Source organism: Celeribacter arenosi (assembly GCF_039539485.1).
In the GTDB taxonomy this organism is placed as follows: domain Bacteria; phylum Pseudomonadota; class Alphaproteobacteria; order Rhodobacterales; family Rhodobacteraceae; genus Celeribacter; species Celeribacter arenosi.
Window position 1 is genome coordinate 1 of sequence record NZ_BAABDF010000003.1, and the last position, 55199, is coordinate 55199.

Below are 55199 nucleotides of genomic sequence, written 5' to 3' on the forward strand. Positions count from 1 at the left end.
GCGCCAAATCTCTTCGGCGCGCCCGCCCGATCAAAACCTCAAAAATTTCTTCCAGAACTTCCCGCTAAACTCTCCGTCTAACCTTCCGTTCCGCCCCAACCGCGTCGTTCGTCGCTGCCGGTGAAGGGGGTTCTAAGGTTAGTGATGCAGACCCGCAAGCGGTTTTTCTCGTTTTTATGACAGGCGATGCGATTTTTATCATAAGTCATTGAAAATGAATTAGAAATATCTCTGAGATTTTCGCTGATCACATCTTTTTCTGTCGAAAACGTTGCCTCTGCGCGGTCCGTGAAGAAAGAACTGGGCGTTATCCACAACTCTTCACGCAACATATTGTGGCAGTCGATCCAGAAACCGCAAACCACCTCTGAATCGGGACCGATTCAGAGGTGAATCACACCGACTCGCGGTTAGGCCGGACGCGAATCTTGGCTGCCGGTTTCTTGCGAGGAATCAGTCGCACGGCGAGGAGGGCCAAAATCACGCCCAGATACGCCACGGGTTCGATCTGAAATCCCTTGGCCTGCCAGAGGAAGTGCACCCCCCCCAAAACGATCGCTGCATAAAAGAGTTTGTGCAGGCTTCGCCAGCGCGGACCAAGTTTGCGGATCGACCAGTTGTTGGACGTGATCGCGAGCGGCACCAGTAATAGGAAGCCGGCCATTCCGATTGTGATGTAAGGGCGCTTGAGAATGTCACCGACGATCTGGCTCAAGATGCGGACATCCAAAAGGAGCCATACAAGAAGGTGCAGCGCGATATAGAAGAACCCGATCAGTCCCAGAGCGCGCCGGAACTTGATCGCGTTGATCTTGGCGAACCGGCGCAGCGGCGTAATGGCGAGAGTTGCGATCAGAACCTGTAGTCCCAACTCGCCAATACGGTGCTCCATCGCCTTGATCGGCTCAACGCCCAACTGTCCCGTCACGCCCGCGTAGAAGATCCACGCAGGCGCGATAAGTGCGATAATATAGAGAGGCCACGCAGGGATCGCCCGCAAGGCACCGTTAATCCGGTCGGTGATCATCAGTAATTTTCACTCAGATCCATGCCGGCGTAGAGATCACCGACGAGGCTTTCATAGCCATTGAATTTCAACGTCGCGATCCGGGAGGCAAAGATGCCGCCGCCGATGCGACGCTCGCTGGCCTGGGACCAACGCGGATGGCTCACCTCAGGGTTCACGTTGGAATAGAAACCATACTCACGGAAATTGGTGGCCTTCCATGTGTTGATCGGCTGCTCATCGGTCAGCGTTACCTTCACCACCGATTTGATGGATTTGAACCCGTACTTCCACGGCACGACCAGTCGCAGCGGTGCGCCGTTCTGGTTCGGCAGGTCTTTTCCGTATACACCCGTCGCCATAATGGTGAGCGGATGCATCGCCTCGTCCAACCGCAATCCCTCTACATAGGGCCAATCGAGCAGCGGCAGACGCTGCCCGCGCATCTCTTCGGGACGGAACAGAGTTTCAAACCGGACATATTTCGCAGAGGGCTGAACCCCCGCGAGGGAGAGGAGCTGGTTTAACTCGAAGCCGTTCCACGGGATGACCATAGACCAGGCTTCGACACACCGGAAACGGTAGATGCGTTCGTCGATATCGACCTTGGCCAGAATATCCGCGAGATCATAGGAGCCGGGGCGCTCCACCAAACCGTCGATCTCGACCGACCATGGGTCAGTGGTCAGAGCCTCGGCGTAGCGGGCAGGATCGCCCTTGTCTGTGCCAAACTCGTAAAAGTTATTGTAGGATGAAATCTCTTCAAAGGTGTTTGCCTCTTCGGTCGTGTCATAACCGTTCAGCGTGAAATCAGGCATATCCTGCGCACGCAGGGGCGATGCGCCCAACAACCCCGCACCGGCCAGACCGGCGATCACACTGCGCCGGTTCAAAAACACACTCTCCGGTGTAGCGTCGGAATATTTCAGGTCGGGCTTGAACGACATATGGCTCCCTTTCACTGGCGCTTTGAGTGAAAGCTAGCCTGTTAACTTGCGACCTCCAACAAAACTGATTTCACATAAGTGTTGGCTCATTGTAACTTGGCACGATGCGATCGAGCGGTATGGACGTGCCGTCTGCCTGCACGATCCGAACGTGGCTTCGACGCATCTGGCGCGGCTCCAACACGCCCACGGAATGCGCAATGGTTTCGAGTTCCTTGATCGACGCTTTGGCGTAGGCCGCGACCTTTTTGTATTTGTCCTCCACCACCAAACCCGCCTGCAATTTTGGGTCATGCGTGGTGATGCCGGTCGGGCAGGTGTTCTTGTTACACTTGAGCGCCTGAATGCAGCCCAGAGAGAACATGAAACCGCGCGCCGAACAGACGAAATCCGCACCGGCACAGATCGCCCATGCAACATCGCTGGGGTTAACGAGTTTGCCTGCGGCAATCAGCCGGACACGGTCGTGCAACCCATATTTATCGCGTAGGTCCGCGATCCGGATCAGCGCTTCCTTGATCGGCATTCCAACGAGATCGATCAGAGGCATCGGTGCTGCGCCTGTCCCGCCCTCACCACCATCGATGGTGATGAAGTCCGGCGCACTCTCGATGCCCCGCTCGATAATCAGCTCAAAGAACTCGGCCCAAGGGCGCGACGAACCCACGACGAGCTTGAACCCCGTTGGCTTACCCGTGATGTCCCGTATGTGATTGATGAAATCGAGAAGATCACCAAAGTCGTCAACCTCGCGGTGGCGGTTTGGTGAAATGCCATCTTCGCCCGGACGCAGCCCCCGTATCAGCGCAATCTCCGGCGTGATTTTCTCTGCCGGAAGGATACCGCCCTTACCGGGCTTGGCGCCTTGGCTAAGCTTAATCTCGAACATCTTCACCTGATCATGGGCGGCGATCGCACGAAGCTTGTCTTCGTCCAGATTTCCGTCCTCGTCGCGGATACCGTATTTTGCGGTCCCGATTTGGTAGACGAGGTCCGCCCCCCCTTCGAGGTGGAAAGGCGATAACCCGCCCTCGCCCGTGTTCAGCCAAATGTCAGCTTCCTTGGCACCTTTTGAAAGAGCCAGCACGGCCGGTTTGGAAATCGCACCATAGGACATGCCAGAAATATTGAAGATCGACTTCGCATTATAAGGAACGCGGCAATACTGCCCGATGACCAACGGCTCGGTGGATGCGAACTGGTCGTCCAGTGGAGGAAAGGCCGCATTCATGAAAATCGTGGTTCCGGGCGTCGACAGATTACGGGTCGACCCGAAGGCAACCGTGTTCCCCTTGCCGTTTGCCGCACGATAGATCCAATCCCGCTGGGCGCGGTTGAACGGCATTTCTTCGCGATCCATGGCAAAGAAATATTGGCGAAAGAACTCCCCGAGCATGGAGAACCAATTTCGGAAGTGACCGATGACCGGATAGTTGCGCAGGATCGCGTCGCGCGTTTGCGCCTTGTCGAGAAAGTAAAGAACGAACGCCCATGCGGCGACGATGCCGATGATCAATACAAACAGAAGCGCAAGAACTTGAAGCGCGCCCATCGCCCAATTCCAAATTTGCATGACTCGTCCTTTCGTAGGTCATAGCACCAATGCCGCACAGTGTTTCTATCCTATGCTTATCATTGCCACCATTACCTTGGAATGACCGACCCAACATTGGCGCCCACGAAACCTGTTTCGTGTGGGCGCCAATGTCGCGGCACTTCCGGGTCGCGAAATGACGCGATCAAGTCGTGATGCCCACGGAACGCCCATTATAGGTGAAATCCGTGACCATCCGCGACAGGAACGCGGCAATATCCGCACGGGCAATCCGCAGCTTTAGCCGCTTTGCATCCGTTGCGACGTTTTCGATATATTGACCCGTCGCAGGACCGTCCGCAAATGCGCTCGGTCGAACGATGGTCCAGTCGAGACCTGACGCCCAGACCAGTTGCTCCTGCAGTTCATGATCCTGAAACACGCGTTTGAGGATCAGCCCGAACATGACCCGTTTCCAATAAAAGTTCAAAAGCACGTGGCTTTCGTGCGCGCCGAGCGTGGATTGGACGATGAGCCGCTTCACCCCGTGGCGATGCATGGCGCGAATGACATTCAACGTCCCGCGCGAGCGAATTTTGCTGGTCAGGCTTTTCCCTGACCCGAGCGTGACCACAACCGCGTCATGCCCTGCGACAGCCTCTTCCACGGTTTTCGCGTCAAATGCGTCGCCGGCAAACAGGCTCAGGCTTTCATGACCGCTCTCCACCCGTTGGGGGCGGCGCGCAAACGCTGTGACTGTGTGTCCGTCTTCCAACAATTGCCGGGTTGCGATCTCTCCGATTTGGCCGGTGGCCCCTATGACGATGACTTTCATTACGTGTCCTTTCTTCAAAACGCCATCACTTGACGCCATGTCAAGTTGACGGGATCGAAATAGGCGATATGTTTACATCATGTCAAGTGAAAATGCCCCAACCCGAATCCGCATCCTGAAATCAACCGTCGCCCTGCTAGAATCGGGCGAGGGATCAAAAGTGCGCATGTCCGATATCGCCAAGGCCGCAAAGGTCAGCCGCCAAGCCGTCTACCTGCACTTCCCAAATCGCGCAGAACTCCTCACCGCTGCGGCCCGCTACCTCGACGAGGTAAATGACATCGAGGCAAAACTCCTCGCCAGCCGGAACGCGGCCACGGGGCTTGAACGGCTGGATGCGTGGGTCGCGGCGTGGGGCAACTACATTCCGAAAATCTACGGCATGGGAAAAGCGCTCATGGCGATGATGGACACCGATGAAGAAGCACGCAGCGCATGGGAAGACCGCATGGCCGCGGTTCATCACGGATGCGCCGCCGCAGTAAGAGATCTGTCGCGTGACGGTGACCTGACGCAGAGCCTGAGCGAAGATGAGGCCACAGACCTGTTATTCTCGCTCGTTTCCGTGCGCACGTGGGAACAATGCTGCATCGAATTCGGCTGGCCGCAGGCGCGGTTCATCGAAGTAATGCAGCAGAGCGCCCGCAAAGCATTGACGTGACTTCCTAGTGATTTGCCGTCTAACCTGTGACTGTCAAATCGGGAGGACACCATGTTTAAAACTCTTGCCGCCGCGGCGGCCCTATCGCTCGCTGCGTTTTCGGCGGCCGCCGAAGGCGTCACCCACTACCTCGCCATCCACGTCGATCAGGCGGATGCACAGGTGATGAATATGGCGCTAAATAACGCCGCCAACGTGAAAAGCTATTATGAGAGCATTGGCGACACCGCGATCATCGAAGTCGTGGCATACGGTCCGGGACTAACCATGTTTGTGGAAGGCAAAAGCCCCGTCGCGGATCGCATTGCCACAATGGCTCTGGAGGATGAAAACATCTCTTTCGCGGCCTGCGGAAACACCCACCGCGCCATGAGCGCCAAAGCCGGCGCAGATGTAGCGCTCGTATCAGAAGCCACTATCGTGCCATCCGGCGTCGTGCGCCTTATGGAGTTGCAGGAGCAGGGCTACAGCTACGTGCGCCCCTAATCCTTTACGGGAATCAAAAAAGGCGGCCCAACGGCCGCCTTTTTCATGTCTTTTGCTACCGCATCAGTGAACGGTTGCGTCATCCGGTTTCGGCCGACTGGAGGCGCCTTTACGCTCTCCGATCAGCAAACCATCCGACCCCACACTCACAGGGATGGTGTCACCATCCATGATGTCCCCTGCGAGCAACAGCTCGGCCAACGGATCCTGCAGCGCCCGCTGGATCACGCGTTTTAGCGGGCGGGCACCAAACACCGGATCATAGCCTTCGTCCGCCAACCACTTCTTCGCATCCTCGTTGATCGTGAGGGTGATGTTGCGCTTGCCAAGACGTTTGGCCAACAGCCCGAGCTGGATGTCCACAATGCCGGTCATGTCACCACGACCCAGACGGTCAAAGATGATCGTCTCATCCAGACGGTTCAGGAATTCCGGACGGAAGTGAGCCCGCACGGCATCCATGACATCGCGTTTGGCCTGACCGCTTTCGGCACCATCGGGCAACTGGCTCAGAGCCTGCGCACCGAGGTTGGACGTCAGGATAATCAGCGTCTGCTTGAAGTCGACTGTGCGGCCCTGACCATCGGTCAACACACCATCGTCGAGCACCTGCAAAAGCACGTTGAAGACATCAGGGTGCGCCTTTTCAACCTCGTCGAACAGAACAACCTGATACGGACGCCGACGCACAGCCTCGGTCAACACACCGCCCTCGTCATACCCGACATAGCCCGGAGGCGCGCCGATCAGACGGGAAACCGCGTGTTTCTCCATGAACTCCGACATGTCGATACGCACCATCGCACTGTCGTCATCAAAGAGGAACTCGGCAACCGCCTTGGTCAGTTCGGTTTTACCCACGCCGGTTGGCCCGAGGAACAGGAACGAGCCCAGTGGCCGGTTCTCGTCGTTCAGACCCGCCCGCGCACGGCGAACCGCATTGGCTACGGCGCGTACCGCAGGCTCCTGTCCGATGACCCGTTTGTGCAGGTCGTCTTCCATACGAAGCAGCTTGTCGCGCTCACCTTCGAGCATTTTGGACGTCGGAATACCGGTCCAACGCTCGACAACCTCGGCGATTTGTTCGGGACGCACCGCCTCTTCGACCAGCAGATCACCTTCGGCCTCATCAGCCTCGGCAAGCTGTTTCTCTAGCTGCGGGATCACGCCATAGGACAACTCACCCGCCTTGGCCAGATTGCCCTCACGCTTGGCGATTTCCAGATCGGCCCGCGCACGGTCGAGCTTTTCTTTCAACTCCCGCGCCCCTTCGAGTTTGGATCGCTCTGCTTCCCACTTCGCCGTCAAACTGTCGGACTTCTCTTGAAGACCCGCCAACTCTTCTTCGAGTTTGATCAAACGATCCTTAGAAGCAGCGTCATCTTCTTTCTTCAGAGCCTCACCTTCGATTTGAAGCTGGAGGATCTGACGATCAAGCTGATCGAGCTCTTCGGGCTTGGAGTCGACTTCCATACGCAGACGCGACGCGGCCTCGTCCATCAGGTCGATGGCCTTGTCCGGCAAAAACCGGTCAGTGATATAGCGGTGCGACAGGGTCGCCGCCGCCACCAGTGCGGAGTCAGAAATCCGCACCCCATGGTGCAACTCGTATTTCTCTTTGATACCGCGCAGGATCGAAATCGTATCCTCGACCGTTGGCTCTTCAACCATGACTGGCTGGAAACGACGGGCAAGAGCTGCGTCTTTCTCCACATACTTGCGATACTCGTCGAGCGTGGTTGCACCAATACAGTGCAACTCCCCACGGGCGAGCGCCGGTTTGATGAGGTTAGCCGCGTCCATCGCGCCATCGGATTTGCCGGCCCCGACGAGTGTGTGCATCTCGTCAATAAAGAGAATGATTTCGCCGGCAGCCGCCTCGATTTCTTTCAAAATCGATTTGAGCCGTTCCTCGAACTCACCACGGTATTTCGCACCCGCAATGAGCGCGCCCATATCGAGCGCGAGGAGCTTTTTGTTACGCAGGGATTCGGGCACATCGCCATTGATAATGCGCAGCGCGAGACCTTCGGCGATCGCGGTTTTACCCACGCCCGGCTCCCCGATCAGAACGGGGTTATTCTTGGTGCGGCGCGACAATACCTGCATCGATCGGCGAATTTCTTCGTCGCGCCCGATGATCGGATCGATTTTGCCCTGTTCGGCCGCCTCCGTAAGATCGCGCGCATATTTGCTCAGCGCCTCATACCCATCCTCTGCGGATGCCGTATCCGCAGTGCGCCCTTTGCGAATGTCATTGATCGCAGCGTTGAGTTTTTGCGCACTCAACCCACCCGCCTCCAACGACGCCTTCGCCTCGGATCGCGTGACAGCCAAAGCGGTCAACAAACGCTCGACCGGGACAAAACTATCACCGGCCTTCTTCGCAATTTTCTGCGCTTCGTCGAGCACGCGTGCAGTGGACTGATCAAGATAGGTCTGACCCGCATCCCCCGTCACACGTGGAATCTTCGCAACCGCCGCGTCATTTGTGGCCGCGACGAGTTTGGCGTCCCCGCCTGCGCGGGAAATCAGGTTCGTGGCGAACCCTTCTTCGTCATCCAGAAGTGCCTTCAAAAGATGTTCGGGTTTCAACGCCTGATGGCTCTCCCGCATCGCGATCGTTTGCGCAGCCTGAAGGAACCCGCGCGACCGTTCGGTGAACTTCTCCATGTCCATACCGATCTCCTTTCAAAATAAAGCGTCCCGCTTTCGAACTGCCCGCTTCGCGGCACAGTCACAGGTCGGAACCTTGATCCAAAGATGGGATTGCGCGGCCCCCTTCGCAAGGGGGACTGAATGGCAGAATGAAACCTTTTACCCGCGGCCTGCGTTAGTCAAATACATGGCAGGAGGTACATTCATGTACAAATACGGCGCTGAAGTTTCTGGTCTGACCTACAATCCTTCGACACGACGGTTCGAAGCCTTGGTCATTTTTCATGAAGCGGAAGATCGTGCGAGCTACCCAGTTGCGCTCGCGCTTCCCATCGACACCGATTTTGGAAAAGTATCCCGACTGATGATCCGCGCGGCCCAACAGCTGCGCAGCGACGACCGCGGCGCGACAGTGTCCCGACTGGTCGAAATGGCAAGCCAGACAAATGCACTAACTGGCTCGGGCCATTCCCTTCACTGACCCTACACACCCTTGACCGTTGCAGGTCAAAAGCGCATGGAGGGGCCACCTCAAAAAGGAGCCCCGATATGCAAGCTGATGACCGCCTGATTGTCGCCATGGACGTGCCAAACGTCATTATGGGACTGAGCCTCGCAGAGAAGATCGGCGATGCGGTTTCATTCTATAAAATCGGGCTTGGCATGTTGACCGGAGGCGGGCTCGCGCTCGCCAATGAGCTCAAACAAGAGCACGGGAAACGCATTTTTCTGGACATGAAGTTTTTCGACATTGGCGCCACGGTTGAGGCGGCGGTGCGTGGCATCGCGCAATTCGACATGGATTTCCTGACGGTCCATGGCGACCCCTATGTCGTCAAAGCGGCCAAAGAGGGCGCGTCGGGGTCCGACATGAAAATTCTCGCCGTCACCATCCTCACGTCGCTGGACCGTGACGACCTCAATGGTGCTCTTATCAAACCGGGGATCATTCCTGATCTTGTGTTGGAGCGGGCTGCAAACGCATTCAATGCGGGGGCTGACGGCATCATCTCCTCACCACAAGAAGCCGCGCTCATCCGCGCGCTCCCCGAAGCCGAAGGCAAATTGATCGTCACCCCAGGCGTGCGTCCTACTGGTGCTGCACTGGGCGATCAAAAACGCGTGGCGACACCTGCGCAGGCGATCCGCGACGGCGTCGATCACATCGTCGTCGGGCGTCCCGTCTGGCAACACGCCGACCCACGCGAAGCAGCCGTCCGCATTCAGCACGAAATCGCGAATGCCTCGGCTCGGGCCAACTAAGTCAAACTAAAGGTAACCGGAAAGGCGCCCACGAGGCGGCGCCTTTCCATCACTCGCACAACAACTCGTTACACAAAACTACGGGTTATTCAGAGGGTGCCGCATCCGTCGCAGCGGGCGCATCGCCAGTGACCGAAACGCTGGCCCCATTATCAGGAGCATCGTTGGTGATGGTGACAGAAGCGGGGGATTGAGATGTCTCGCGCGGCTCAGTTTCGCCACCGGCCATCAGATAAACGACCACGCCAAGCGCGACGACAATTGCGCCGAGGGTGAAGTAGATGCCTCCATTGCGTGAATGAGCGGCCTCTACGCGATAGCTTTCTTGCTGTGTCATGTTCTTTCCTTTCGCAAATTCATGCGGTTCAAGAACTCAACACCGGCTCGCGCAATCGGTTCCCTAAATGTGCGCTAGGAAAGCGAAAAAAGATATCGCGACATGCGCTGCCTGAGGGGCGCGACGACATCAGGGCGCGCGATAAAGTCAGTGACGCGCATCCAACACCACCCCTGCCCTTCATCGCCAAATACGATTTGTTCGTCGCGCAACTCTTCCCACGTCGCGACAAAGAAATGCACGCGCGCGTCGGGGCTCGTGTGCCCGTCTTCCTCACGATGATAGATGACCCGCTGCGCCGATATCCGCAGCCCGAGTTCTTCGTGCAACTCACGCGCGACCGTTTCGAATGGAGTCTCATGACCTTCGCGCCCCCCACCCGGCAAATCCCATTCGCCGGGAAAGGGTATGGTGGGGATATCATCGCGCTGCAGCGTCAAAACATCGTCACCACGCAAAATCGCGATCTTCGCGCCGTCAAACTCAGACATCGTCGTTGATATCAGTGTCCCAGACTTTCACCTGACCTTTGCGCAAACCGAACACACGGCGCAGCGCGTACCACGACACGAGCGACACGACCGCAAAGATAAGAACCAGAATGGCCACGTCCGCGCCGAGCAACCCCAGAGCCAGAATGATCGCAACAACCGTCGCGCCCACACCAAACCCCAGCAGGATGAAACCAGGCGCGAGCACTTCCAAAATGAAAAACGCGATGGCGGCCACGGCCCAAATCCACCAGATAAAAAAGATCCCGCTTCCCATTACCCTTTGCCTCCGAAGAATTTGAACGCATTGCCAAAGGCCTCCAGAGCGGAAGCAGGTACAACCACGGTCTGTTTGCCCTCCCCGTTACCCAGCGCTGTGAGCGCTTCGACCTGTTTCAACGCGACCTGATATTGCGCGGCCTCGATCCCGTGCTCGGTAATGGCCTCCGCAACAATGGCGGTTGCGTAGGCTTCGGCCTCCGCCTGAATACGGCGCGCTTTCGCTTTCTGTTCGGCAGAGTAGAGCTCTGCATCTGCGGCCAGCTCGACGGACCGCTTTTCGCCTTCCGCTTCCATAACCGTCGCACGGCGGGCACGTTCGGCATTGAGCTGTTGGAGCATCGCGGCACGGGTCGCTTCATCCAGATTGACGTCCAAAATCTCAGCGCGCGTTACCTCAATTCCCCAATTGTCCACCGCATCCTCAACGGACGCCTTGATGGTCATGATCAGAGCCGAGCGGTTCGATTGCACCTCGTCCAGTTCCATCTTGCCGATCTCGGAGCGCACAATCCCCGCCACCGTCGTCGCAATCGCGGCATCCACATCGCGGATCCGGTAGACCGTCTTTTCCGGCTCGGTAATGCGGTAGAACACCGAGGTTTCCACTTTTACCAACACGTTGTCGGATGTAATCGCATCCTGCATCGCATTGGGCAGTTGGCGTTCAAGAATGGAAATCTTATGGGCCACAACGTCAATGAGCGGCACAATCAGGTTGATCCCCGGCCCCAAAACCGACCGCAACCGGCCAAATCGTTCAACAACATACTTTTCCGACTGCGGGACAATCCGCACGCCTTTGAGCACCAACAATATGACAAACAATGCTATCGCGATCATCACGATGCTTCCGCCGGTCACAAAGGGCGGCAAACCCATTTCTTCTAGCATGTTCCTGCCCATATCTTGCTTCAAATTACCGCCGACCATAGCTGATCGACCGGAACGGGTATAGACTAACGACAGACCATGGAGACCCGATGCCCGCCCTTTGTCGCGACTGCCTGACCGAATTCGAAAGCGCGCCGAGATGCCCGTCTTGCGGGCGCCCGCGGATCATTGCGCATGACGAACTCAACACGCTTTCCATCGCGCACATGGACTGCGACGCCTTCTACGCCTCGGTCGAAAAACGCGACAATCCGGACCTGCGCGACAAACCTGTCATTATAGGGGGTGGAAAACGCGGTGTGGTCTCGACCGCCTGTTACATCGCGCGGATCAAAGGCGTGCGTTCGGCGATGCCGATGTTCAAGGCACTGCAACTTTGCCCAGAGGCCGTCATCGTCAAACCACGGATGGATGCCTACGTCGCCGCCTCACGCGAAATCCGTGATCTGATGAACGAACTCACCCCCGTCGTGGAGCCGCTCTCTCTCGACGAGGCCTTTATGGATCTCACCGGCACCGCGCGCCTGCACGGGCATCCACCGGCCTACATGCTGGCGCGGCTGATTAAACGCATGCGCGAGGAGTTGCACCTCACCGGGTCGATCGGCTTGTCGCACAATAAATTCCTCGCCAAAATTGCCTCTGACATGGACAAGCCGCGCGGGTTTACGGTGATTGGCGCGGCCGAGACAGAGGAGTTTCTCGCAGAGAAACCGGTCAAACTCATTTGGGGTGTCGGGCAGGCAACACAGGCCTCTCTAGATCGCGCGGGCATTCGCACCTTTGCCGATCTGCGGCGCTGGGAGATGAAGGATCTTCATGACCGCTTCGGCTCCATGGGGGATCGTTTGTGGCACCTGTCGCGGGGGCAGGACAAACGGCGCATTTCCGCGCGCCAGCCCGTCAAATCCATCTCTAACGAAACCACGTTTTTCGAGGACACCGGCCACATCGAAACGCTCGACGGTCACCTTTGGCGGTTAGCCCAACAGGTGTCGGACCGCGCGAAAGCACGCGACAAAGCCGGCCTGGTTGTGACGCTAAAATTGAAACGCTCCGATTTTCGCAGCCTGTCGCGTCGCGTGACCCTGTCAGAACCCACGAATGTTGCCGATCGTATCTACCGCACCTCGCGTGGCCTTTTGGATCAGGCGATCACGCAGGGACCGTTCCGATTGATCGGCGTCGGTATCTCGAACCTCACAGAAGCAAAAGAGGTCGGCATCTCCGCAGACCTGCTCGACCCTGACGCCGAAAAACGCGCCCGCGCGGAGGCCGCAACGGATTCAATTCGGGCCAGATTTGGCAAGGATTCGATCCTGAAAGGGCGCGCCTTGCGCTAGGCCCTACTCCGCAGCCAGGGCCCGCTTTTGTTGACCGATGTCTGCGATCTCCATCGCAGCGGCAGATATCGCCTCCGCGACCGCATTGAAATGGACTGAACGCTCTAGTGTCACTTCGTTCATGTAGAGCGCCCGATCTATTTCGACCTGAACGGCATGCTGCCCGTCCATGGGGCGGCCATAATGCTGGGCGATATAGGCACCGGCAAACGGGGTGTTGCGCGCGACCTCAAACCCTTGGCGGCGAAACGCGACCTCGATCTGCGTGACATATTCATTGGCCGCTGATGCGCCATAGCGATCACCGACCACAATTTCGGGACGACGCCCCGATTTGGTGCGCACATTGGCGACCGCTTCGCGTGGCATGGAATGACAGTCCACCAGAATCGCCTCGCCAAACCGCACGCGTGTTTGGCCGAGCAACGCGTCGAGACGGGCGTGATAGGGGCGCCAAACTGCCTCGATTCGCGACTGCGCCTCCTGACGCGAAATCTTGCCGCGATAAATCGCCCGCCCGCCGGAAACCACACGCGGAATAACCCCGAGGCCGGATGCCACGCGCGGATTGAGAACCCCCCGCGGCGCTCCTTCAATAAGCGCGGGATCAAATTCGTCTTGCCGCCGGTTCAGATCGACCCATGCCCGCGGAAACACGGCACTTAGAAGATGTGCGCCGAACTGGGGAACCGCATCGAACAGCGCATCCACATGCGCATCTTCGGACGATCGCAGCACAGTTGCACTCAGCACGGATCGGCGAACGAACATGTCCGGGTAGCGCGCACCGCTGTGGGGCGAGGAAAAGACGACGGGTGACGTCCAGTCCACAGGCGTGCTAAGCGTAAACGGAGCGTTATCCATAAGACGATCCTTTCAAGTCTCGACTATAGCTATCGAATTTAGCGCCCAAAAGCCCTTGAACAATGATGCGACTCCTTTTATACGCACGCGAACTGACGCGGGAATGCCCCGCGTCTTGTTCTTTGCTAGGCTACGCCAAATGAAGATCAAGACGTGACTTTTCCGGGACGGATGGGTGTATAGCTCAGTGGTAGAGCACTTCGTTGACATCGAAGGGGTCACAAGTTCGAACCTTGTTACGCCCACCATTCGTTACCGTCAGATTGGTTTTAACAGGCGCACGCAGGCGCCGCGAAAAGGAGACAGACTATGAAAGTTCGTAATTCGCTCCGCTCGCTGAAAAACCGGCACCGCGACTGCCGCGTCGTGCGCCGTAAAGGCCGCGTGTACGTGATCAACAAGACGCAGCGCCGCTTCAAAGCCCGTCAGGGCTAAGTTTCAGCAGCACTATCGATCTAAAGAGCCGCCCTTCGGGGCGGTTTTCTTTTGCGCTCAGGGCTGGCGTCGCCCGCTAAGCCACAGGTGAACCGCAAATCCGCCCCCAAAAGCCGCGGCAGCGAACCCGACCAGTCCAGAAAACCCGAACATATCCACAAGTACCAGCAAGAGCGGCGTGCCGATCAGGTTGCCGGTATTGCCCGCCTGCGCCAATGCGCCATTGGCGAGCGCCTGGTTCTCTGCAGTCGCGTTCAGAGCCGGAATTGCGGCGAAGCTACCCGCCTGAACCAACCCCATTGCCGACAGCATGACGATCGAAACGACGGTGATGTCGCGCACGACCAGCAGTGCCAATGCGGCAACGACCGCGCTTGCGAAACCGACCATCAGGACGGTCACCGGCGGCAAAAATCGCAACATCGAAATCCCGACTGTCAGCGACATGAGCAAAGCCGCCAAAGGCATGATCCCTGACACAAATGTACGCCGGTCTTCGGGTAGAAAGTCCGGCAGGACGGTGACCAGCGCCACAAAACTCGTGGCGTAAAACAACCACCCGAAGGCGGATGCCGAAATGTAGGGGGATTGATAGGCCGTGCGGTGGCGCGCGATGACATCGGCGATGCGCAATTGCGGACGGTCCCCGCGTGCGGAAATCCGTGGCAGGACAAACCATAGCGAAATCCCGCAACCAAGCAGCCCGAGTCCGTGCACCCACAAAAGCGCGGGAAAGCCCACAGTTTCGATCAATGGCACGCCCAACCACGCAAATCCGGCGTAAGCGACCGCGAAAACCGTGCTCCAAACCGTCATCGCCGTATTGCGCCATTCCAACGGCGCGATTTGCCCGATCATCGTCGGGGCAGCCACGACAATCACGAGATGCGACGCCCCTTCGATTGCCCGCAGCGCCAACATTACCGGAAATACCGGCATGACTGTTTGGGCGACAGACAGGACCCCGCCGAGGATTGCCGCCCAAACCAACAATCGCTTGTACCCGAAACGGGGCAATATCACGCCGGCAAAAAGCCCGAAGACCACACCAATAATGCTAACTGCGGATATCAGAAATCCGAGCGATGCACCCTGATCGGGGTAAAACGCACGTAGGGCCGGAAACCCCGCGGACACCTTGGCAAACTGGCCCGCGGCCAAGACGCCGGTGATCCACAACAAACTGATGGTAAAGAGAACGCGCGTTTTATCTGACATGCCCGACCTTTCGCAGACGGTGCGCGCACATCAAGCTGAAAAAGCGAACACCCCTTAGTCGAGGCCCAAAACCTCACGCGCCATTGCGGAGTCTGCGACGCGCCCGACGGTCACACCAATGAAGCGGCTTTCAGGATGGGTCGTCACAAAGGCCTGAATAAATCCGCCCGCATCGCGGGGCGCTACGAGATACCCGCCACCGGGTTTGTCGGCGAAATACACCGTGTCCGCACTTTGCGCGAAAACGCCCCCGTCCAACGATAGATCGCCGGTTGCAGCCACAAAGTCACTCTGATCGGTGCCAAGCGCCATGACTTCACATGTCTGCCCGCTGTTGTGGGCAACCACCAGAATGTTGGGGCTGTCGGTGCGAAAGAGCGCCGCATCCTTCCCGTTCAAAAGCTGCGCCTCCATCTGCGCCGACGCCCGTGTCAGGCCAAAGCCCAGAGCGGTATCGCCATGCAGCGGCGTCACACAATAGGATTGAACGGCATCGACAACCGGTTCAGCCAACGCAGATAGCGGGGTGATAGTGGCGAAAGCCATCGCAGCAAAAGTCCGGATCATCGTTCCCTCCCGATCAGATGCGCAAGTGCTATCAAACCTGACGGGGCAAAGACAATCAAACCGCTGCGAGGTCAGACTTTTCGATACAGCTCGTCTTCCATTTCGGAGGTGTCGATACCAAGGCTTTCCAGGCCGCTTTCAAGATAGTCGGCAAGGAGCGGCATGCCGAGCAAATAGGACTCGGTCGGCGATGTGGCCTCCTGACGCGCGGTCGTAAATGCCTCTTCGTAGGTTTCGAATGTTTCGCGACCCAACCATGCGATCGCCACAAGAGCGGTTTTCTCTTCTTCGTTCAATCCACGGATAAAGCTGCGCAACTCCCGTTCTGTACCATCCGACGGGCGGCTTTCGAGAATAGTGTCGGCATCTGCATCATCGCTCGAACGGTCCCACCGTCCGACCTTTACCCCGAGCTCGCGTGCCCGAAGGATCACAAAGCCAACTTTGTCTGGGCTGATGTCCATTTCAGAAACCTCCAACTGTTCGCATAACAACTGTGCATTGGGACTGCGCCGGTAGGAATGACCTAGGTCAAAATCCCGAATCTTCCAGCAGCGTCAGTTTTCGCGTCGAAGTGGAACGACCGGGACGGGGGTCTCTACGGCGTCCGGTGCAAGTTCTTCAAAGTCGAAATTATCGAGCCGATGCGCACGTTTGCCCGCTTTCTCGGCGGAAATTTTGATGTCTTCAATATCTTTCGCGGCCTGCCCGAAATGGCGATCAAGATTTCCGACACGCGTCGACAGACGGTCCACATCCCCGCTCAGCAGCGACAGTTCACGCCGGATCGCGCCTGCCTGCTCGCGCATCCGTGCGTCTTTTAGAATCGCGCGCATCGTGTTGAGCGTCGCCATGCAGGTTGTGGGCGATACGATCCAGACGCGTTTATCGAACCCTTCGCGCACCAGTTCGGGGAAATTGGAGTGCAGTTCCGCGTAGACCGCCTCGGATGGCAGGAACATCAGCGCCCCGTCGGCTGTTTCGCCTTCGATGATGTATTTCTCTGAAATGTCGGATATGTGCTTTTTGACCGAGGTCCGCATTTGGCGCGCCGCCTCGTTCATCTCCCACTGCGTGTCCGCACGGCGCAGCGCCTCATAAGCCTCCAGCGGGAATTTGCTATCAATCGCAATCGGCCCCGGCGGATTGGGCAGTTTTACCAGACAGTCCACGCGCTTCCCGTTCGAAAGCGTGACCTGCAAATCGTAGCTGTCTTTGGGCAGAGCTTTTCCGACGATATCGGTGAGCTGGATTTCCCCGAACGCGCCCCGTGTCTGTTTGTTCGACAGGATATCCTGAAGCGACAGGACATTCCCCGACAGCTTTTCGATATTCGCCTGCGCCTTATCGATGGTCTGAAGACGCTGCTGCAAATCACCGAGCGATTGGGCCGTGCGCCGCGCCGACCCCTGAAGGTTTTCGGACATTGAATCCGTCACCGCCGCGAGCCGTTTTTCCATGAGTTGCAGCATATGCGTCTGGGCGGCGACCTGTGCCTCTGAGACGTGGTTAAGACCCCCAGCGAGTTGATGCTGCCCGTCCGAGAGTTGCTGCACCCGCTGTCCCAGCTGCCCCAGATGACCGGAAATCGGTTCAATCATTTTCGATGCTGCGCCCGCGCGGCGCACCGTAATCAGCAGGAGCAGAAGCACGAGCAGAAACCCGACCGCAGCCGCCAGAATGGCGAGCGTGATCGGATCGCTCAAGTTCAATGCCATGTCACCGATCTGGATCATGTGCGCCCGAATAGCCTCTCGATGTCGGTCATTTTCAACTCAACGTATGTCGGGCGACCGTGGTTGCATTGACCCGAATGCGGCGTGGCTTCCATCTCGCGCAACAGCGCGTTCATCTCTTCCGCGCGCATCCGCCGTCCTGTGCGCACCGACCCGTGGCAAGCAACGCGGCTTAGAACCGCTTCGACTTTCGCCTGAACGCTCTGAGAGCTTCCCAGATCCGACAACTCATCGAGAATGTCCAAAACCATCGCCTTGGCATCGACCCGTCCGAGCAGCGCAGGCGTTTCGCGAACGGCGATTGCCGTGCCGCCAAAGGGTTCAATGCCCAGACCCAGTGTCGCCAGGTCATCTGCGATCTCCAAAAGTGCGGCGCAATCCTGCGCGCTCATATCGACGACTTCGGGGATCAACAACGCCTGACTGGCCACGCCATTCTGCGCCATTTGGGCCTTTAGCTTTTCATAGACCAGACGTTCGTGGGCCGCATGCGCATCCACAATCACCAGACCCGTCGCAGTCTGTGCAAGGATGTAGTTCTCATGCAGCTGCGCACGCGCCGCGCCGAGCGGAAGTGCCTCGTCGTGGGGCTCGGGGTCCGGTTCAACCCGCGCGGACGGGGCGGACATTTCGGCAAACCCGGGGGTTTCTATGGGGTCGCGCGGCGCTTGCCATTCGTAGCTCGACTGCACCGTACGTGGTCCCGGGCGGTCCATTTGATAGACCCGTGCTTCCTGCCCTTCGGGGCGCAAAGCGCCAAGCGTTTGCTGGGACACGGTCGACGACGACCGATGCCCCGCGCCCGCCAAAGCATGGCGCAGACCCGACACGACCAACCCGCGCGCCACACCGGGGGCACGAAACCGGACCTCCGATTTTGCCGGATGCACGTTCACATCCACCAGATGCGGATCACAGTCGATAAAGAGACACACCGCCGGATAGCGATCCCGACTGAGGAAATCGAAATAGGCGGCACGCAACGCTCCAATCAGAAGTTTGTCACGCACCGGACGCCCGTTCACAAAGAAGAACTGCGCCACCGCCGCGCCGCGCGAATAGGTCGGCAAAGCCGCGAACCCCGTGAGGCGCAGCCCTTCGCGTTCGGCATCAATTGCCAAGGCATTCTCGGTGAAATCTTTGCCCAACACGGCCGTCAAGCGCCCGTGCAGCGCGGAAAACAGATCGCCATTTTCGGGCGCAACGCGGAAGGTCACACGACCCTCGCCGCCATCGGACACGTCGCGCAATGTGAACCCGACCAACGGCTCGGCCATGGCCAACCGTTTGACCACATCCGTAATCGACTGCACTTCGGCGCGGTCGGTGCGCAGGAATTTCAAACGTGCCGGCGTGGCATAAAACAGGTCGCGCAGTTCAACGACCGTTCCGCCGTTGAGAGCCGCAGGTTTGACCCCGCTCTGGCGTCCACCCGAAACGGCGATGCTCGCCCCCTCCGCCCCTTCGACGCGCGAGGTGATCGTCAACCGACCGACAGCCCCGAGGGACGGCAAAGCTTCGCCGCGAAACCCGAAACTGCGAATATCCAACAGATCCGTCCCGTCGATTTTCGACGTTGCATGACGCGACAACGCCAGAGGCAAGTCATCGCTCGACATCCCGCAGCCATCATCGCGCACGCGGATCAGGGTTTTGCCACCATCGGCATAGTCGATCTCGATCCGGCGCGCGCCGGCGTCAATTGCGTTCTCGACCAGCTCTTTAACGGCCGAGGCCGGACGTTCGACAACTTCGCCTGCTGCAATCCGGTTGATCGCAGTTTCGTCGAGTTGACGGATCACAGGACGGGCATCTTGGCCTATTTGGGGGTCAGGGGAGTGCATAACACTATAACTAGCACGCACCCGCCCGATTCGACCACGCCGGATTTAGTTGGAAACCATGCCTTCTGGCTGCCCGACGACAACGAAAGTCAGGTTTTCGGGATCATAGAGTTCACGCACGACACGGTTGATCTCCTCCAGAGTGATCGCGTTGACCAAATCATTGCGACCCGCGATGTAATCGGGACCGAGGCCCGTCATTTGCATGCCCACAAGAATATCCGCGATCGGCCCGTTGCCATCAAATCGCAGCGCATATGCACCAGTCAGGTAGGTCTTGGCTCTTTCCAGCTCTTCTTCACTGATGCCGGTATCCGCAAGTCGCGCCCATTGTGTTTTCACGACCTCGATAGCCTCGGCCACCGTGTTATTGCCCGAAGAAAACTGACCGGCCACCATTTGACCGAGGTCGAGCGAGGCGAGATAGGTGCCAATTCCATAGGTCAGGCCGCGTTTCTCGCGCACCTCATCCATCAACCGCGATTCCGCGCCGCCGCCAAAAATTTCGTTGGCGACATAGGCCGGAATATAATCGGGATCATCACGTTTGATCCCCGCGTGACCGAACAAGACCACCGATTGCGGCGTATCAAAGGGGACAACCTCAACACCACCCGACAAGGTCGGCTGCACCATGTTCGGCAAATCTGGCCCGCTCTGGGGCAATGCGCCCAACAGATCGTCGAGCAGGCTCGCCAGCGCTTCTGGCGTGATGTCACCCACGGCCCCGACATACATCCGGTCGCGCACAAACAGGCGCTCGTGCGCCGTGACCATATCTTCGCGCGTCAGACCGGTGACAGTTTCCAACGTGCCGTTTTGGGACGACCCGTAGGGATGATCCCCAAACGCTTTGGCGTAAAACGTGCTCCCCGCGATGCGACTCGGATCGGTGGCGTCAGAGCGGATGATCGACATGACCTGCCCCTTTACCCGGTCAACTGCGTCATTATCAAAGCGCGGAGTCTGGATCGCCGATTTGAGAAGTGCGATCGCCTCTGCACGGTTCTCGGTAAGGAATTTCGCAGAGATCGACACCGAGTCGACATAGGCATCAAAGGTGAAGCTCGCCGCGAGACTGTCGCGCGCATTGGCAAACGCACGGGCGTCCATATCGCCCGCGCCCTCTTCAATCAGCGCCATCATCAAATTGGTCTCGCCGCGTTTACCCGCGCGGTCCAAAGATGACCCGCCCGCAAACCGGATTTCCAGCGCGGTGAAGGGGATCGAATGTTCCTCAACCAACCACGCCTTGATCCCGCCGGGGCTCTCGATCTCCTGGACCTCGACGGCAGCAAAGGCGGGGAATGCGGTAAAAACCACGGTGAGGCATGTCGCGATAAACCGCATCATTCTTCTTGTCCTTCACTTGTGGGCATCAGCCAACCGGTCACCGCGCGCTTGCGATCAAACACGGTTCGCGCCGCCTCCATAACGTCATCGGGCGTTACCGCATCTAGGATATCGGGCCATGCCTCTATGTCCTCAATCGTCAAACCGACCGTCAATTCCTGCCCGACCTGACGCGCGAGGCTTTCGATATTGTCCTGCTCATAGATGCGTGCGGCGCGGATTTGGATTTTCAGACGCTCGAATTGCTCCATATCGACACCCTCTTCGAGGAAGGCCGCGATGGTATCATCAAGAGCGCTCTCCGCCTCCTCCAAGGAAACTTCGGGTTTGGGAACAATCACGAGGCCAAAGGTGGACGCGTCCAGCGATACGCTTTGATAAAACGCGTCGGCGTAAATCGCTATCGGGTCGTCAAAGGTCAGTTTGCGCCCGAGATAAGAGGTCGTTGAATTTCCACCAATCAGGGCGGCCAGAAATTCGAGCGCGGCTGCGTCTTCCTGATCTCCCGGATCACGCTCCTTCGCCAGATAGGTGCGCATCACATAGGGCTGCGCGACGCGTGGATCCTCAAACACCATCCGACGTTCGGACAACTGCGGCGGTTCAACGGGGCGGACCCGTTCGGGTAGGTTTTCAGAGGGCTCTATCGGGCCAAACCGAGCCTCGGCCAGTGCGAAGACTTCCTCGGGGACCACATCACCGGCCACAACAAGAATTGCGTTATTTGGCGCGTAGTAGCGGCGGTAAAATTCGAAGGCGTCGTCGCGATTGAGCTGTTCAATTTCGTGGCGCCACCCGATCACCGGCACCCCGTACGGGTGGTTGAGATATTGCGCGGCGAGGCGCTGTTCCTGAAAGAGCGCGGCAGGGTCGCTGTCGGTGCGCTGGCTGCGTTCCTCCAACACCACGTTGCGCTCGGTAACGACGTCGTCTTCGGTCATCTGCAGATCACGCATCCGGTCTGCTTCCATCGTCATCATCAGATCGAGCCGATCCGCGGCGACACGTTGGTAATAGGCGGTGTAATCCCAAGACGTGAACGCGTTATCCGACCCGCCGTTGCGCGTGACGGTTTCCGACAACTCACCTGCGGCGAGGTCATCGGTGCCTTTGAACATGAGATGTTCAAGAAAATGGGCGATGCCGCTTTTTCCCGCAGGCTCATCCGCCGCCCCGATCCGGTACCAAACCGTATTCACGACAACCGGCGCACGGTGATCTTCGAGAACGACCACCTCCATACCGTTATCGAGACGGTAGGTCGAAATATCGGATGCCAGCGCCGGAGCGCCCAGAAACAGCATCACAAATCCTAGAAACCGCGACATCAAAAACCCTTTCGTTCACGACATAGCTATAGTTGCCCCCGCAACGGGGAACGGCAAGGCGATTGACGGCGAAGTGATCGGTGCGGAGCGCTCAGGGAGCGGTGGGAACAGTGACGCCGAGCGCGCGCAGGCGCTCCCATTCCTGCCACGGGTCGAGCGCGAGACCACGATATGCGCGTTCATAGCGGTTTTTCGTCCATGGCCATTTGGGCAATGCCCGTCGCGCTTTTTGAAAACTTTCGTCCCGCGCGGCCAGATCGGCGCGGATTGTCGGGTCGACACCAAAGCGCGATGCGTAGGACACGATCCCGCCATCGGGCGCACCGGTCGCCTCACCTCGCCCGCCGAGCGCAATGATCGCGTCGGCTTTCGGGTTCGGATCGCTCAGATTCGCGCCACCCGGTGTGGGCGGGGGCAGCGCGGCAAAGCTTTCGGGAGCCTCCAGCGGTTTGGGCGGCACAATCGCGAACTCGTCGGGACCGGAGATCACAGCACCGGGCGTAAGGTCACGTTTGGGCGCGCAGGCCGCAAGACCCACGAACGCAAGAATGCCCACCAATCTTCCCAAGGCTTTGAGTTGCATCGTTTCCTTCCCCTGACGCAAACGCGCCGACCTATGTTTAGACGAAGGCACCCGCCGCGTCACGCCCGCTTTTTTCCGTCTCCGGTGAAAAGGATCAACCCGAAGGCTCCGGCAAAAATCGCGATGTCGGCGACGTTAAAGGAGTAGGGGTTGCGAATCCCGCAGCAGCTCATGCTCAGAAAGTCCGCAACCGCGCCATACAGCACCCGATCGAGCGCATTGCCGAGCGCGCCCCCCACCAACAATCCCGCGCTGATTGAGCCCAATCGGGAAAAGCCTTCACGCCGGACCCATGTCAGCACCCACGCAGAAACCGCCACCGCCAAAACCACCCAAACCCACCGCAACAGGGCCGCGTAATCGGAGAAGAGCCCGAAGTTCACGCCGGTGTTCCACGCCATGCGGAACACCAGAAAGGGAGGAAACACGTCAATCTCGCCGACCGAGCGCAGGTTGAAAGCATGCACCACGATCCACTTCGACGCTTGGTCGAGGATGAAAACCACGAAGGCGATGTAGATCGTGAGGCGCATCATCTTAGTGCCGGAAATGACGCATGCCGGTGAACACCATGGCCAGACCCGCTTCGTCCGCCGCTGCAATCACCTCTGCATCGCGCATCGAACCGCCCGGCTGAATCACACAGGTCGCCCCCGCAGCCGCCGCTTCGAGGAGTCCGTCGGGGAAAGGGAAGAACGCGTCGGAGGCCACGGCGGACCCTTTGGTGAGGGGTTCGGGGAGACCGAGAACGTCGGCCATCCGCTCTGCCTTTTTCGCGGCGATCAACGCACTATCCACGCGGCTCATCTGGCCCGCGCCGACGCCGACCGTGGCGTTGTCTTTCACATAGACGATGGCGTTGGATTTGACGTGCTTGCCCACTTTCCATGCGAACAGAAGGTCACGCATCTGCGCCTCGGTCGGTGCGATTTTTGTCACAACCTTCAGGTCATCCATACCGATGAAACCGGCATCCTTGTCCTGCACCAACAGCCCGCCGGCAACCTGGCGAACCGTCATCGACCGCTCGAGCACATCGGGCAAACCGTCCGTTGTCAAAAGGCGCAGGTTCTTCTTTTTGGCAAAGATATCCTTGGCCTCGTCCGATGCGCCGGGGGCGATAACGACCTCGGTGAAAATCTCGGAAATCGCCGCCGCGGTTTGTGCGTCGAGCGGTTGGTTGAGCGCGACAATGCCCCCGAAGGCGGAGGTGCGGTCGCAGTCAAACGCCTTTTGATAGGCCTCGATCAGGGTCGAACCCGTCGCAACCCCACAAGGGTTGGCGTGTTTGATGATTGCCACTGCCGCGCTTTCGGCGGGATCGAATTCCGCAACCAACTCGAACGCTGCGTCGGTGTCGTTGATGTTGTTGTAGCTGAGCTCTTTGCCCTGATGCTGGGCCGCGGTGGAAACACCGGGGCGGGCCGATCCATCGACGTAGAATGCCGCCGACTGATGCGGGTTTTCACCATAGCGCAGGGTCTGTTTGATCTGGCCTGCAACCACACGGCGACGCGGTGCGTTTTCGCCAATCGCGCCTGCCATCCAGTTGGACACAGCCGCGTCATAGGCACCGGTGCGCGCGTATGCGATCTGGGCCATCTTCTGGCGGAAGGCATAGGAGGTCTGCCCGTCGTTGGTTTCCAATTCGCCGATCAGGGCAACATAGTCTTCGACGTCCACGATGGTTGTCACGAACCCGTGGTTTTTCGCCGCCGCACGGATCATCGCCGGACCGCCGATGTCGATGTTCTCGATCATCTCGTCATAATCCGCGCCGCGCGCCAGAGCCGCCTCGAACGGATAGAGGTTCACCACCAGTAGATCGATTCCACCGATCCCGTGCTCATCCATCGCGGCGATGTGGTCTTTGTTGTCGCGCAGCGCCAACAGGCCGCCGTGCACATTCGGGTGCAGCGTCTTGACGCGACCATCCATCATTTCGGGAAAGCCCGTGACATCCGCAACGTCGCGCACCGCGAGGCCCGCATCACGAAGGGTCTTGGCAGACCCCCCCGTGGAAAGAAGTTCCACGCCGCGTGCGGCCAGAGCCTCACCAAGGGCCACAAGGCCGGTCTTGTCTGAAACGGAAAGGAGCGCGCGGCGAACGGGGGCTAGATCGGTCATGGATAATCCTCAGAGGTGCATCAACTCGGCGTCGCGTCATCCATCTCAAGGTCACGGAGCGTGGTCGGCGTCTCCTGTGCCTTGGCGAGTGACCAACGGACACGGGTCGCATAATCCATCGCGGTCGCGGATAAAACCACTTGCTTGGTCGCGCGGGGCTTCAATCGCCCCTTTTCGAGATAAACCGACCGCTCTAGCGACAATTTTGCGCGTCCGTCATGGCGAAACACCCAAATCTCGCCGGATTTTAGCGCCATCGAAACCGCTGCGCCGCCCATGTCCAATTCGGCATCGACATCGGGGTGCAGATGGAACCGGACCTGAAAAGGAACGCCGGACAAGTTCAGGCGATCCATGATCCGGTCGAATTTCGCCTCATCCGCGCGCGTGATGGTGGCGAGTGTTTCTTCACCCGTAATCCCGCGCCCGTCGAGGGACAGATCAACCTGGCGCACATGGGTGAGGCCATGGGTCGCCGTATAGCCGTTGTGGCCGGCAACAAATCCGGTGCCATCCTCGCTCTTGCGCAACTCCACGCGCACATCATCGGGCACATCGACCAGATATTCACGCAGGTGCCCGCCGATCACTTTGTTCGGGCCCAACCGCGACGATGAAAACCCTTCGAGGCAGAGCGTCGAATGCGACGGCGTTGCCCGCCCTGCACGTCGCCAGTCGGGGCCAAAGCTCGACCCCGCGCCACAGTTGACGATCAGGGGACGGCGACCGGAGGTCAGTTCGAAAGCGAGCGTTGAGGCATGCGCATTATAGGATTCGTCCATCGCAGGCGGCGGTGCGGCGTCAACGATCATCGTGGTTCGACCCGCGTGCAGACGTAGATACCCCATATGCAACCGATGCTCGGGCGGCGTTTTATTGCCCGATGTCGCGAGGGCGTGGTCCAGCCGCCCCTCGGCCCCGCGCCCGCCACCATGGAACCGCGCCAATCCGCCATCCGCATGGCGCAGCGCGCGCAGCGTTGGCGCGATCCGGTCAATCGCCGCCATCAGGTCGTTGTCCACCAAACGCCCGCTCTCGGACAGGGCAGATGTCGCCCATGTCAGCAGCGTGAAGACTTCGAGAAGCGCCTCGGGATTACGTGTCGGCAGCCCACCATCGGCATCGATTTTCCGACTGCATTCGAGCGCGAGCGCCGTGACCGCCGGTTCGACATGGCGCTCCATACCCTCCAGCGAGAGACCCGCATAGATGAGCCCCGTGAGTGCCTCAAATCGCGGCAAACCGGGGGCTGCGGTGTGCCATCTGCGGGAGAGGAAAATGGTCTGCTGCCCGAGCGATTCGAAGAAGGCATCGCTGGTCGCGCCGTCGACACCGGACAGGAAAAACAGCGCGTGATGTATCCACCGTATCAGGCGTCTTCCGGTCAGGTCGGGCGTCCATCCCGGACCGGAGCCACGCGCGTAATGTTGAATCCATTCGCGGGTCCATTCCTGCGCGCGATTGCGGGCCTTTACATCCGCAACCGCCGCCAGATCGTCGAGCCATGCAAACCCGTGCACCTCTTCGCGAAACGACGGGGACGGCGCATCGATTGACCAGATCGAGGTATCAGGGGCCTCAACGAGAGCACCGGCGAACAGGAAATTTCCGGCGATCAATTGGCGCCCCTTGGCGAAGCTACCGATCGATTTGGGTTCGGGTTGGGACACGAATCCGGTCGCAGGGCGTGCCCATGCGGCACGCCAGGCGTGAAAGCGGTTCATGCGGCGAATATATTTCGCGCGCCAGTCCTCGTGTTGCGACATTGTCGGCCTGCCTCACCCTGCCAGTTGGGCCGTTCTGCTTTTCGCCCAAAGATAGCGAGCGCGGCCCGCCCTGTCATCGCCGAATCCGGCGTCTCGCGCGAGTTCGCTTATTTGCGGCGCAAAACCGTGACAAAGAAACCGTCCATACCGCCAGCGTCGGCCCAGAAATCCGGTCGCGTGCGCAAACCCTCCGGCCCGATCCAATCGGCCTCAACGCCGGCAACACGGAGCGCGTCGAGGTCGACCTCAAGATCATCGTGCCGTTTGAGCGCGTCGCGCACCTGCTCTTCGCCCTCGTCGATCAGCAGGCTACAGGTGCAATAGACCAGCCGCCCACCGGGCGCGAGAAGGCCCAGCGCGCGATCGATCAGGTATTCCTGCAATTCGAAGAGCGCGGGAAAATCACCGCCGTCTTTGGCGTAGGGCAGATCAGGGTGGCGCCGGATCGTGCCGGTCGCCGTACAAGGCGCGTCCAGAAGAATGGCGTCAAACGGCCCACCTTCGAATTCGAGCGCATCGGCGCTCACCATTTCGGCCGACAGACCGCAACGGGTGAGGTTTTGCGCGACGCGCTCCAGACGTGAAGGCGAAATATCGAGCGCTGTGACGTCGGCCCCTGCGGCCGCGAGTTGCATAGTTTTCCCACCCGGCGCGGCGCACATGTCGAGAACGCGAAGGCCCGGGGTCGGCGCGAGGATGCGCGCGGGCAAAGCGGCGGCGGCATCCTGCACCCACCAATCGCCTTCAACGAAACCGGGTAAGGTCGTCACCTGCCCCGCCTCGGCAAGTCGCACCGATCCGGTCGGCAGGATCGTGCCGCCGACCGCCTCGGCCACGGCCGCTGTATCCGTCTTTGCCGACAGATCAAGCGGCGCGCCGCGTGCATGCGCGGCCTCTATCGCGAGAACCGTCTGTTTGCCGAAATCCGCGATCAGCGGTTTGCGCAGCCATTTGGGCATCATCGGCGCGGGCAGACCATCCCATTTGTCGACGCTTTCGGACACCTTGCGCAGGACGGCGTTGACCAGCCCTTTGAAATGCGCAGATTTGGGGCGTTCCTGCATCAGGGCAACATAGGCGTTGACCACACCATGCGCGGGCGCCTTTTCCACACAGAGTTCGAAAACCCCCAACCGCAGCGCGTTCATCACATGGGGCGCGGGGAGTTTCGACAGATGCGGGCCCAACATGCGGTCACATCGGTCGAGTTGGCGCAGGGCATCGCTCACCAAACGCTGCGCGCGGGCGCGATCGGGCGGCGAGAGCGCGTCGGTCTTTTTCGACAGGACTTCGGACAGGAGCCGCTTTTCGACGGTCACAGCATCCATAAGGGCGAGCGCGGCACGGCGCGCTTCAAGCCCCGCGACATTGGGCGAACTTGTTTTCATGACCATGTCGCGTATATCAGAACCAACAACCGGACAAGGACATCCCGATGACCGACGCCCCCAACGACCCGACCACGCCCGAGATTTCCGACGCTGCAAAACGTGCGTTGGCCGAGGCTGACGAACGCCGCGCCGCGCGCGAAAAGGCATTGAAAGAGATGCCTGTGGAACTTGGCGGTCGCGATGGCCTCGAACCCGTGCGCTATGGCGACTGGGAGAAAAAAGGCCTAGCCATTGATTTCTAGGGGCGCGCCCTAAAGACCGAGCACATCCATCATATCGTATTCGCCCGGCCTCTTGCCCTGACCCCATAGAGCGGCTTTTAGAGCGCCCTTGGCAAACAGGGATCTGTCCGATGCAACGTGGCGCAGGATGATACGCTCGCCCTCGCCTGCAAACAACACGTCGTGTTCGCCGATGATATCGCCGCCGCGGATCGCGGTGAAACCGATGTCGCCTTTTTTGCGCGCGCCCGTGATCCCGTCGCGACCGGAATCGCGCACGTCGTTCAGGGACACCCCCCGCCCTTCTGCCGCCGCCTCACCGAGCATCAGCGCGGTGCCCGATGGCGCGTCGACTTTGCGGTTGTGGTGGGCCTCGATCACTTCGATGTCGTAGTCATCGTCCAATGCGGCGGCGACCATTTTCGTCAGCTTGGTCAACAGGTTCACCCCGAGCGACATGTTCCCCGCGCGAATGATGGTCGCGTGATGGGCCGCATGTGACAGCTCATGGAGATCGTCGTCCGTCATGCCGGTGGTGCCGATGACATGCACGCAACGGGCCTGTGCTGCGAGTGCTGCGAAGGCCAGAGTAGCCTTGGGGGCGGTGAAATCGATCACGGCCTGCGCCTTGGCAAATGCCTCCAGCGCATCGTCGCTCACGTGCACGCCGATCGCCGTGCCACCCATAGCCTCGCCGATGTCGCGACCGACCCAGTCATGGCCTTCCCGTTCGACCACACCGACGAGTTTGCATTTCTCTGACGCCATGACCGTTTTGATCAACATTTGGCCCATCCGTCCGGATGCGCCTGTAATCACGATTCCCGGAAGCTCGGTCATCTGCGGTCTCCTATCATTGCCGCCCCAAATTAGCTGCGCGAGGTTTAGCCCGCGACGCGTGATTTGGCAAAGCCTGCCTTGCACGATGGCCCAAAGGCGACTATCTCGCCCTTTATGGCAAGACATTCCCATTCCGGCGGACCCAGCGGTTCGCATCGCACCCTCCGCGTGGGTGAAGCAATTCGTCGACGGTTGTCGGAGTTGCTGACACGTGGAGAAATCCATGATCCTGACCTGACGTCCATGACGATCACGGTCGGCGAAGTCCGCATTACGCCCGATCTGCGCACGGCGACGGCCTATGTGCTGCCGCTTGGTGGCAAAGACGCGGAAGCCGCGCTTGAGGCGCTGCGCCGCAACAAGGGCGAGATTCGCCATCAGGTCGGCAAGGCGCTCGGGATCAAACACACGCCCGATCTGCGTTTTGCGATCGACGACACCTTTGACCGGATGGACGCCACGCGGCGCCTGTTCGACGACGAAAGGGTCCAGCGTGACATTGCCTCCGATGACACCAGCGACGGCGACGGTGACGCCTAAATGGCGCGGCGCAAGAAGGGTCGCGATGTCCACGGATGGATTGTCGTGGACAAACCCGCAGGGCCGACATCAACCGCTGTCGTCAACAAGGTAAAATGGGCCTTTAACGCCAATAAAGCCGGGCATGCAGGCACGCTCGACCCCGAGGCGACGGGCGTTCTGGCCATTGCGCTGGGTGAGGCGACAAAGACAATTCCCTATATCTCGGATGCGCTGAAGGCCTATCGGTTCAGCGTGCGGTTTGGTCAGGCGACCAATACCGACGACGCCGAGGGCACCGTCATCCATCAAAGCGATGCGCGCCCGAGCGACGCGGCGATCCTCGAGGCGCTCAAGCCGTTTCGCGGCGACATCATGCAAGTGCCGCCCAAGTTTTCTGCGGTGAAAGTCGATGGTCAGCGGGCCTACAAACTGGCCCGCGAGGACGACGATTTCGAATTGAGCGCGCGGCCCCTCTATGTCGATGAAATCGAGCTGTTCGACCGTCCCGATGCGGATCATTGCGTGATCGATATGGTCTGCGGAAAAGGCGGCTATGTACGCTCAATCGCGCGCGATCTCGGTGAGGCACTGGGGTGTTATGGGCATGTTGAATGGCTCCGTCGCACGTGGTCGGGCCCATGGGATGCCGAGGATGGCGTGACGCTGGCCACTGTGGACGAACTGGCGCGCACAGAGGCGCTCGATGACCTTCTGCGGCCCGTCGACGAAGGACTGGGTGATCTGCCCGAACTGCGCGCCACGGCTGATGGCGCGGTGAAATTGCGCAACGGCAATCCCGGTCAGGTGTTTCCCGGCGATGCGGAATATGGCGACGAGGTTTGGGTGTCAGACAACGGGCAACCCGTGGCAATTGGTGTTTTCCGCTCCGGTGAAGTGCATCCGTCGCGGGTCTTCAATCTCTAGCGCGCGGCCGCGACACCCCTGCCACTTGCGGCATAGACCTCGACGAGGCACATAGGCTTTCATGATTACGCGCACGCATATCAAAGGGGACGCGCCCTCGACGGCCGTCTATTCGGACTGCGAAAAATACCGCTATTCCTTGATGCGGACGTGGGACGATGCAGGGCCAAAGGCACTCTTTATGATGCTGAATCCATCGACGGCGACGGAGGTGCAGAACGACCCAACGGTCGAGCGCTGCGAGCGGCGTGCACGCGCGCTGGGGTTCGGGGCGTTTTGTGTGACGAATATCTTCGCCTGGCGCGATACCGACCCTCGGAAAATGCGAGCAGCACTTGATCCGGTCGGGCCGGAGAATGATGCGACGCTGCTCGAGTTTGCGGGATGGGCGGACAGGGTGATTTGTGCGTGGGGCACGCATGGGGCGCATCTCGATCGCGGCATGGCGGTGGAGCGGCTTTTGCGGGGGCGTGGATTGCCACTCTATCATCTGGGACTGTCAAAGGCGGGCCATCCAAAGCATCCGCTCTATATCGCCTACGAACAGCAGCCCCAGATTTGGGAGTAAGCGGGCGGCCTAGGCGGTTGCCCGTTCCACGATCACGTCGCTGACGCCAACATCCGGCGCGCCCTGCAGGAACGCGACCACTTCCCCATTGATGGAGACCAAGGTGGACAGGCCATCCTCGGACTGCGCCACGCTGACGTCGAGCGGGTAATCGGCCGCCTGACCATCGTCGACGGTGAGGCGCAGATTATCCTCGCCAGGCTGAAAATCCGTTATAGATGCGCGGCTTGTGGGATCGGCATTGTCGATTTTGATCCAGAAATCGTCTGAACCGTCGCCCCCTGTGGCCGTGTCATCATCGTCCATCAACAGCACATCATCCGCTGCGCCACCGATCAGTTGATCGGCCCCTTCGCCGCCGTCGAGCACGTATGTGGAGCCGGTATCGTGGCCTGCGTGGAGCGTGTCATTGCCGGCACCGCCGGCGAGAATGGCCGAGCCGTCGCCGCCGTAGATCACGTCATTGCCCGCGCCTGCGTCCACGTGGGCCGCATCATCGCCGGTGGCGATTGTGTCATTGCCCGCGCCGCCGGTAACCTGGTTCAGCGTGCCCTCGGTCGTGATGGTGAATTCGTCGCCGGATTGGGTCACAGTGGCGTCTGTTCCGCCCTGAAATGGATCGTTGGCGAGAACCAATGTTTCGCCGTCCTCGCCCAGTTGATGGGTAACTGTCGCGCCTGTCGCGGCGCCCACGACGGGGTCGTCGTCGACCTCTGGTGACAGGGGCATATCGGTGACCTCGCCGATCGGGCCGGGGTTTGTCGCGGCCTCGACGTCGTTGGTGGACAGAAGGGTGTCGGTGAAATTGCCCATGGGTCCGCGCTCCGACGGGGCGTCGGGGTCATTGGGCGTGATGGTCAATTCGTCGGCGTATTCGGCGAGGCTATAAAGGGTCTCGTCACCGGATTGGGGATCAACCACCGAGAGGGTGATGTCATCCTCCGGCAGTGCATCGTGACCAATGAAAGACACTGAAAACGCAGAATTTTCCGAGTCAAACGCGAGGGTCGTGCCCATCGGTTCGCCGGTTTCATTGATCAGCGGCGTGACCGAGAAAATCCCCGTTTCCTGCGCGTCCAGAGAGAGCGTGAGGTGGTCATCACCGGCCTCGAAATCGGCCAGTGTGGTGTGCCCGCTGCCCGCTGCGACGAGGAAATCGTCACCGAGTTCTGTGCCGGTCAGCAGCGTGTCGGGATCACTGTCAGCGAAATCCATGACGGTTTCGTCGAGGAGGTCATCTATCTCGACAGGATCGGTGGCGACAAAGGCGTCGGTGATCATGTCTCTGGAAAAAGGCATCGGGTCGCCAGCGGTGTCGGGGGCTGCGTCGTCCGCGGAAACGTCACCTTCATCAAGGTCGTCTTCGCCAAAGGAAAACATTCCGGGCAACAAGCCCAATAACGCCAATGCCCACAACATATTGTTACCCTTTAAAATCTTGCGCTATCATTAGCACCAAAAGCCGCAGAGGCGAAGAAAATTCTGCGGAAAAATCAACATAAACCATTGTTAACAATAGTTAATTTTCGGATTTCCGGCATTTTTCGCACTTCCGGACAGACCGAATTCGTGTAAGGACAGGCCAAAAATGGACCCTAAAGATAGCGAATTATCGAATGATATCCGCAAGTTAACCGAAGAGCTCCACCGGCTGTCCAGCCACCGGTTCGTGCGGATTCATAATTCCACGCGCCGGTTAATGATGTATCAATTTTTGCGCGGATTGGCCTTTGGTTTCGGCTCTGTTGCCGGGGCTACAATCGTGGTTTCGATTGTTGGATTTGTGCTCAACCAGATGGAAGTGGTGCCGATTATCGGGGAATGGGCCAAACAACTGGCCGCCGATATCATGAGCAACACGCAGCGCGTCGAGACCGGCCAATAGGGCGAAAACGCTTTTCTTTTTGCGAGAATCTCCGTATACGCGCCCGATCTTGCACCTGTGGTGGAAGATTTCTCTCCAAGGGCCTTGCTGGACGACATCCCGGCTCGTGCCATTTACTCTAATCTCAAAGGAGACCCCGATGTCGATTACTGTAGAAGAAAAAGCACGCGTAATCAAAGAGTTCGGCACCAAAGAAGGTGACACAGGCTCGCCCGAAGTTCAGGTTGCGATCCTGTCCTCGCGCATCGCGACGCTTACCGAGCACTTCAAAACGCACAAAAAAGACAACCACGGTCGTCGTGGTCTTTTGATGATGGTTGCACAGCGTCGTAAGCTGCTCGACTTCCTCAAAAACAAAGACGAAGCCCGCTACCAGTCGCTCATCGAGCGCCTCGGCCTGCGTCGCTAAGACGGCTTTGGTCGGGCCTTTCGGGGCCCACCCGAGAATACGGACGCCCGCAGCCATTTTGGCGCGGGCGTTTCGTGTTTTAACGACTTTGTGGCGCGTGTTTGTCATGTTTTACAAACCGGCCATCCCCCCGTTTTACATGTTTTACAGGTTTTAAAGCGGCTATCGCGCGCGGTCCTTGGCGCGGATCAGGGCCGCGATGCGGGTCGCGATGGCGTGCGAGCCTTTGCGCGAGGGATGCACCATGTCGAGGGAGTGGAAGCTGGTGTCTTTATGGGGCACCAGATCGTGGATCGGCAGGAAGTAGACGCCTTTGTCCTGCGCGGCCATGGCCGAGAGGCGGCGTTCGAGTTCGTCGCCCTGTGGCGCGCAGATGTCGATGGCGGAGTTGACGCCGGGGCTGCGCAGATAGCCGACGTAAACGACGCGCGCGCCGGTTTTACGGATATTTCGCACCAGTTTGGGGATATCGCCGCGCTGTCCTTTGGGACCGATCATCCGCGCGATGCGGTTGTCACAGGCGCGACACCCGCAGCCGAAGACCAGATCATTGCCCCCGCCGTTCACCACCACCCAGTCCCAGTCGCGTTCTGGCGCGGCGCCGTATTGGGCGGAGATGCGCAGCGGCGGGATCGGGCTGACGATGCGGGCGCCTGCGATGGCGGCGTTTTGCACCGGTTCGTCGAGAAGGCGCGCGAGGGCGTGGGGGACCGAGGCGGCCCCGACGCTATGCCATGACATCATGGAATCGCCGATGGCCAGAATTTTGGGGGCGCGGGAGGTGTCATCCGATGCCGCGGCCATCGCGGGCAAAACGAGCAAAAGGATGAGGAAGCGGCGCAGGATCCACGTCGGGATCAAATGGGCAGGAAGGGGCAATGAAACCTCGTATCTGTCGTTACCATTGGACCACGCACGACCCCTGCCCCGTCATGGGACATCGAATCGCGCGGGCACCCCTCGCCACGAACCCCTTTTACAAGAGATCGGATTTCATGTAAGGCCCGTTCCATCTGTGACGTGACGCAAGGACCCCGGCGTTGTGAATTAGGATGACAGGGGTCGGCGGAAATGGGTCCGCCATGAAAACGGGAGACGCGGGAAGGCCCGCGAGTGCTCCCATACAGGAAACGATAGATGTTCAAAGAAGTTAAAAAATCAATCCAGTGGGGCGAAGAAGAGCTCACACTGGAAACGGGTAAAGTTGCCCGTCAGGCCGATGGCACAGTGATTGCCACACTCGGCGAAACCTCGGTGATGGCGAACGTCACCTTTGCGAAATCGCAAAAAGAAGGTCAGGATTTCTTTCCCCTGACCGTCCACTACCAGGAAAAATACTACGCAGCCGGCAAGATCCCCGGTGGTTTTTTCAAGCGTGAAGCGCGTCCGACCGAGAAAGAGACGCTGACCGCCCGCCTGATCGACCGTCCGATCCGTCCGCTGTTCGTGCCCGGTTTCAAAAACGAAGTGCTCGTCATGTGCACCGTTTTGTCCCACGACCTCGTCAACGATCCCGATGTTGTCGCGATGATCGCAGCCTCCGCGGCTCTGACCATTTCGGGCGCACCGTTCCGTGGTCCGATTGCCTGCGCACGCGTTGGCTATGAAGACGGCGCCTACACGTTGAACCCGACCTGTGATGACATGCACAAGCTGCGTGAGAACCCAGATCAGCGTCTCGACCTCGTTGTCGCGGGCACCAAAGACGCGGTGATGATGGTTGAATCGGAGGCCTATGAGCTGTCCGAGGAAGAAATGCTCGGCGCTGTGAACTTTGCCCATGAGCAGATCCAGCCCGTCATCGACCTGATCATCGATCTGGCCGAAGAAGCTGCCAAAGAGCCGTTTGAATTTGTGGCTCCTGACTATTCGGACCTGTTCGCGGCTGTTTCCAAGCTCGGCGAAGGCGCGATGCGCGAGGCTTATGCGATCACCGACAAGCAGGCCCGTGTTGCGGCTGTTTCTGCGGCGAAGGAAGCCATCAAGGCGGGTCTGAGCGAAGAGCAGTTGGCCGACGAGAACCTCGGTTCCGCTCTCAAGAAGCTCGAATCCTCCGTCCTGCGTGGCACGGTTGTGAAAGAGGGCAAGCGGATCGACGGTCGTGCGCTGGATGAGGTTCGTGACATCGTTTGCGAAACCGGTTTCCTGCCTCGCACGCACGGTTCGGCTCTGTTCACCCGTGGTGAAACACAGGGCCTCGTTGTGACCACACTGGGCACCGGCGATGACGAGCAGATGATCGACGCGCTGACCGGCACCTATAAGTCGAACTTCCTGCTGCACTACAACTTCCCTCCCTATTCGGTTGGTGAAGTCGGTCGTGTGTCTGGCCCGGGTCGTCGTGAAATCGGTCACGGTAAACTCGCATGGCGTGCGCTTCAGGCGGTTCTGCCTGCGCCCACCGATTTCCCCTACACGCTGCGCGTTGTGTCGGAAATCACCGAGTCCAACGGGTCCTCTTCGATGGCTTCCGTTTGTGGTGGTTCGCTGTCGATGATGGATGCCGGTGTGCCGCTCAAGGCGCCTGTTGCCGGTGTGGCGATGGGTCTGATCCTCGAAGACGATGGCGAATTCGCGATCCTGACGGATATTCTTGGCGACGAGGATCACCTCGGCGACATGGACTTCAAAGTGGCAGGGACCGAGAACGGCATCACGTCGTTGCAGATGGACATCAAGGTTGCAGGCATCACGCCCGAGATCATGAAGAAAGCTCTGTCGCAGGCGAAAGCCGGTCGTCTCCACATCCTTGGCGAGATGTCCAAGGCGCTGACCTCTGCGTCGGAATTCTCGGTGCACGCGCCGAAAATCGAGACCATGCAGATCGCAACGGACAAAATCCGTGAAGTGATCGGGTCGGGCGGTAAGGTGATCCGCGAGATCGTCGAAACCTCCGGTGCCAAGGTCGACATCAACGACGATGGTGTGATCAAGATCGCCTCTTCGGACGCAGACGCCATCAAGCGCGCCTACGACATGATCTATTCGATCGTGGCCGAGCCTGAGGAGAACAAGATCTACAAAGGTAAGGTCGTGAAGGTTGTCGATTTCGGTGCCTTCGTGAACTTCTTTGGCAAGCGTGACGGTCTCGTCCACGTGTCCCAGATCGAAAACCGTCGTCTGAACCATCCGTCGGATGTTCTCAAAGAAGGTCAGGAAGTTTACGTGAAACTTCTCGGCTTTGACGATCGCGGCAAGGTCCGTTTGGCCATGAAGATGGTCGATCAGGAAACTGGCGAAGAGATCACGGAAGAGACTGCCGAATAATCCGGCTCTCTCTTTTGAAGATTAGGAAAAGCCCCGCCATTTGGTGGGGCTTTTTCGTTGGCGGTCTCAGCCGTATCGGCGGTCCGTGTAGGTGCGGTATCGGGTGCGCAGGGCGCGCATCTTCTGGCTGAGGTCGCGCCCGCGCAGGGAGGCGATGGTGGTGTCAAAGACCCCCTCTTCACACAGCCCCATACCAAGCTCGGAGACATCGAGGCGGTAGGTTTTTCCGCTGCGCGACTGCACCATATAGGACAGCGTGCCGTGTTGCGGTTCGGGGCCGTTTTTGGCGGTGTAGTAGAAGGCGATGTGTTTGAGGCCGCTGAGCGCGTCGCCCCGCTCCAGCAGCAGATGCGCGACCAGCACGGGGTCATGGCGCTGCGCGTGTTGGAGCAGAGCGTTGATATCCGACATCTTTGCGGTGCCTGCGGTGAGGGATTTATCAAATGCGGGGGTCTTTTGGCTGCGCTGGAAGGCTTCGTAGCCGGTGTCGGTCCGGATGCCATCCATAGAGGCGATGTTGGTTTTCAGCGCGTAGATGCGCGAGGCGTGCGCGGGGGCGCTGTCGGGGCGGGGAACGGCATTCACGCGGCTCACAAAGACGGGTTTGTCGCGGATACGCATGCCCGACACCGTCGCCTGAAAATGGCCGAGGTCCGTGTCGGAGAGGCTTTGCACGAGGGGGTCGAGATAGGCGCCGAGTTTGTAGTCGTGAAAGCCCGGGAGGGTTGACGGGAGGGCGCGGCGATGCTGCTCCACCTCATCGGCCGAGGTGGCCACGACGTTCAGATCGGTGCGAATCCAGTTGGCTGTTTTCACGTAGAAATCGAATTCGCCCTTTTGGAGGTCATAGAGTTTGCGGTTCAGTTCGGTGAGGTCGTCGAGATAGGCCGGGTCGTCAAACAGGGCTTTGTGCGGCGCCGGTCCCGACAGTTTTCTGAACGTCTCGAAAATCGTGAGCATGGGTGTATTGCCGGTGTCGCGCAGGACCCGCGCGATGTTGTCATAGCGCGATGTGTCGAAGTCGCTATTGGCCAGAAACTGCGCATGCCCGCCATTGAGCACGCCACCGTAGTAGTCCAAGGCGCAGGAGATGTCGAAAACACCGTCAGGCAGGTCCTGAGGGCGCACAAAATCCTCATCGCTGTAGCGATCCCAGAATTCGGCCACGTCGGAAACGAGGTCGTAGCTGTCAGGGTGGTCCAGCGTGGTTCGGGAGATATACAGCGGGGTGTTTTTGGGCTTTTTCTTAAATAACGACAGCATCTCTACATGCCCCTGCGTGATCCATACCTTTGCGCGAAAGAGGATAGCGAGGCAATGAGACCGCATTAGGGCAGCGTTTATGTACCCCTACATGCGGCTGGTTTCGCGCAGCACCGTTTCAGGCCGTTGCGCACTATGGGCGTGAAGGGTGTCGATGTCGCAGCCTGCGTGAAGGTGTCTGGCGAGCGTGACGGGGTCCGTGCCATCATTTTTTCATGCCGCGGTTGAAAATTTTCCAAAGCACCCAGATGATTAGCACTACAAAAATAAGTCCTGGCAACCCAATGTTGTTCAGCAAGCTTGTTTCCTCCAGTCGGTTTCAGTCGGCAACAAGACCTTACCAAAATAGATTCGAGATGCGAGGCGATAAACAAGTCGACCAGTGATTGTCTATGACCGGATGGCGGCTTTGTTGACGCTGCGCTGCTAGAGTTTCAGTTGGCGAGCGAAAGTGATCGCCACTAATAGATGTCGGACAGAGGTGGACTTGGATTGAACCGCGGCACAGACGGAGCTGATCTCACCTCGTTCATCAAGTCCCAATAGATTGATTTTATCAGTGGGTCGGAGAGCCCATTCGGGTATTTGTATCTGTACATTTGCGCTCCACTCATAACCTTTGTGGGTTCAAAAGACCGTTTAAACTCCGGAGAGAGATAGTCGTAAATACCCCAGCGAATTTCATTTAGATGCCACGCAATTTGCGATGCAGATGCAAAAACAACATTTTCTCGAAACCACTCAATAAAATCGGGAAGTACAAGGTAAACTTCACCGTCGTCAATAACCTTTCCATTATCGTGAAGGATTCTTTTAACAAGCTTGACCATTCGATCGAGCCTCAAAAAGCCGTGTTTTGTAGCATTTCCACAAACCTTGAGGTAGTCTTTTCGATTAACTCGAAGCGTCCCAGTCCATTTAATTGAGGGGAAATATACATTCTTAAAAACCGCGTCTCCACCCAACCAATTAGAAAACGATTTTATAGCATCTTTAAGTGGCAAGCAGTTCTCACCAAGTTTTGGGTTTTCAACTACTTGGCTTAGATACGCGACGTGAGTGTCCTTCATACCTCCTTCGGCGCTTGGCTTCTTAAGGTCGAATGTTCCATCCCTAGGATGCGCTAGCAAGTCCGATAGTAATACCAAGAATAAGTCCCTCGCCTCATTAGAGGTGAACCGATCCAAATGCGTGGCCAGTGGGTCGCGATACTTAACAAAATGGCCATAGTGCACCATTGACCCGATTAGCTCCCAAACGGCCGCAAGCACGATGATTTCTTGATCCAAATTTGAGTACTTGCCATCAGTCATGCGACCAAGGTACGGCACAGACTTCGAGACACCAAGTTCACATATGTGTCCGCTTTAGGCTGTTAGCGGACATTGGCACCAGATTGACGGCCGATGGAAAACTCCCGCATTCCAGACCTACAAAAACGGGATTTCTAGCGCTGCGCGTTGATGAGGGATTTTGTGGGTTCGTTGCGCGGGATTGTCCGTTTGTGGACAGGAGGGCGGCTTTCCCCTAGGTTAATTCCATTCGGATCTCTCGGCATATTGGCTGGATGAAGATGGATAGGCGCATGTTCACAAAATATATCGTTACGGGCGCTTTTCTGGGTGTTGCGGGCGGGGGCTATTATTGGCTCAACGCGCCGCGCGATCAGAGCCACCTCAGCCTTGACCTGATGCTCGACAAGCTTGACGAGCTCTCCCGCAAGCCTCTGGAGACGTCGGGAAGTTGGGATGCATCGCGGACGTTTCATCATTTGGCGCAATCGGTCGAGTTTTCGATGACCGGCTATCCGCAGCCAAAGCCTGCGGTGTTTCAGAAGACGGTCGGCAAGCTGGCGTATAAGGTTTTTAATGCGCGGGGCGCCATGTCACATGGTCTGGACGAGGTGATCCCCGGTGAGGTCGTCACCGATGATGGCCAGACGCAAGAGGCGCTCATTCGGTTGAAGACGGCTCTGATGACATTCAGGGAATACGGGTCGGATATGAAGCCCCATTTCGCCTATGGTCGGCTGAGTAAGGACGACTATTCGATTGCCCATGTCCTGCACATCAACAACCACCTCGAAGAGTTTCGACTGACCTGAGGGGCGCGGTCAGGTGAAGCCGGCCAGCTTTTGCCAGAAGTCGAAGTTCCAGTAAATCTGGCCCTCGAACGAGGTGTATTGAGACTGCGCGTCTCTGGTGCCTTCGTAGTGGAAGACGTGGTCGGGAACGTCCCAGGTCAGGGGGGTGCCTGCGTCTTTGTGGCGGGGCGCCATGATTTGATAGGTGCGCATCGCGCCGGTGGCGGGTTTGAGGTCCGCGGTGGCAAAGCTGTTGGCCTGCCAGCGCTCCACGATGGTGTTGCACATTTTCCAAGACGCCTGATGCGCGCTATCCCCCAGCTCCTGCCACGTGGGGGTGGTCATGAAGCTGTGCCCTTCGGTGCCGAAAATCTGGCAGGCGGTGCCAAAGTCGCAGTCCGGCTGGTTCACGATCCACAAAAGCGGTGAGGGGTCGTAGTCGTAGTGCCATGACATCGCGATTTTGTGCCAGGTGTCGGGGTTTTGTTCTTTCAGCCAGCTCTGGATTTGATCGTGTGGTATATCCAGTTTGCCTTCGGTTTCCCAGAGTTGGAATTGTCGTCCGATATCCATGGCATATGTCCCCAAAGCCTGTCCGCGCGCAGATCGTTGTCGAATGAAGGCCCGTGGGTTTCGCAGGGCCTTCGTTTTCGCCACAGAGTTAACACGGCAAGTTTGACGAAAATATGCCCGCTGCGGTGGCGTGTGGTTTTGGTAAGGTGCGATCGGGGGGGATTGGTCGGCGGTGTCGCAGGGTGGGCGGCGGTTATAGGTGACTGGACAGGTCGGTATGGACGCCAGCCAACCATTGTCTCCTAACTTGGGCCAAACGTTTTTTCAGGGGCGCATTGTGTTCAGATTTGATGGTTCGCGGACAAACTATCTAAAAATTGGGACTAAAGTTTGTTTTCGTGATAGCAAGGCTAGAGGCGGTATTCAGCTGTCTAAGAGTTGTCTTTTTGGGGGGAAGCTAAAAATGTTTAACAAATTTGGAAAACGCACGCTCGCAGGTGCATTATTTGCCATCATGGCAACGTCGGGCGCGCACGCCGCGACTTATATGCAGGACTTTGACGGATTCGCGGACGGCACCACCAACCTCGGGGACGGGTCTTATTTTGGGGGCGCTGCCTCAGTTCAGGGTGGGCAGCTGCGTTTGACCCAAAATGGCGCGTACGGGCAGCACTCTACCTTCTGGATCGGACCACTTTCAGGATCGTCGGCTGGTTGGTCCGCATCGTTCGACTACTCGATCTCATCAGATCAAGGCGGCTACGTCGGCATACCCGCAGACGGCTTTTCCTTTAACTATGGGGCGATCGGCGCTGGTCAGCCTTCAACACAAGGTGAGGAAGGCTATCCCACTGTGACGCCAAATCTGTCGTTCGAAATGGATACGTGGCAGAATGGCACCACCGAAGTTGGACCTGCCATCGCAGTCAATAATACTGATGTTGCTGGTGGATTCATTAACGGTGATATCCTCGCGGCAAACAGCTCAATTTTCGGTCGTATTTCGATCTCTGTCGCTGCTGATGGAACGGTTTCCTTCGTTTCAACCGGTGCCCTCACGAACGCCAATTTCGTGGACCTGGCGACTGGGTTTACTCTGGATGACGACCTTAGTTTCGCGTTTGCTGCGCGGACAGGTGCTGCAACCCAGACTGTGCTGATTGATAACCTGAAGGTCAGTACCTTGGCCCCGGTTCCGTTGCCTGCGGCACTGCCGCTCTTGGGTGGCGGCGTGTTGCTTATGGGGTTTGTCGGGCGCCGTCGGAAACGCGTGTCCTAAAACACCCTTCTTGAATGGAAGACGCGGCGGCCCAAATGCGGGTCGCCGTTTTTATGTGCTGTGCTGGCAAGATTGGGGCTGCGCTTGGGCCTGATTGCCAACGTCACCCACGGATCATATTGGGCGGTTGTAATGCCGCCATTGAGACGCCGGAACACGCACCCGCGCGAAGGTTCCCTGTGGCGGGCTGCTTGGCGGCGGGTTGATCGCGAGATGAATGGTGGGTCTGGGCCGAGGGGCCTGTTGCGCGGTGTATGGCGGGTTTGGGGACCGCTGCGCTATGTGCCGGCGTTTGGTGTCGGTGAACCAACGCCTAGGTGTCTAGGAGGCAACTGTGCAAAAATCGCGTTGGTACTCCACAAGGGTGCGGGCAAGGTTGGTGATCGCTGTATCGGTGGTTTGATAATTGTAATACCGCCAACCGTCTTTGCTTTCCTGGAATACGATCGGAAGTGCGGCGGAGGCTTCAGGTCCTAAAAACTCCTGAAGGGGGCCATGTGCATTAACGGTGATCGGGGCATCGCCGTGAAATGGAACGATCCCGTAGGTGTCACCATCTGTCCCCTCCACTTTGACAAACCGGGAAATAATGTCGCTGTCAGGTTCTCCAAAAGTAATATCGGAGAGATTATTCACACTGGTGTGCGCGATAATATGACCGCCGTTTCGGTTTTGTGACGTCGTAACGACCGTCATACTGCAATCGTCGAGGAGTATTTTACTGGGGTTCCACGCCGTAATGCCATTTGCATCGGCTGGCGTGGGGGGCAGTGCATAGGTGTCGGACAACTGCTCAATGAGTGCTGCACGCTCATCCTGCGGGGACGCGAGGGCCAGTGAGGGGAGGAGGCACAAGAGAGCGGTTCGTAGCATCATCTGATATGTTCCCAAGTGGCCCAGTGTGGAGAAGAGCGGATGTGTTTTGGGATTCTATGCAGAATTGGCCGCAGTCTCAACTCTACGTGGGATCCGCAGAGCCGCCTTGGCACGATGTGTGGCGGATGGCGGGTTTGAGGCCAGAGTTACCTGCGGCATCGGCTCATGTGATGTATCGGACATAGATGTCAGACTCCGATGTGGATAATTCTGGCGCCATAACGAAACCGGCTTTTTCAAGAACCCGCGCCGAGGCCGGATTGCCGCCATCGACGCCTCCAACGAGCCGCAATGGGCGACCTTGCGCCGCACAAACAAAGCCAGTGACGAGTTCTGAAGCAAACCCTTGGCCCCATGCCGCTTCGGCTAGCAAGTAGCCAATGTGTAGAGTTGGGATATCGTCGCTATCTATTTCACGCGCGATCAGCATGAGACCGATCAGGTCCCCACCGTGTCTTCGTTCAACCAGCAACACGTCGCTTTCCTCGGCGCGCGCGTCGACCCACGCGGACACGCCACCTTTCTGACCGTGCAGCTGAAGTGGCGGCGGGAGGTGTTCGACCACTGCTTGGGTCAGGAGCACAGTCAAGGCTTTTTCAAGCCTTGGGCGCGCGGACCGGTCGTCGATTGTTGCCTGCCAGTCGCGAACCGAAAGCCGCTCGGTAGTAAACTGTTGAATGGACATGGTGGCTCCGCAAGCCAAGGAAAGAGAAATAGATTACCAGATCATCCCCATAAGTCGAACGTCCCCTTCGCCCCGCATTGCGCACCTACAAACACGGGATTTTCAGCGCTGCGCACTGATGGGGGCTTTCGAGGCGGCGCGGCGGGATTGACCGATTTTAGACAGAGGGCCGTCCATTCAGGGCGGCCCTTGTCTGTGGTTTAGTTGCCAAGAAATGCGCGGATCAGGGGAAGTGTTTCGTCCGGGTTGTCCCAAATCATGTCGTGGCCGGAATTCGCGACGATGCCAAGCTCTCCATTCTGGAAAAAGCCGAGGTGACGGCGTTGCGCATCCTCGCCGATCCAGTCGTTGCATGCACTGGCGAGCAGGAGGACCGGTCCGGGATAGTTTTTGGCGCCTTTGGCGATGCGCTCAAATTCGGCGGCACCGGTTTTGCCTGCGGTTTGGCTGGCCGTTGCACCAAATCGCCACGTTGCCGCATCGTAGTCTTCACCGGCGCAGTGATACGGGTTTTCGGGGTGATTGACGAAGGCGTGAATAATCTCGCCCATCATATAATCCTGACCGGCGTTCGAGTCGGGGCCGGACACACGCAGAGACTGAAACGCGGCGATGGCGGCCTGACCGTAGAACCCCGGTCCGGACATATATGGTTTTGCTTGTGTCATCCAATCCTGAGCCTCCTGGCCCGTGAAAAAGCCCGGTTCCAAGAGAATGGCGCGGGCGACTTTTTCCGGCGCTTTTCCCAAATAGGCCGTCGCAAGCATCGCCCCCCAAGAATGCCCCAAGAGTGTCACGGGGCGATCTGGGGCGTATCTGTCGATGACGCCGTCAAGCTCGGCCATGTAGGTCGGGATGGTCAGGTCATATGCCGGAACTCTTTGAGACAGACCTGCGCCTCTCTGGTCGTAGAACACGACGAAATTTTTGTCTGCCAGTGACTTTGCGCCAAGGAGTGATCTGTAATCTCCGCCCGGGCCTCCGTGCAGGACAATGATTACCGGGTTCGATGGGTCGCCGTATGTCTCTGCGTGCAGACGCACTCCGTTGATGTCGATTTGTGGGAGGGCGGCGTCGTCGACCACTGTGGCGGCCACCGGGTAGTGCCCCGATGTGGCGACATACAAACCGAGCGCGGCAAGGATCAGCGCGCCAATTGCGCCAGCCGTGATGGTGAGGGCGATCCTGACGGCGCGCTTGGTTGTCTTTCGCGGCGGGTTTGACGGTTGCCGCGCCATTGGAGACGCCTCCATGATGTCTGCCGTGGTTGAGGGGGCCGCTTGCTGCATGTGATGGGTAGGTGGTATCGTCATTTGGTTGGTCTCCTTACCGTTTCGAGTGTCGTAAGGAACGCGCGCAAAGCTGGCATTATCGTTTGATAAGGAATTCGCGATTTGGACCTTTTGACGTTTTTCAGCAGGTCCGCGAGCGCTTTGGACAAAGACACCGCGCGTGCATTTGCTGCCGCATGGGACGTTGAATATGTCGAAAAGGGGCGTCGCATTGCCACGCAGGGCGAACCGGACGTGATGGAGCACATCATTCTGGATGGCCGCGCCGCCAGCCAGATTTGCGACCCCGAAGGGCGGGCCGTTTGCGTTGATTTTCACGCCGCACCTTGCGTGGTGACACCGAATGTCGCGAGAACCAGAAACGGGACCTCTCTCGTCTCAATTGATGTGATGGCGGACGCGTTGATTGCACACATGGATAGCCGTGCTTTGACAGAGCTGATGTTGGAATCGGAGCCAATCCGCGAATGGGCCAACGGCATTTTGCAACAAGAGCTTGCGCGTAAGGCGGAGCGTGAGTGGTGCCTTGCGGCCCTTGGCGGTGCAGACCGGCTGGCGTGGTTTCGCAGAGATTTCCCGCATCACGAAGACATCTTCGGGCACTCTCTGATTGCCTCCTTTCTCGGCGTCACGCCGGTCACACTCAGTCGGCTACGCGCGGCAGGGCGTGACGCGGCGATTGAGTGACGGGCCGGTTGCAGGAAACGGCTACCGCAGCGCATTGTCCCGCATTGCGGGCGGGTTGGCGTTAGTCGATGGTGGGTAGAACGGAATTGTTAGACCGCGCAGGAAAACCGGAAAGGAACATTTATCATGTCCAAACGCATCGCGATCATCGGGGGTGGGTATATCGGGGCCGAACTGGCCAAGTCGCTCGACGGTGAGGCGGAGGTGACCCTGATCGAGCCTCGCAGCCATTTTGTGCATGCGCCTGCGATGATCCGCGCGGTTGTTGATCCCGCTTTGATCGAGAGGGCGCTGATCCCCTATGACAGCCTGCTGAAAAACGGGCGGGTTGTGCGCGCGCGCGCCAGCGGGGTCGATGAGGGGGGTGTGAGTTTGGACGATGGCACGCGGGTGGAGGCGGATGTCGTCGTGGTGGCGACGGGGTCCTCCAATGCGACGCCGTTCAAACCCGAGGGTGACGATATCGAGGCGCTGCGGGCGGCCAACCGGCGCATTCACGACCAACTGGTGGCGGCGCGGTCCGTCGGGATTGTCGGTGCGGGGGCGGTTGGCACGGAGTTGGCGGGCGAGATTGCGCATGCCATGCCCGACAAGAAGATCACGTTGATTTCGGGCACCGCGCGTCTGTTCCCGACCATGCCCGACAAATTGGGGGACGGGTTGGCGCGCAAGCTGCGCGTTGCGGGGGTGGAGATCATTCTGGGCACGCGGGCCGAGAACCTGCAAAGCATGACCACGCCTTATGCGGGGGGGCTGACGCTTTCGGACGGGTCTACGCGTGACTTTGACCTGATCTTTCCTGTGGTGGGATCGCGCGCGAGTTCGGGTGTGCTAGAGGCGTTGCCGGGCGCGCAAAAGAGCAGTGCGAACCGGATCAAGGTGGACGGGTATATGCGTCCTTCGTCGCTGCCCAATGTCTTTGCCGCCGGAGATGTGGCGGATGCGGGGGACGCGATGACGATTGTTGCGGCCAGTCGCCAACTGCCGTGGTTGACCAAGACGCTAAAGGGGTTGATCGCGGGCAAGTCGATCGGGGAGATGAAGCCCTATAAGCCGTGGGGTCCCAAGGCGCCGATCCTCGTGCCGCTCGGGCCCGAGCGGGGCAATTCGTTCCTCGTGCTGTTCACGGCGGGGGATTTGGTGACGCGCATGATGAAGGGCAAGGATCTGTTTGTGGCGAAATACAACAAAACGCTGAACCGGACCTGAGGCGGGTGAGCGCGGAATATTTGAATTGCCTTGACTCAATTCGGGATAAGTCCGCATCTTACTTGGGGTGAATTTGTTTTGGCTGTGGACGATTTTATCACGACGATTTTCTGACGTGGCGAGGGCAGCCTTTTTCGAAACTAAATGGGGGGGACACACCATGATTATTAAGGCAATTGCAGCAACGGCAGGAATGCTATGCCTTCTGACTTCTGGTGCGTCAGCCTCGTCGATAACGATCACTTACGGCGATGAGGACTGTTTTGGCAATGGTGGAAGCTGCCCTTCTGGCAGTACCTTCGTCGCACCAACGGCGGGTTTCAGTGCGACAGGCATACTCCCCTTTCCGACACTCGATAGAAGCACAGTGGTCGATTATGCTGGCACCGATGTTTTTGGAGAGCTAGGCCCAGTAAGCTTTTCAGCTTCTTTAAACCTGATCGGCTTTGAGGTCGTTTCGGCAACATTTGAAGCGTTGGTCTGGGGCCTGGACCTTTTCGCAACATCTCCTGCCAATGGCGGCACATTCGGCGACGAAAACGAGGGTGCCGTCTTCTCTGCCAATGGCAGTCCGCTTGGGACTTATCACTCGCTGAATTCACTCGACGGGAATGGCCCGGACCGTGTTGAACTCGTCAGTTTCAGTGTTGATCCCACTTTGCTCGTGAGTGGCGTAAACACGTTTACCATCACACCGGAGGATGACTTCCTCCCGTTTGCGAGTGCCTTTTTCACCGGGCTTGATGCCTTCGCAATCGACTACGCCAGGCTAAGCTTGGAAACGCGGGAGATCGTGGCACCTCCTGTTTCTGAAGTTCCTTTGCCTGCTGGTCTACCTCTGCTTTTGTCGGGGTTCATTGCCCTTGGATGGATGCGCCGCTCACGCGGCTGAATTGACTGCGCAGGTGAGCGGGTGACATGAAAAAGGCCGGGGGGTTTCCCGGCCTTTTGGTTTGGTTTCGGGGCGGTTTGATGCGCCGGATGGTTTAGGCTTTGCGGCGGCGTCTCAGGGCCGCGATGCCGCCGAGGCCGGAGAGGAGCAAAAGCCCACCGGCGGGCAGCGGGACGGCAGGTATGTCGCGGACGTTGACCGTGATCGTGTCGCCATTGCCGAGTGTAGTGAAGACCGACGTTCCCGATACGAGCCCGAGGGATGCAAAGGAGGCGCCACTATAAATCGATTGGCCGGACATGTGGTCGCCGGAGGTGTAGCCCCTTGCGAGGGCCAGATATGGCCTGGCGACATCGTTAATATCCGTCACCAAGAAACTGTCGCCGCTGACGCTGTCACTGAAGTTTACCCCCCCGGTCCCAAACGAAACCGGATCGAACTTGATGCTGTAGCGATCCATATCACCATTGACCTGTCCAATTGTGCCGGATGATGAATTCAATTGAGCGAAGTCATCCTCCCCATATTTCCAAATTTTTAGCCCGGACGTGTCGATCGATCCTGAAAAGGCGACTTGGACGTTTTGTCCGACTTCTTGGATATTGAAGATAACGGCAGCATTGGCAGCAGCCGACGCACAGCAAAGTGACGCTGCGAATGCAGCGGTCTTTATAATGATGTTCATGAAAAGTTCCCCAAGACCCACATTTTTATGGGTATTTCAATGGTTAACAGTTACCTAGGGGAAGGGTTGAGTCAAGCGCGCTGCGGCGCCCCGTCCAGTCCATGATCACCGCACAGGATGAGGGGCATGAGAAAGGCCGGGGGGTTACCCGGCCTTTTGGTTTGGTTTTGGCGGGCCCTTAGGCGGGGTCTTTGACGAACCGCAGGTAGGGCAGTTTTTTGTCGAGGGCGCCGAATTTTTCCTCTGCGGCGGCATCGTCGAGGGAGAGGGCGGCGATGACGTCCTGTCCGACGGTCCAGTTGGCGGGTGTGGCCAATGGGACGCCGTAGGTTTTCTGCAACCCGTCGAGCGCGCGCAGCACCTCGGCGAAGTTACGGCCCACGGACATCGGGTAGGTCATAATCAGTTGGACTTTTTTGTCCGGCGAGATGATGAAGACCGAGCGCACAGAGGCGCTGTCGGCGGCGGTGCGACCGTCGGGGAGGTAGGCCTCGGCGGGGAGCATGTCGAAGGCTTTGGACACGGCGAGATCGACGTCACCGATGATCGGGAAGGTCGCCTTTGCGCCGCCGAATTTTTCGATGTCCGATTTCCAGCCGGCGTGCTCTTCGACGGCGTCGACCGAGAGGCCGATCACTTTGGTGCCGCGTTTTTCCCATTCATCGGCGAGTTGAGCGACGGCGCCGAATTCGGTGGTGCAGACGGGCGTGAAATCTTTGGGGTGGGAGAACAGGATCGCCCAGCTATCGCCGATCCAGTCGTGGAAGGTGATTTCCCCGTGGTCGGTTTGGGCGGTGAAGTTCGGGACGATGTCGTTAATGCGCAGGCCCATGGTGGTCTCCTGAAAAATTGTTACGCGTTCTACCCCAATAGATAGTCACGCCGGGCCGCGATGGAACGTGACAGAATGAAACAGGGATGGTGTTTTTGCGAACCGGTTAAGTTCAGAACGGGCATTTCGCGCTATAGGAAACGCCGATACCACCGTCCGGATGGCGGAACTTTAGCTTCTCTGCGTGCAGCATCAGGCGGGGGGCGTTGAGGGCTTCGCCTTTGGCGTAGAAGGGATCGCCGAGGATCGGGTGGCCGAGCGCGAGCATATGGACGCGCAACTGGTGGGAGCGGCCGGTTTTGGGGAACATGCGCACGCGGGTGTAGGTGTCGCCGTAGCGCACCACGCGCCAGTCGGTCAGGGCCGGTTTGCCGTTTTCGTGGTCGACCATTTGCAGCGGGCGGTTGGGCCAGTCCACGATCAGCGGCAGGTCCACCGTGCCTGTGCGCGGCTCGAGGTGGCCGTGGACATGGGCGACGTAGGTTTTCTGGGTCATGCGTTTTTCGAACTGCAGACCGAGGTGGCGTTGGGCGTGGGCGGTCAGGGCAAAGACCATGATGCCCGATGTGTCGCGGTCCAGACGGTGGACGAGCAGCGCTTCGGGGAATGCGTTTTGCACCCGCGCGATCAGGCAATCGGAGAGGTGTTCCCCCTTCCCCGGCACCGACAGGAGGCCCGAGGGTTTATCGACCAGCAGCACCTCGTGATCGGCGTGGATCACGCTGAGCGGGGTCTGCGGGGGATTGTAGGTGTCGTCCATTTCCGGCCTTCCGTTAAAGGCGCGAGAAAGCCGATGCGAGGATCGCCGTCAACCCGTCCGCGTCGGATTGGGTGAAGGCGGCGGGTCGGTTGCTGTCGATATCGAAGACCGCGATGAGGGTGCCCGCGCCGTCAAAGACCGGCAGGACGAGTTCGGATTGCGTGGAGGCCGCGCAGGCGATGTGGTCGGTGAATGCGTTGACGTCATCGACGATGATCGCTTTGCCTTCACGCGCGCAGGCCCCGCAGACACCGCGTGAAAACGGGATGGTCAGGCATCCGTGGCCGCCTTGGTAGGGGCCGATTTTGAGCATTTCGGGACCCACGACGCGGTAGAATCCGGTCCAGTCGAAGCGATCGTCGCTATGGTGCACTTCGCAGGCGATGGTGGCCATGAGGGCCACGGGGTCGGTTTCGCCGTCACAGAGGGCAGAAATGCGCGCCGCGAGATCGGGGTCGAGCATGGGAATTCCTTTCATTCATCACAGGCGCAAACGCATTGGTAACGATTGCGCGGTAGTTTATCGGCGAGCGACGAAAGAGGGACTACCGATGAAACTGAGCCATAGGGATTTTGCCGACGTTCGGGTCATATCTGTCACCGAGAACCGGATAGATGCAGCTTGCGCGATCCAGTTCAAGGATGAAATGCGCCACCTGACCGATACCGGACCGGGGCGTGTTGTGTTGGATTTGGGGTCGGTGGATTTTCTCGACAGTTCGGGGTTGGGCGCGGTGGTGTCGGCGTTGAAGGCGGTGCGCAACGGGCAGCGATTAGAGCTCGCCTCTTTGAACCCGAGTGTGGAGCGTGTGTTTCACCTGACGCGGATGGACAGTATTTTCCGGATATACGACACGGCGGAAACCGCGATCGAGGGTAAGAGCGATGCGCGCTGAGCGCGGATTTGCGCCGCCCGGCGCCCCCGCAACCCTTTCCGGTGTCAGCGTTAAAGAGCTACGTCTGGATGTATCGGCGACGCCCTACGGGGTGCAGATCGGGCTCACGACGTTGCGCGACGGTTTGCGCGGCATCGGGATAGATGACAGCGAACTGCCCAGCGTGGAGTTGGTTCTGGCCGAGATTTTCAACAACATTGTCGAACATGCGCTGGCGGAAACCGAGGATGGCGTGATCGAGGTGGGTCTGCAATGCACGCCGAACGGGCTGTGGATCACGGTCGAGGATGATGGCAATCCGATGCCCGATGGCAAACCGCCGCTCGGGCTGTTGCCGGCGGTGGATGTGCCGGTCTGCGATCTGCCGGAGGGGGGATTTGGGTGGTTTCTCATTCGCGAGCTTGCCCATGACCTGACCTACACGCGCGAGGGCGACAAGAACCTGTTGGTGTTCAGAATGGCGGTTGGTCGCGGGGAATGAGGGCCGAGGCCCCGGTCTGCTCAGCCCAGGACAGTTCAGTTCAGCTCAGTTCAGTTGGAACTGTAGCGGGTAGGAGCCGTCTTCGATCGGGCCGAAGAGGTCGGGGAGATCGGGGTGTTCAACCGGTTGACCGGAATAATCGGCGATCAAATTCTGCTCGGACACATAGGCCACATAGTAGCTGTCGTTGTTTTCGGCGAGCAGGTGATAGAACGGTTGGTCTTTGGAGGGCCGGCTGTCCTCGGGGATCGCGGCATACCATTCATCGGTGTTGGAAAAGCTCGGATCGACATCAAAGACCACACCGCGAAACGTATGTTTCCGGTGGCGGACGATTTGCCCTAGGTAATACTTGGCACGCGATGGCATCATAACATTGCAACCCCTTATACCGATAAGTAGACCCAAGGGGCGCACCTGTCCACGGTGGACGGGCGTCGAATCAGGAAACAGTCTGTGAACCTTGTACTGACAGTACTCGAGATTGTGTCGCCGGTTTTTCTTCTGGCACTCGTCGGCTTTGTCTGGGTGCGCACGGGTCATGAATACCGTTTGGAGTTTGTCACCAAGCTCGCGATGACGCTTTCGGTGCCGGCGCTGATCTTTACCGCGCTGGTCAATACATCGATCGAACCCTCGGCGCTAACCGCGTTGTTGTTTGCCGCGATTGCAGCCTACGGGGCGGTGACGGTGGTGACGATGATCGCGGTGAAAGTGATCGGGCTGGAGCGGCGCACGTTCCTCAATCCGCTGATTTTCGGCAATACCGGCAACCTCGGGCTGCCGCTGGCGCTTTTTGCCTTTGGCGAAGAAGGGCTCGGCTATGCGGTGGTTGTTTTTGCGGTCATGGCGATCTGGTCCTTCACCTTTGGCGTCTATGTGACGGCGGGGGGCGGGTCGCCGATGAAGGCCGCGAAAGAGCCGCTGGTCTGGGCGACTTTGCTCGGCGGGTTGTTTTTGTGGCAGGACTGGACCCTGCCCCGTTTTGCCATGAACACGCTGCAGCTACTGGGTCAGATCGCGATCCCGATCATGCTGATCACGCTGGGCGTCGCGGTGGCGCGCCTGCACCCGCGGGGCATGCCGCGCGCGATGGTTCTGTCGCTGGGCAAGGCGGTGGTCTGTGCGGGTGTCGCGGCGGGCGTGGGGTATTATTTCGCCCTGCCCCCGATCGCCTTTGCGGTGCTGGTGGTGCAGGTCACAACGCCGGTCGCGGTGACCTCCTATATGCTGGCCGAGAAATATGGCGCGGATTCGGATTCGGTTGCGGGTCTGGTTGTGGCATCGACACTGCTGTCTGTCGCCTATTTGCCGATCATTCTGGCATTCGTGATCTGAGGGATCACGCAATCGACATTTCCTCTGTCGCGTCTTTCCGCTATGCTCGTCGCAAAATAAAAGACGTATGAGGCACCCATGAGCAGACGCATTCGCACAGCTGTCCTGTTGATTTTCGTTTCGGCCTGCGGCAGCGGGAATTATTCCGCGCCCAGAGAGCTGGATAACGCTTGTTCCATCGTGAAACAGCGCCCCGCCTATCACAAGGCGATGAAAGCCGCCGAGCGTAAATGGGGCGTTCCCATCAACGTTCAGATGGCGACGCTCTATCAGGAGAGCAAATTTATCGGCAACGCCCGCACGCCCTATCGCTATGTTCTGGGTGTTATTCCGATGGGTCGGCAAAGCTCTGCCTATGGCTATGCGCAGGCTCTGGATGCGACGTGGGACGAATACCGTCGCGACCGGGGACGGATGGGCGCCAAGCGGGACCGGATCACCGACGCCACGGATTTCATGGGCTGGTACATGGATCAGTCGACCAAAGAGCTCGGCATTTCCAAATATGACGCGCGCGCGCAATACCTCGCCTATCACGAAGGGCGCACGGGGTATCGGCGGGGCAGCTACAATTCCAAACCGTGGCTGCTGCGCGTTTCCTCGGAGGTTGCGTCACGGTCTGCGACCTACCGCCAGCAATTGGCGGCCTGTCGCAAACTCTGATCACTTGAAAGCACTGCTATCGTGAGAGGTCCGGCCCTTCGGGGGCGGGCCTAGTCGATGGGCGTGCCGCGACGGCGTGCTTCGGCGGAGATGTTGAAGGTGCCGTCACCGACGCTGCCACCCAGAGACATCTTCGTGAGCTGCACGGTCGTGCGCCCGCCGCCGTCGTCATTCACCACCCATGCCTTGAGCACCGGACGGTCGCCAAAGATCAGGTCGATCGAGCCGTATTCGGGGTGTGAGGGATCCTGGGCGCGCACGACGGTGTCGCCGTTCACCTCTTTGTGGGAGACGACCATGCGCGCGGTTGTCAGATCGACGTTGCGTGCGAGGATGATCGAGAGCGGCGATTTCGACATCGGGAAGCGGTAGGGCGGTTCGTTTGAACCCGGATCAAAGATCGCGACCTGACCGCCGGAGCCGAGCACCAGCGCATCATTGGCCCCGCCGTATTCCAGACGCATGCGTCCGGGACGTTTGATCGTCAGGCGGCCGCTGGATTTGGAGCCATCATCGTTGGTCTGCACAAAATCGGCACGCACTGTGCCCAGGCTGTTGAGGTAGGTCGACAGCTCTTTGAGAGAGAGCGGTTCGGCGAGCGCAGGCATCGCCAGAGCGAGGCTGGCGAGGGCTGCGAAGAGGGGGCGTGTGATCCGTTTCATGCGCCTAATATAGGCGCACAGAAATGCCCGTGCATCCCCTATCCGATCACGCGGGCGCATTTCCGCGTGATCGTGCAGGTCACTGTTCTGGAACGAGAATTTCGCGTTTCCCGACGTGGTTTGCCGAGGAGACCACGCCTTCGTCTTCCATCTGTTCAACCAGACGTGCGGCTTTGTTATAGCCGATTGCCAGTTTGCGCTGGATGTAGGAGGTCGAACATTTGCGGTCCTTGATGACGATGGCGACGGCGGTGTCGTAGAGGGCGTCTTCGCTATCGCTATTGCCGCCGGTGAGGCCGAGAACGGCGTCGATGTCGCTTTCTTTGTCGGCCTCCGGTCCTTCGACAACGCCGCCGACATATTCGGGGGGGCCGTAGGATTTGAGGTAGGAGACGATTTTTTCGACCTCTTCATCGGACACGAAGGGGGCGTGGCAGCGCGTGATACGTCCGCCGCCGCCCATGAAGAGCATATCGCCCATGCCGAGCAGTTGTTCGGCGCCCTGTTCGCCGAGGATCGTGCGGCTGTCGATTTTCGACGTCACCTGGAAGGAGATACGGGTGGGGAAGTTGGCCTTGATCGTGCCGGTGATGACATCGACCGAGGGGCGTTGGGTTGCCATGATGAGGTGGATACCGGAGGCCCGCGCCATCTGGGCGAGGCGTTGGATGCAGGCTTCGATTTCCTTGCCCGCGACCATCATCAGGTCGGCCATCTCGTCAACGATGACGACGATGTAGGGCAGTGTTTCGGGCTGGAACTCTTCGGTTTCAAAGATCGGCTCGCCGGTGTCGTCGTCAAAGCCGGTTTGCACGGTGCGCGAGAACAATTCGTTCTTGGCCAGCGCGTCTTTGACGCGGCCGTTGTAGCCGTCGATGTTGCGCACGCCCATTTTGGACATTTTGCGATAGCGGTCTTCCATCTCCGCGACCGCCCATTTGAGCGCGACGACGGCCTTTTTCGGATCCGTCACAACCGGCGAGAGCAGGTGCGGGATGCCGTCATAGACGGAGAGTTCGAGCATCTTCGGGTCGATCATGATCAACCGGCACTCGGCAGGCGTCAGTTTGTAGAGCAGCGACAGGATCATCGTGTTGATCGCCACGGATTTACCCGAACCGGTGGTCCCTGCGATCAGCAGGTGGGGCATTTTGGCGAGGTTGGTGACGACCGGATCGCCGCCGATATCTTTGCCGAGCGCGAGGGGCAGCGTGGATTTGCCATCGCCGTAATCGCGGGTCGACAGGATTTCGCGGAAGGACACGGTTTCGCGGTGCTCGTTGGGCAGTTCGATCCCGATCACCGAACGGCCGGGCACGGTCGAGACACGCGCCGAGAGCGCGGACATGGAGCGCGCGATGTCGTCGGCCAGACCGATGACGCGCGATGCCTTGAGGCCCGGGGCGGGTTCGAGTTCGTACATGGTGACCACGGGACCGGGGCGCACGGAGACGATTTCGCCTTTGACGCCGTAGTCGTCGAGCACGCTTTCGAGCATGCGGGCGTTTTCTTCGAGCGCTT

61 protein-coding genes and 1 tRNA gene (1 of these 62 running past the window's edge) are annotated in these 55199 nt (G+C 58.8%); 23 read left to right on the forward strand and 39 right to left on the reverse strand.

The features are described 5' to 3' along the window. Window positions 1-77: 77 nt before the first annotated feature. The 5 genes from ABD815_RS02185 to ABD815_RS02205 all read right to left on the reverse strand — a co-directional run bounded on the left by ABD815_RS02185 (window position 78) and on the right by ABD815_RS02205 (window position 4322). Entirely contained in the window at window positions 78-332 is a 255-nt protein-coding gene (locus ABD815_RS02185; protein WP_344842864.1) for a hypothetical protein, read from the reverse strand. A gap of 62 nt (window positions 333-394) precedes the next feature. After that, complete coding sequence (gene msrQ / locus ABD815_RS02190) at window positions 395-1027, reverse strand: protein-methionine-sulfoxide reductase heme-binding subunit MsrQ (RefSeq protein WP_344842866.1); 633 nt, start codon at window positions 1025-1027, stop codon at window positions 395-397. Further along, window positions 1027-1953, reverse strand: a complete 927-nt coding sequence (gene msrP / locus ABD815_RS02195) for a protein-methionine-sulfoxide reductase catalytic subunit MsrP (protein WP_344842868.1) — start codon at window positions 1951-1953, stop codon at window positions 1027-1029. The genes msrQ and msrP overlap by 1 nt, the downstream gene beginning before the upstream one ends. Window positions 1954-2023: 70 nt before the next feature. After that, window positions 2024-3526: an FMN-binding glutamate synthase family protein gene (locus tag ABD815_RS02200; protein WP_344842870.1), complete on the reverse strand. Its 1503-nt coding sequence runs from the start codon at window positions 3524-3526 to the stop codon at window positions 2024-2026. A gap of 166 nt (window positions 3527-3692) precedes the next feature. Continuing rightward, window positions 3693-4322: an NAD(P)-dependent oxidoreductase gene (locus ABD815_RS02205; protein WP_344842873.1), complete on the reverse strand. Its 630-nt coding sequence runs from the start codon at window positions 4320-4322 to the stop codon at window positions 3693-3695. Between the two features lie 79 nt (window positions 4323-4401). On the opposite strand from ABD815_RS02205, the gene ABD815_RS02210 reads away from it, so the two are divergent. Both ABD815_RS02210 and ABD815_RS02215 read left to right on the forward strand, forming a co-directional pair. Then, on the forward strand, window positions 4402-4983 hold the full coding sequence (locus ABD815_RS02210) for a TetR/AcrR family transcriptional regulator (RefSeq protein ID WP_344842876.1): 582 nt from the start codon (window positions 4402-4404) through the stop codon (window positions 4981-4983). A gap of 51 nt (window positions 4984-5034) precedes the next feature. Next, window positions 5035-5469, forward strand: coding sequence for a DsrE family protein (locus tag ABD815_RS02215; protein WP_344842879.1), 435 nt, complete (start codon window positions 5035-5037; stop codon window positions 5467-5469). 63 nt (window positions 5470-5532) lie between these two features. On the opposite strand, the gene clpB is transcribed toward ABD815_RS02215, so the two are convergent. After that, window positions 5533-8148, reverse strand: a complete 2616-nt coding sequence (gene clpB, locus ABD815_RS02220; RefSeq protein ID WP_344842881.1) for an ATP-dependent chaperone ClpB — start codon at window positions 8146-8148, stop codon at window positions 5533-5535. 184 nt (window positions 8149-8332) lie between these two features. Between clpB and ABD815_RS02225 the strand changes: the two genes are divergently transcribed. Continuing rightward, entirely contained in the window at window positions 8333-8608 is a 276-nt protein-coding gene (locus ABD815_RS02225) for a hypothetical protein (RefSeq protein ID WP_344842883.1), read from the forward strand. A gap of 68 nt (window positions 8609-8676) precedes the next feature. After that, window positions 8677-9390, forward strand: coding sequence for an orotidine-5'-phosphate decarboxylase (gene pyrF / locus ABD815_RS02230; RefSeq protein WP_344842885.1), 714 nt, complete (start codon window positions 8677-8679; stop codon window positions 9388-9390). 85 nt (window positions 9391-9475) lie between these two features. On the opposite strand, the gene ABD815_RS02235 is transcribed toward pyrF, so the two are convergent. The 4 genes from ABD815_RS02235 to ABD815_RS02250 form a co-directional block, all read right to left on the reverse strand. Beyond that, entirely contained in the window at window positions 9476-9727 is a 252-nt protein-coding gene (locus ABD815_RS02235) for a flagellar basal body-associated FliL family protein (RefSeq protein WP_344842888.1), read from the reverse strand. A gap of 74 nt (window positions 9728-9801) precedes the next feature. Then, complete coding sequence (locus ABD815_RS02240; protein ID WP_344842891.1) at window positions 9802-10218, reverse strand: NUDIX hydrolase; 417 nt, start codon at window positions 10216-10218, stop codon at window positions 9802-9804. Next, entirely contained in the window at window positions 10211-10495 is a 285-nt protein-coding gene (locus ABD815_RS02245) for an NfeD family protein (RefSeq protein ID WP_344842893.1), read from the reverse strand. Before ABD815_RS02245 ends, ABD815_RS02240 begins: the two co-directional genes overlap by 8 nt. Next, a complete protein-coding gene (locus ABD815_RS02250; protein ID WP_344842895.1) occupies window positions 10495-11391 on the reverse strand; it encodes an SPFH domain-containing protein in 897 nt (298 codons plus the stop codon). Before ABD815_RS02250 ends, ABD815_RS02245 begins: the two co-directional genes overlap by 1 nt. A gap of 89 nt (window positions 11392-11480) precedes the next feature. Here ABD815_RS02250 and ABD815_RS02255 point away from each other — a divergent pair, with 89 nt between their 5' ends. Then, the gene (locus tag ABD815_RS02255) at window positions 11481-12734 is read left to right on the forward strand and encodes a DNA polymerase IV (RefSeq protein WP_344842897.1); all 1254 of its coding nucleotides are present in this window, start codon (window positions 11481-11483) and stop codon (window positions 12732-12734) included. A 3-nt stretch (window positions 12735-12737) separates the two neighbouring features. Here ABD815_RS02255 and ABD815_RS02260 read toward each other — a convergent pair whose 3' ends face one another. Next, complete coding sequence (locus ABD815_RS02260; RefSeq protein WP_344842900.1) at window positions 12738-13598, reverse strand: N-formylglutamate amidohydrolase; 861 nt, start codon at window positions 13596-13598, stop codon at window positions 12738-12740. Between the two features lie 173 nt (window positions 13599-13771). Here ABD815_RS02260 and ABD815_RS02265 point away from each other — a divergent pair. Together ABD815_RS02265 and ykgO are read left to right on the forward strand one after the other, a co-directional pair. Next, window positions 13772-13846: transfer RNA gene (locus ABD815_RS02265), tRNA-Val, on the forward strand. A gap of 61 nt (window positions 13847-13907) precedes the next feature. Beyond that, on the forward strand, window positions 13908-14033 hold the full coding sequence (gene ykgO / locus ABD815_RS02270; protein ID WP_005850168.1) for a type B 50S ribosomal protein L36: 126 nt from the start codon (window positions 13908-13910) through the stop codon (window positions 14031-14033). 57 nt (window positions 14034-14090) lie between these two features. Here the strand turns inward: ykgO and ABD815_RS02275 are convergent, their stop codons facing one another. The 12 genes from ABD815_RS02275 to ABD815_RS02330 all read right to left on the reverse strand — a co-directional run bounded on the left by ABD815_RS02275 (window position 14091) and on the right by ABD815_RS02330 (window position 27943). Continuing rightward, window positions 14091-15251 carry an MFS transporter gene (locus ABD815_RS02275; RefSeq protein WP_344842903.1) on the reverse strand — a complete coding sequence of 387 codons (1161 nt, stop codon included), beginning with the start codon at window positions 15249-15251 and terminating at the stop codon, window positions 14091-14093. A gap of 54 nt (window positions 15252-15305) precedes the next feature. Continuing rightward, entirely contained in the window at window positions 15306-15818 is a 513-nt protein-coding gene (locus ABD815_RS02280) for a hypothetical protein (protein WP_344842906.1), read from the reverse strand. 71 nt (window positions 15819-15889) lie between these two features. Continuing rightward, the gene (locus tag ABD815_RS02285) at window positions 15890-16282 is read right to left on the reverse strand and encodes a DUF3775 domain-containing protein (protein WP_344842908.1); all 393 of its coding nucleotides are present in this window, start codon (window positions 16280-16282) and stop codon (window positions 15890-15892) included. Window positions 16283-16375: 93 nt separating this feature from the next. Then, the gene (locus ABD815_RS02290) at window positions 16376-17554 is read right to left on the reverse strand and encodes a DNA recombination protein RmuC (RefSeq protein WP_344842911.1); all 1179 of its coding nucleotides are present in this window, start codon (window positions 17552-17554) and stop codon (window positions 16376-16378) included. Beyond that, complete coding sequence (mutL, locus tag ABD815_RS02295; RefSeq protein ID WP_344842913.1) at window positions 17551-19398, reverse strand: DNA mismatch repair endonuclease MutL; 1848 nt, start codon at window positions 19396-19398, stop codon at window positions 17551-17553. The genes ABD815_RS02290 and mutL overlap by 4 nt, the downstream gene beginning before the upstream one ends. A 45-nt stretch (window positions 19399-19443) precedes the next feature. Further along, entirely contained in the window at window positions 19444-20751 is a 1308-nt protein-coding gene (locus ABD815_RS02300; RefSeq protein WP_344842916.1) for a M16 family metallopeptidase, read from the reverse strand. After that, the gene (locus ABD815_RS02305; protein ID WP_344842919.1) at window positions 20748-22079 is read right to left on the reverse strand and encodes a M16 family metallopeptidase; all 1332 of its coding nucleotides are present in this window, start codon (window positions 22077-22079) and stop codon (window positions 20748-20750) included. The genes ABD815_RS02300 and ABD815_RS02305 overlap by 4 nt, the downstream gene beginning before the upstream one ends. A gap of 91 nt (window positions 22080-22170) precedes the next feature. Further along, a complete protein-coding gene (locus ABD815_RS02310) occupies window positions 22171-22662 on the reverse strand; it encodes a DUF3035 domain-containing protein (protein WP_344842922.1) in 492 nt (163 codons plus the stop codon). 59 nt (window positions 22663-22721) lie between these two features. After that, on the reverse strand, window positions 22722-23195 hold the full coding sequence (gene lspA, locus ABD815_RS02315) for a signal peptidase II (protein ID WP_344844239.1): 474 nt from the start codon (window positions 23193-23195) through the stop codon (window positions 22722-22724). A gap of 4 nt (window positions 23196-23199) precedes the next feature. Next, window positions 23200-24789, reverse strand: a complete 1590-nt coding sequence (gene purH / locus ABD815_RS02320) for a bifunctional phosphoribosylaminoimidazolecarboxamide formyltransferase/IMP cyclohydrolase (protein ID WP_344842925.1) — start codon at window positions 24787-24789, stop codon at window positions 23200-23202. Window positions 24790-24809: 20 nt separating this feature from the next. Then, a complete protein-coding gene (locus tag ABD815_RS02325) occupies window positions 24810-26555 on the reverse strand; it encodes a heparinase II/III family protein (RefSeq protein WP_344842928.1) in 1746 nt (581 codons plus the stop codon). A 107-nt stretch (window positions 26556-26662) separates the two neighbouring features. After that, on the reverse strand, window positions 26663-27943 hold the full coding sequence (locus ABD815_RS02330) for an RsmB/NOP family class I SAM-dependent RNA methyltransferase (protein ID WP_344842931.1): 1281 nt from the start codon (window positions 27941-27943) through the stop codon (window positions 26663-26665). Between the two features lie 47 nt (window positions 27944-27990). Between ABD815_RS02330 and ABD815_RS02335 the strand changes: the two genes are divergently transcribed. Beyond that, on the forward strand, window positions 27991-28188 hold the full coding sequence (locus tag ABD815_RS02335; protein WP_344842934.1) for a DUF1674 domain-containing protein: 198 nt from the start codon (window positions 27991-27993) through the stop codon (window positions 28186-28188). Window positions 28189-28197: 9 nt separating this feature from the next. Here ABD815_RS02335 and dapB read toward each other — a convergent pair whose 3' ends face one another. Next, window positions 28198-29007 (reverse strand): 4-hydroxy-tetrahydrodipicolinate reductase, encoded by an 810-nt coding sequence (gene dapB / locus ABD815_RS02340; RefSeq protein ID WP_344842937.1) that lies wholly within the window; start codon window positions 29005-29007, stop codon window positions 28198-28200. Window positions 29008-29121: 114 nt separating this feature from the next. Between dapB and rbfA the strand changes: the two genes are divergently transcribed. From rbfA to ABD815_RS02355, 3 genes are all read left to right on the forward strand, one after another. After that, window positions 29122-29547 (forward strand): 30S ribosome-binding factor RbfA, encoded by a 426-nt coding sequence (gene rbfA / locus ABD815_RS02345; protein WP_344842939.1) that lies wholly within the window; start codon window positions 29122-29124, stop codon window positions 29545-29547. Then, the gene (gene truB / locus ABD815_RS02350; protein WP_344842942.1) at window positions 29548-30453 is read left to right on the forward strand and encodes a tRNA pseudouridine(55) synthase TruB; all 906 of its coding nucleotides are present in this window, start codon (window positions 29548-29550) and stop codon (window positions 30451-30453) included. It abuts the gene before it with no gap. A gap of 61 nt (window positions 30454-30514) precedes the next feature. Then, window positions 30515-31021, forward strand: coding sequence for a DUF1643 domain-containing protein (locus ABD815_RS02355; protein ID WP_344842945.1), 507 nt, complete (start codon window positions 30515-30517; stop codon window positions 31019-31021). A gap of 9 nt (window positions 31022-31030) precedes the next feature. On the opposite strand, the gene ABD815_RS02360 is transcribed toward ABD815_RS02355, so the two are convergent. Next, window positions 31031-32440, reverse strand: a complete 1410-nt coding sequence (locus tag ABD815_RS02360; protein WP_344842948.1) for a calcium-binding protein — start codon at window positions 32438-32440, stop codon at window positions 31031-31033. Between the two features lie 169 nt (window positions 32441-32609). Between ABD815_RS02360 and ABD815_RS02365 the strand changes: the two genes are divergently transcribed. Beyond that, window positions 32610-32906 carry a DUF5665 domain-containing protein gene (locus tag ABD815_RS02365; RefSeq protein ID WP_344842951.1) on the forward strand — a complete coding sequence of 99 codons (297 nt, stop codon included), beginning with the start codon at window positions 32610-32612 and terminating at the stop codon, window positions 32904-32906. A gap of 139 nt (window positions 32907-33045) precedes the next feature. Then, complete coding sequence (gene rpsO / locus ABD815_RS02370; RefSeq protein ID WP_344842954.1) at window positions 33046-33315, forward strand: 30S ribosomal protein S15; 270 nt, start codon at window positions 33046-33048, stop codon at window positions 33313-33315. Between the two features lie 162 nt (window positions 33316-33477). On the opposite strand, the gene ABD815_RS02375 is transcribed toward rpsO, so the two are convergent. Beyond that, window positions 33478-34194: an SGNH/GDSL hydrolase family protein gene (locus ABD815_RS02375; protein ID WP_344842956.1), complete on the reverse strand. Its 717-nt coding sequence runs from the start codon at window positions 34192-34194 to the stop codon at window positions 33478-33480. Between the two features lie 258 nt (window positions 34195-34452). Here ABD815_RS02375 and pnp point away from each other — a divergent pair, with 258 nt between their 5' ends. Further along, window positions 34453-36582, forward strand: a complete 2130-nt coding sequence (gene pnp / locus ABD815_RS02380; RefSeq protein WP_344842959.1) for a polyribonucleotide nucleotidyltransferase — start codon at window positions 34453-34455, stop codon at window positions 36580-36582. A 66-nt stretch (window positions 36583-36648) separates the two neighbouring features. Here the strand turns inward: pnp and ABD815_RS02385 are convergent, their stop codons facing one another. Next, window positions 36649-37845 carry a DMP19 family protein gene (locus tag ABD815_RS02385; protein ID WP_344842962.1) on the reverse strand — a complete coding sequence of 399 codons (1197 nt, stop codon included), beginning with the start codon at window positions 37843-37845 and terminating at the stop codon, window positions 36649-36651. Between the two features lie 461 nt (window positions 37846-38306). Continuing rightward, a complete protein-coding gene (locus ABD815_RS02390; protein WP_344842965.1) occupies window positions 38307-38993 on the reverse strand; it encodes a hypothetical protein in 687 nt (228 codons plus the stop codon). Window positions 38994-39430: 437 nt separating this feature from the next. Here ABD815_RS02390 and ABD815_RS02395 point away from each other — a divergent pair, with 437 nt between their 5' ends. Further along, the gene (locus ABD815_RS02395; protein WP_344842967.1) at window positions 39431-39949 is read left to right on the forward strand and encodes a DUF1569 domain-containing protein; all 519 of its coding nucleotides are present in this window, start codon (window positions 39431-39433) and stop codon (window positions 39947-39949) included. A gap of 9 nt (window positions 39950-39958) precedes the next feature. Here ABD815_RS02395 and ABD815_RS02400 read toward each other — a convergent pair whose 3' ends face one another. Further along, window positions 39959-40501 carry a DUF4274 domain-containing protein gene (locus ABD815_RS02400; protein WP_344842970.1) on the reverse strand — a complete coding sequence of 181 codons (543 nt, stop codon included), beginning with the start codon at window positions 40499-40501 and terminating at the stop codon, window positions 39959-39961. Between the two features lie 403 nt (window positions 40502-40904). Between ABD815_RS02400 and ABD815_RS02405 the strand changes: the two genes are divergently transcribed. Next, window positions 40905-41720: an L-type lectin family protein gene (locus tag ABD815_RS02405; RefSeq protein ID WP_344842973.1), complete on the forward strand. Its 816-nt coding sequence runs from the start codon at window positions 40905-40907 to the stop codon at window positions 41718-41720. 321 nt (window positions 41721-42041) lie between these two features. Here ABD815_RS02405 and ABD815_RS02410 read toward each other — a convergent pair whose 3' ends face one another. The 3 genes from ABD815_RS02410 to ABD815_RS02420 form a co-directional block, all read right to left on the reverse strand. Beyond that, window positions 42042-42596, reverse strand: coding sequence for a hypothetical protein (locus tag ABD815_RS02410; protein WP_344842976.1), 555 nt, complete (start codon window positions 42594-42596; stop codon window positions 42042-42044). A 163-nt stretch (window positions 42597-42759) separates the two neighbouring features. Beyond that, entirely contained in the window at window positions 42760-43281 is a 522-nt protein-coding gene (locus ABD815_RS02415) for a GNAT family N-acetyltransferase (RefSeq protein WP_344842980.1), read from the reverse strand. A gap of 200 nt (window positions 43282-43481) precedes the next feature. Then, a complete protein-coding gene (locus ABD815_RS02420; RefSeq protein WP_344842982.1) occupies window positions 43482-44594 on the reverse strand; it encodes an alpha/beta fold hydrolase in 1113 nt (370 codons plus the stop codon). Window positions 44595-44675: 81 nt separating this feature from the next. On the opposite strand from ABD815_RS02420, the gene ABD815_RS02425 reads away from it, so the two are divergent. From ABD815_RS02425 to ABD815_RS02435, 3 genes are all read left to right on the forward strand, one after another. Beyond that, window positions 44676-45260 carry a Crp/Fnr family transcriptional regulator gene (locus tag ABD815_RS02425; protein WP_344842984.1) on the forward strand — a complete coding sequence of 195 codons (585 nt, stop codon included), beginning with the start codon at window positions 44676-44678 and terminating at the stop codon, window positions 45258-45260. Window positions 45261-45386: 126 nt separating this feature from the next. Further along, window positions 45387-46469 (forward strand): NAD(P)/FAD-dependent oxidoreductase, encoded by a 1083-nt coding sequence (locus tag ABD815_RS02430; RefSeq protein WP_344842987.1) that lies wholly within the window; start codon window positions 45387-45389, stop codon window positions 46467-46469. 160 nt (window positions 46470-46629) lie between these two features. Then, complete coding sequence (locus ABD815_RS02435; protein WP_344842990.1) at window positions 46630-47361, forward strand: VPLPA-CTERM sorting domain-containing protein; 732 nt, start codon at window positions 46630-46632, stop codon at window positions 47359-47361. A gap of 94 nt (window positions 47362-47455) precedes the next feature. Here the strand turns inward: ABD815_RS02435 and ABD815_RS02440 are convergent, their stop codons facing one another. From ABD815_RS02440 to ABD815_RS02455, 4 genes are all read right to left on the reverse strand, one after another. Continuing rightward, a complete protein-coding gene (locus ABD815_RS02440; RefSeq protein ID WP_344842992.1) occupies window positions 47456-48046 on the reverse strand; it encodes a VPLPA-CTERM sorting domain-containing protein in 591 nt (196 codons plus the stop codon). A gap of 178 nt (window positions 48047-48224) precedes the next feature. Beyond that, the gene (locus ABD815_RS02445) at window positions 48225-48878 is read right to left on the reverse strand and encodes a peroxiredoxin (protein WP_344842995.1); all 654 of its coding nucleotides are present in this window, start codon (window positions 48876-48878) and stop codon (window positions 48225-48227) included. Window positions 48879-48990: 112 nt separating this feature from the next. Further along, on the reverse strand, window positions 48991-49638 hold the full coding sequence (locus ABD815_RS02450; RefSeq protein ID WP_344842998.1) for a pseudouridine synthase: 648 nt from the start codon (window positions 49636-49638) through the stop codon (window positions 48991-48993). Window positions 49639-49651: 13 nt separating this feature from the next. After that, entirely contained in the window at window positions 49652-50101 is a 450-nt protein-coding gene (locus tag ABD815_RS02455) for a GAF domain-containing protein (protein WP_344843001.1), read from the reverse strand. A gap of 88 nt (window positions 50102-50189) precedes the next feature. Between ABD815_RS02455 and ABD815_RS02460 the strand changes: the two genes are divergently transcribed. Together ABD815_RS02460 and ABD815_RS02465 are read left to right on the forward strand one after the other, a co-directional pair. After that, window positions 50190-50534, forward strand: coding sequence for an STAS domain-containing protein (locus ABD815_RS02460; RefSeq protein ID WP_344843004.1), 345 nt, complete (start codon window positions 50190-50192; stop codon window positions 50532-50534). Next, window positions 50524-51015, forward strand: coding sequence for an ATP-binding protein (locus ABD815_RS02465; protein WP_344843007.1), 492 nt, complete (start codon window positions 50524-50526; stop codon window positions 51013-51015). Before ABD815_RS02460 ends, ABD815_RS02465 begins: the two co-directional genes overlap by 11 nt. Window positions 51016-51060: 45 nt before the next feature. Here the strand turns inward: ABD815_RS02465 and hspQ are convergent, their stop codons facing one another. Next, on the reverse strand, window positions 51061-51387 hold the full coding sequence (gene hspQ / locus ABD815_RS02470) for a heat shock protein HspQ (protein WP_344843010.1): 327 nt from the start codon (window positions 51385-51387) through the stop codon (window positions 51061-51063). An 84-nt stretch (window positions 51388-51471) separates the two neighbouring features. On the opposite strand from hspQ, the gene ABD815_RS02475 reads away from it, so the two are divergent. Together ABD815_RS02475 and ABD815_RS02480 are read left to right on the forward strand one after the other, a co-directional pair. Then, window positions 51472-52353, forward strand: coding sequence for an AEC family transporter (locus ABD815_RS02475; RefSeq protein WP_344843011.1), 882 nt, complete (start codon window positions 51472-51474; stop codon window positions 52351-52353). 78 nt (window positions 52354-52431) lie between these two features. Next, complete coding sequence (locus tag ABD815_RS02480; protein WP_344843014.1) at window positions 52432-53016, forward strand: transglycosylase SLT domain-containing protein; 585 nt, start codon at window positions 52432-52434, stop codon at window positions 53014-53016. 50 nt (window positions 53017-53066) lie between these two features. Here ABD815_RS02480 and ABD815_RS02485 read toward each other — a convergent pair whose 3' ends face one another. Together ABD815_RS02485 and ABD815_RS02490 are read right to left on the reverse strand one after the other, a co-directional pair. After that, window positions 53067-53678 (reverse strand): LolA family protein, encoded by a 612-nt coding sequence (locus ABD815_RS02485; RefSeq protein WP_344843016.1) that lies wholly within the window; start codon window positions 53676-53678, stop codon window positions 53067-53069. Window positions 53679-53757: 79 nt separating this feature from the next. Then, a protein-coding gene (locus tag ABD815_RS02490; RefSeq protein ID WP_344843019.1) for a DNA translocase FtsK crosses the window boundary here: on the reverse strand, window positions 53758-55199 show its final stretch. 1528 nt of this gene lie beyond the right edge of the window; the window shows 1442 of its 2970 coding nt (coding positions 1529-2970); the start codon falls outside the window, past its right edge; its stop codon occupies window positions 53758-53760.

Excerpts from the sequence above, each read along its gene's own strand:
- ABD815_RS02185 (WP_344842864.1), bottom strand. The coding sequence starts at position 332 with ATGTTGCGTGAAGAGTTGTGGATAACGCCCAGTTCTTTCTTCACGGAC.
- msrQ (WP_344842866.1), bottom strand. The coding sequence starts at position 1,027 with ATGATCACCGACCGGATTAACGGTGCCTTGCGGGCGATCCCTGCGTGG.
- msrP (WP_344842868.1), bottom strand. The coding sequence starts at position 1,953 with ATGTCGTTCAAGCCCGACCTGAAATATTCCGACGCTACACCGGAGAGT.
- ABD815_RS02200 (WP_344842870.1), bottom strand. The coding sequence starts at position 3,526 with ATGCAAATTTGGAATTGGGCGATGGGCGCGCTTCAAGTTCTTGCGCTT.
- ABD815_RS02205 (WP_344842873.1), bottom strand. The coding sequence starts at position 4,322 with ATGAAAGTCATCGTCATAGGGGCCACCGGCCAAATCGGAGAGATCGCA.
- ABD815_RS02210 (WP_344842876.1), top strand. The coding sequence starts at position 4,402 with ATGTCAAGTGAAAATGCCCCAACCCGAATCCGCATCCTGAAATCAACC.
- ABD815_RS02215 (WP_344842879.1), top strand. The coding sequence starts at position 5,035 with ATGTTTAAAACTCTTGCCGCCGCGGCGGCCCTATCGCTCGCTGCGTTT.
- clpB (WP_344842881.1), bottom strand. The coding sequence starts at position 8,148 with ATGGACATGGAGAAGTTCACCGAACGGTCGCGCGGGTTCCTTCAGGCT.
- ABD815_RS02225 (WP_344842883.1), top strand. The coding sequence starts at position 8,333 with ATGTACAAATACGGCGCTGAAGTTTCTGGTCTGACCTACAATCCTTCG.
- pyrF (WP_344842885.1), top strand. The coding sequence starts at position 8,677 with ATGCAAGCTGATGACCGCCTGATTGTCGCCATGGACGTGCCAAACGTC.
- ABD815_RS02235 (WP_344842888.1), bottom strand. The coding sequence starts at position 9,727 with ATGACACAGCAAGAAAGCTATCGCGTAGAGGCCGCTCATTCACGCAAT.
- ABD815_RS02240 (WP_344842891.1), bottom strand. The coding sequence starts at position 10,218 with ATGTCTGAGTTTGACGGCGCGAAGATCGCGATTTTGCGTGGTGACGAT.
- ABD815_RS02245 (WP_344842893.1), bottom strand. The coding sequence starts at position 10,495 with ATGGGAAGCGGGATCTTTTTTATCTGGTGGATTTGGGCCGTGGCCGCC.
- ABD815_RS02250 (WP_344842895.1), bottom strand. The coding sequence starts at position 11,391 with ATGCTAGAAGAAATGGGTTTGCCGCCCTTTGTGACCGGCGGAAGCATC.
- ABD815_RS02255 (WP_344842897.1), top strand. The coding sequence starts at position 11,481 with ATGCCCGCCCTTTGTCGCGACTGCCTGACCGAATTCGAAAGCGCGCCG.
- ABD815_RS02260 (WP_344842900.1), bottom strand. The coding sequence starts at position 13,598 with ATGGATAACGCTCCGTTTACGCTTAGCACGCCTGTGGACTGGACGTCA.
- ykgO (WP_005850168.1), top strand. The coding sequence starts at position 13,908 with ATGAAAGTTCGTAATTCGCTCCGCTCGCTGAAAAACCGGCACCGCGAC.
- ABD815_RS02275 (WP_344842903.1), bottom strand. The coding sequence starts at position 15,251 with ATGTCAGATAAAACGCGCGTTCTCTTTACCATCAGTTTGTTGTGGATC.
- ABD815_RS02280 (WP_344842906.1), bottom strand. The coding sequence starts at position 15,818 with ATGATCCGGACTTTTGCTGCGATGGCTTTCGCCACTATCACCCCGCTA.
- ABD815_RS02285 (WP_344842908.1), bottom strand. The coding sequence starts at position 16,282 with ATGGACATCAGCCCAGACAAAGTTGGCTTTGTGATCCTTCGGGCACGC.
- ABD815_RS02290 (WP_344842911.1), bottom strand. The coding sequence starts at position 17,554 with ATGATCCAGATCGGTGACATGGCATTGAACTTGAGCGATCCGATCACG.
- mutL (WP_344842913.1), bottom strand. The coding sequence starts at position 19,398 with ATGCACTCCCCTGACCCCCAAATAGGCCAAGATGCCCGTCCTGTGATC.
- ABD815_RS02300 (WP_344842916.1), bottom strand. The coding sequence starts at position 20,751 with ATGATGCGGTTTATCGCGACATGCCTCACCGTGGTTTTTACCGCATTC.
- ABD815_RS02305 (WP_344842919.1), bottom strand. The coding sequence starts at position 22,079 with ATGTCGCGGTTTCTAGGATTTGTGATGCTGTTTCTGGGCGCTCCGGCG.
- ABD815_RS02310 (WP_344842922.1), bottom strand. The coding sequence starts at position 22,662 with ATGCAACTCAAAGCCTTGGGAAGATTGGTGGGCATTCTTGCGTTCGTG.
- lspA (WP_344844239.1), bottom strand. The coding sequence starts at position 23,195 with ATGCGCCTCACGATCTACATCGCCTTCGTGGTTTTCATCCTCGACCAA.
- purH (WP_344842925.1), bottom strand. The coding sequence starts at position 24,789 with ATGACCGATCTAGCCCCCGTTCGCCGCGCGCTCCTTTCCGTTTCAGAC.
- ABD815_RS02325 (WP_344842928.1), bottom strand. The coding sequence starts at position 26,555 with ATGTCGCAACACGAGGACTGGCGCGCGAAATATATTCGCCGCATGAAC.
- ABD815_RS02330 (WP_344842931.1), bottom strand. The coding sequence starts at position 27,943 with ATGAAAACAAGTTCGCCCAATGTCGCGGGGCTTGAAGCGCGCCGTGCC.
- ABD815_RS02335 (WP_344842934.1), top strand. The coding sequence starts at position 27,991 with ATGACCGACGCCCCCAACGACCCGACCACGCCCGAGATTTCCGACGCT.
- dapB (WP_344842937.1), bottom strand. The coding sequence starts at position 29,007 with ATGACCGAGCTTCCGGGAATCGTGATTACAGGCGCATCCGGACGGATG.
- rbfA (WP_344842939.1), top strand. The coding sequence starts at position 29,122 with ATGGCAAGACATTCCCATTCCGGCGGACCCAGCGGTTCGCATCGCACC.
- truB (WP_344842942.1), top strand. The coding sequence starts at position 29,548 with ATGGCGCGGCGCAAGAAGGGTCGCGATGTCCACGGATGGATTGTCGTG.
- ABD815_RS02355 (WP_344842945.1), top strand. The coding sequence starts at position 30,515 with ATGATTACGCGCACGCATATCAAAGGGGACGCGCCCTCGACGGCCGTC.
- ABD815_RS02360 (WP_344842948.1), bottom strand. The coding sequence starts at position 32,440 with ATGTTGTGGGCATTGGCGTTATTGGGCTTGTTGCCCGGAATGTTTTCC.
- ABD815_RS02365 (WP_344842951.1), top strand. The coding sequence starts at position 32,610 with ATGGACCCTAAAGATAGCGAATTATCGAATGATATCCGCAAGTTAACC.
- rpsO (WP_344842954.1), top strand. The coding sequence starts at position 33,046 with ATGTCGATTACTGTAGAAGAAAAAGCACGCGTAATCAAAGAGTTCGGC.
- pnp (WP_344842959.1), top strand. The coding sequence starts at position 34,453 with ATGTTCAAAGAAGTTAAAAAATCAATCCAGTGGGGCGAAGAAGAGCTC.
- ABD815_RS02385 (WP_344842962.1), bottom strand. The coding sequence starts at position 37,845 with ATGCTGTCGTTATTTAAGAAAAAGCCCAAAAACACCCCGCTGTATATC.
- ABD815_RS02395 (WP_344842967.1), top strand. The coding sequence starts at position 39,431 with ATGTTCACAAAATATATCGTTACGGGCGCTTTTCTGGGTGTTGCGGGC.
- ABD815_RS02400 (WP_344842970.1), bottom strand. The coding sequence starts at position 40,501 with ATGGATATCGGACGACAATTCCAACTCTGGGAAACCGAAGGCAAACTG.
- ABD815_RS02405 (WP_344842973.1), top strand. The coding sequence starts at position 40,905 with ATGTTTAACAAATTTGGAAAACGCACGCTCGCAGGTGCATTATTTGCC.
- ABD815_RS02410 (WP_344842976.1), bottom strand. The coding sequence starts at position 42,596 with ATGATGCTACGAACCGCTCTCTTGTGCCTCCTCCCCTCACTGGCCCTC.
- ABD815_RS02415 (WP_344842980.1), bottom strand. The coding sequence starts at position 43,281 with ATGTCCATTCAACAGTTTACTACCGAGCGGCTTTCGGTTCGCGACTGG.
- ABD815_RS02420 (WP_344842982.1), bottom strand. The coding sequence starts at position 44,594 with ATGACGATACCACCTACCCATCACATGCAGCAAGCGGCCCCCTCAACC.
- ABD815_RS02430 (WP_344842987.1), top strand. The coding sequence starts at position 45,387 with ATGTCCAAACGCATCGCGATCATCGGGGGTGGGTATATCGGGGCCGAA.
- ABD815_RS02435 (WP_344842990.1), top strand. The coding sequence starts at position 46,630 with ATGATTATTAAGGCAATTGCAGCAACGGCAGGAATGCTATGCCTTCTG.
- ABD815_RS02440 (WP_344842992.1), bottom strand. The coding sequence starts at position 48,046 with ATGAACATCATTATAAAGACCGCTGCATTCGCAGCGTCACTTTGCTGT.
- ABD815_RS02445 (WP_344842995.1), bottom strand. The coding sequence starts at position 48,878 with ATGGGCCTGCGCATTAACGACATCGTCCCGAACTTCACCGCCCAAACC.
- ABD815_RS02450 (WP_344842998.1), bottom strand. The coding sequence starts at position 49,638 with ATGGACGACACCTACAATCCCCCGCAGACCCCGCTCAGCGTGATCCAC.
- ABD815_RS02455 (WP_344843001.1), bottom strand. The coding sequence starts at position 50,101 with ATGCTCGACCCCGATCTCGCGGCGCGCATTTCTGCCCTCTGTGACGGC.
- ABD815_RS02460 (WP_344843004.1), top strand. The coding sequence starts at position 50,190 with ATGAAACTGAGCCATAGGGATTTTGCCGACGTTCGGGTCATATCTGTC.
- ABD815_RS02465 (WP_344843007.1), top strand. The coding sequence starts at position 50,524 with ATGCGCGCTGAGCGCGGATTTGCGCCGCCCGGCGCCCCCGCAACCCTT.
- hspQ (WP_344843010.1), bottom strand. The coding sequence starts at position 51,387 with ATGATGCCATCGCGTGCCAAGTATTACCTAGGGCAAATCGTCCGCCAC.
- ABD815_RS02480 (WP_344843014.1), top strand. The coding sequence starts at position 52,432 with ATGAGCAGACGCATTCGCACAGCTGTCCTGTTGATTTTCGTTTCGGCC.
- ABD815_RS02485 (WP_344843016.1), bottom strand. The coding sequence starts at position 53,678 with ATGAAACGGATCACACGCCCCCTCTTCGCAGCCCTCGCCAGCCTCGCT.